The organism is Pseudoxanthomonas putridarboris (genome assembly GCF_038321125.1).
Lineage (GTDB): Bacteria > Pseudomonadota > Gammaproteobacteria > Xanthomonadales > Xanthomonadaceae > Pseudoxanthomonas_A > Pseudoxanthomonas_A putridarboris.
Window position 1 is genome coordinate 1 of the sequence record NZ_JBBWWT010000009.1, and the last position, 57,092, is coordinate 57,092.

At 67.8% G+C, this 57,092-nt stretch carries 51 protein-coding genes (1 of these 51 running past the window's edge); 29 read left to right on the plus strand and 22 right to left on the minus strand.

Annotated elements, in window-relative coordinates:
* Positions 1-87: 87 nt before the first annotated feature.
* A complete protein-coding gene (locus AAD027_RS15770; protein WP_341726985.1) occupies positions 88-1,029 on the minus strand; it encodes a LysR family transcriptional regulator in 942 nt (313 codons plus the stop codon).
* Positions 1,030-1,322: 293 nt separating this feature from the next.
* On the opposite strand from AAD027_RS15770, the gene AAD027_RS15775 reads away from it, so the two are divergent.
* Together AAD027_RS15775 and AAD027_RS15780 are read left to right on the plus strand one after the other, a co-directional pair.
* Complete coding sequence (locus AAD027_RS15775) at positions 1,323-2,063, plus strand: SDR family NAD(P)-dependent oxidoreductase (protein ID WP_341726986.1); 741 nt, start codon at positions 1,323-1,325, stop codon at positions 2,061-2,063.
* Between the two features lie 201 nt (positions 2,064-2,264).
* Positions 2,265-3,098, plus strand: a complete 834-nt coding sequence (locus tag AAD027_RS15780) for an enoyl-CoA hydratase/isomerase family protein (RefSeq protein ID WP_341726987.1) — start codon at positions 2,265-2,267, stop codon at positions 3,096-3,098.
* Between the two features lie 307 nt (positions 3,099-3,405).
* Here the strand turns inward: AAD027_RS15780 and AAD027_RS15785 are convergent, their stop codons facing one another.
* Positions 3,406-4,074, minus strand: coding sequence for a response regulator transcription factor (locus AAD027_RS15785; protein ID WP_341726988.1), 669 nt, complete (start codon positions 4,072-4,074; stop codon positions 3,406-3,408).
* A gap of 132 nt (positions 4,075-4,206) precedes the next feature.
* Positions 4,207-6,150: an acetate--CoA ligase gene (gene acs / locus AAD027_RS15790; protein ID WP_341726989.1), complete on the minus strand. Its 1,944-nt coding sequence runs from the start codon at positions 6,148-6,150 to the stop codon at positions 4,207-4,209.
* A gap of 317 nt (positions 6,151-6,467) precedes the next feature.
* On the opposite strand from acs, the gene AAD027_RS15795 reads away from it, so the two are divergent.
* Positions 6,468-7,865, plus strand: a complete 1,398-nt coding sequence (locus AAD027_RS15795; RefSeq protein WP_341726990.1) for a DcaP family trimeric outer membrane transporter — start codon at positions 6,468-6,470, stop codon at positions 7,863-7,865.
* Positions 7,866-7,876: 11 nt separating this feature from the next.
* On the plus strand, positions 7,877-9,553 hold the full coding sequence (locus tag AAD027_RS15800; RefSeq protein WP_341726991.1) for an MFS transporter: 1,677 nt from the start codon (positions 7,877-7,879) through the stop codon (positions 9,551-9,553).
* A gap of 193 nt (positions 9,554-9,746) precedes the next feature.
* Here the strand turns inward: AAD027_RS15800 and AAD027_RS19090 are convergent, their stop codons facing one another.
* From AAD027_RS19090 to AAD027_RS15825, 6 genes are all read right to left on the minus strand, one after another.
* Positions 9,747-10,172 (minus strand): GFA family protein, encoded by a 426-nt coding sequence (locus tag AAD027_RS19090; RefSeq protein ID WP_425605474.1) that lies wholly within the window; start codon positions 10,170-10,172, stop codon positions 9,747-9,749.
* Between the two features lie 304 nt (positions 10,173-10,476).
* Positions 10,477-10,842, minus strand: coding sequence for a VOC family protein (locus AAD027_RS15805; RefSeq protein ID WP_341726992.1), 366 nt, complete (start codon positions 10,840-10,842; stop codon positions 10,477-10,479).
* 117 nt (positions 10,843-10,959) lie between these two features.
* Positions 10,960-11,973 carry an alpha/beta hydrolase gene (locus AAD027_RS15810; protein ID WP_341726993.1) on the minus strand — a complete coding sequence of 338 codons (1,014 nt, stop codon included), beginning with the start codon at positions 11,971-11,973 and terminating at the stop codon, positions 10,960-10,962.
* Positions 11,974-12,075: 102 nt separating this feature from the next.
* A complete protein-coding gene (locus AAD027_RS15815; protein ID WP_341726994.1) occupies positions 12,076-12,420 on the minus strand; it encodes a DUF4180 domain-containing protein in 345 nt (114 codons plus the stop codon).
* Between the two features lie 232 nt (positions 12,421-12,652).
* The gene (locus AAD027_RS15820) at positions 12,653-12,985 is read right to left on the minus strand and encodes an EF-hand domain-containing protein (protein WP_341726995.1); all 333 of its coding nucleotides are present in this window, start codon (positions 12,983-12,985) and stop codon (positions 12,653-12,655) included.
* Positions 12,986-13,166: 181 nt separating this feature from the next.
* Positions 13,167-14,366 carry a DesA family fatty acid desaturase gene (locus AAD027_RS15825; RefSeq protein WP_341726996.1) on the minus strand — a complete coding sequence of 400 codons (1,200 nt, stop codon included), beginning with the start codon at positions 14,364-14,366 and terminating at the stop codon, positions 13,167-13,169.
* 142 nt (positions 14,367-14,508) lie between these two features.
* Between AAD027_RS15825 and AAD027_RS15830 the strand changes: the two genes are divergently transcribed.
* The 4 genes from AAD027_RS15830 (at position 14,509) to AAD027_RS15845 (ending at position 19,635) form a co-directional block, all read left to right on the plus strand.
* Positions 14,509-15,342, plus strand: coding sequence for an ABC transporter ATP-binding protein (locus tag AAD027_RS15830; protein WP_341726997.1), 834 nt, complete (start codon positions 14,509-14,511; stop codon positions 15,340-15,342).
* Positions 15,335-16,162 (plus strand): bifunctional DNA-formamidopyrimidine glycosylase/DNA-(apurinic or apyrimidinic site) lyase, encoded by an 828-nt coding sequence (gene mutM / locus AAD027_RS15835; protein ID WP_341726998.1) that lies wholly within the window; start codon positions 15,335-15,337, stop codon positions 16,160-16,162. Before AAD027_RS15830 ends, mutM begins: the two co-directional genes overlap by 8 nt.
* Before the next feature lie 80 nt (positions 16,163-16,242).
* Positions 16,243-16,809, plus strand: a complete 567-nt coding sequence (locus tag AAD027_RS15840) for an ECF-type sigma factor (protein ID WP_341726999.1) — start codon at positions 16,243-16,245, stop codon at positions 16,807-16,809.
* Between the two features lie 21 nt (positions 16,810-16,830).
* Positions 16,831-19,635, plus strand: a complete 2,805-nt coding sequence (locus AAD027_RS15845) for a serine/threonine-protein kinase (RefSeq protein ID WP_341727000.1) — start codon at positions 16,831-16,833, stop codon at positions 19,633-19,635.
* Positions 19,636-19,654: 19 nt separating this feature from the next.
* Here AAD027_RS15845 and AAD027_RS15850 read toward each other — a convergent pair whose 3' ends face one another.
* Positions 19,655-20,278 carry a thymidine kinase gene (locus AAD027_RS15850; RefSeq protein ID WP_341727001.1) on the minus strand — a complete coding sequence of 208 codons (624 nt, stop codon included), beginning with the start codon at positions 20,276-20,278 and terminating at the stop codon, positions 19,655-19,657.
* 52 nt (positions 20,279-20,330) lie between these two features.
* The gene (locus AAD027_RS15855; protein ID WP_341727002.1) at positions 20,331-21,071 is read right to left on the minus strand and encodes an SEL1-like repeat protein; all 741 of its coding nucleotides are present in this window, start codon (positions 21,069-21,071) and stop codon (positions 20,331-20,333) included.
* 113 nt (positions 21,072-21,184) lie between these two features.
* On the opposite strand from AAD027_RS15855, the gene AAD027_RS15860 reads away from it, so the two are divergent.
* Together AAD027_RS15860 and AAD027_RS15865 are read left to right on the plus strand one after the other, a co-directional pair.
* Complete coding sequence (locus AAD027_RS15860; protein ID WP_341727003.1) at positions 21,185-23,161, plus strand: UvrD-helicase domain-containing protein; 1,977 nt, start codon at positions 21,185-21,187, stop codon at positions 23,159-23,161.
* A 232-nt stretch (positions 23,162-23,393) separates the two neighbouring features.
* The gene (locus AAD027_RS15865) at positions 23,394-23,780 is read left to right on the plus strand and encodes a hypothetical protein (protein WP_341727004.1); all 387 of its coding nucleotides are present in this window, start codon (positions 23,394-23,396) and stop codon (positions 23,778-23,780) included.
* 85 nt (positions 23,781-23,865) lie between these two features.
* Here AAD027_RS15865 and AAD027_RS15870 read toward each other — a convergent pair whose 3' ends face one another.
* Positions 23,866-24,528 (minus strand): YceH family protein, encoded by a 663-nt coding sequence (locus tag AAD027_RS15870; RefSeq protein WP_341727005.1) that lies wholly within the window; start codon positions 24,526-24,528, stop codon positions 23,866-23,868.
* 136 nt (positions 24,529-24,664) lie between these two features.
* Here AAD027_RS15870 and AAD027_RS15875 point away from each other — a divergent pair, with 136 nt between their 5' ends.
* From AAD027_RS15875 to AAD027_RS15895, 6 genes are all read left to right on the plus strand, one after another.
* Positions 24,665-25,555 (plus strand): 5'-nucleotidase, lipoprotein e(P4) family, encoded by an 891-nt coding sequence (locus tag AAD027_RS15875; RefSeq protein ID WP_341727006.1) that lies wholly within the window; start codon positions 24,665-24,667, stop codon positions 25,553-25,555.
* Positions 25,552-26,274: an orotidine-5'-phosphate decarboxylase gene (gene pyrF / locus AAD027_RS15880; RefSeq protein WP_341727007.1), complete on the plus strand. Its 723-nt coding sequence runs from the start codon at positions 25,552-25,554 to the stop codon at positions 26,272-26,274. The genes AAD027_RS15875 and pyrF overlap by 4 nt, the downstream gene beginning before the upstream one ends.
* Positions 26,275-26,480: 206 nt before the next feature.
* Positions 26,481-27,491 (plus strand): hypothetical protein, encoded by a 1,011-nt coding sequence (locus tag AAD027_RS15885; protein ID WP_341727008.1) that lies wholly within the window; start codon positions 26,481-26,483, stop codon positions 27,489-27,491.
* Positions 27,492-27,565: 74 nt separating this feature from the next.
* Positions 27,566-27,880, plus strand: coding sequence for an excalibur calcium-binding domain-containing protein (locus AAD027_RS19020; protein ID WP_345786439.1), 315 nt, complete (start codon positions 27,566-27,568; stop codon positions 27,878-27,880).
* A 97-nt stretch (positions 27,881-27,977) separates the two neighbouring features.
* Complete coding sequence (gene plsB, locus AAD027_RS15890) at positions 27,978-30,653, plus strand: glycerol-3-phosphate 1-O-acyltransferase PlsB (protein ID WP_341727009.1); 2,676 nt, start codon at positions 27,978-27,980, stop codon at positions 30,651-30,653.
* A 214-nt stretch (positions 30,654-30,867) separates the two neighbouring features.
* Positions 30,868-31,980, plus strand: a complete 1,113-nt coding sequence (locus AAD027_RS15895) for a nitrogen regulation protein NR(II) (protein ID WP_341727010.1) — start codon at positions 30,868-30,870, stop codon at positions 31,978-31,980.
* Between the two features lie 33 nt (positions 31,981-32,013).
* On the opposite strand, the gene AAD027_RS15900 is transcribed toward AAD027_RS15895, so the two are convergent.
* Positions 32,014-32,733, minus strand: coding sequence for an N-acyl amino acid synthase FeeM domain-containing protein (locus tag AAD027_RS15900; RefSeq protein WP_341727011.1), 720 nt, complete (start codon positions 32,731-32,733; stop codon positions 32,014-32,016).
* Between the two features lie 301 nt (positions 32,734-33,034).
* Positions 33,035-33,307 (minus strand): YdcH family protein, encoded by a 273-nt coding sequence (locus AAD027_RS15905; RefSeq protein WP_425605475.1) that lies wholly within the window; start codon positions 33,305-33,307, stop codon positions 33,035-33,037.
* Here AAD027_RS15905 and ttcA point away from each other — a divergent pair.
* The 4 genes from ttcA to AAD027_RS15925 all read left to right on the plus strand — a co-directional run bounded on the left by ttcA (position 33,306) and on the right by AAD027_RS15925 (position 36,858).
* Positions 33,306-34,226, plus strand: a complete 921-nt coding sequence (gene ttcA / locus AAD027_RS15910) for a tRNA 2-thiocytidine(32) synthetase TtcA (protein WP_341727012.1) — start codon at positions 33,306-33,308, stop codon at positions 34,224-34,226. The two genes, AAD027_RS15905 and ttcA, sit on opposite strands and share 2 nt — an antisense overlap.
* Before the next feature lie 89 nt (positions 34,227-34,315).
* A complete protein-coding gene (locus tag AAD027_RS15915; RefSeq protein WP_341727013.1) occupies positions 34,316-35,218 on the plus strand; it encodes a recombination-associated protein RdgC in 903 nt (300 codons plus the stop codon).
* 102 nt (positions 35,219-35,320) lie between these two features.
* On the plus strand, positions 35,321-36,112 hold the full coding sequence (locus AAD027_RS15920) for a M48 family metallopeptidase (RefSeq protein WP_341727014.1): 792 nt from the start codon (positions 35,321-35,323) through the stop codon (positions 36,110-36,112).
* A gap of 137 nt (positions 36,113-36,249) precedes the next feature.
* Entirely contained in the window at positions 36,250-36,858 is a 609-nt protein-coding gene (locus tag AAD027_RS15925; RefSeq protein ID WP_341727015.1) for a hypothetical protein, read from the plus strand.
* On the opposite strand, the gene AAD027_RS15930 is transcribed toward AAD027_RS15925, so the two are convergent.
* Both AAD027_RS15930 and hemH read right to left on the minus strand, forming a co-directional pair.
* A complete protein-coding gene (locus tag AAD027_RS15930; RefSeq protein WP_341727016.1) occupies positions 36,833-37,681 on the minus strand; it encodes an alpha/beta fold hydrolase in 849 nt (282 codons plus the stop codon). The genes AAD027_RS15925 and AAD027_RS15930 overlap by 26 nt on opposite strands.
* Entirely contained in the window at positions 37,678-38,640 is a 963-nt protein-coding gene (hemH, locus tag AAD027_RS15935) for a ferrochelatase (protein WP_341727017.1), read from the minus strand. The genes AAD027_RS15930 and hemH overlap by 4 nt, the downstream gene beginning before the upstream one ends.
* Positions 38,641-38,897: 257 nt before the next feature.
* Here hemH and AAD027_RS15940 point away from each other — a divergent pair, with 257 nt between their 5' ends.
* From AAD027_RS15940 to AAD027_RS15960, 5 genes are all read left to right on the plus strand, one after another.
* Positions 38,898-39,764: a lipid-binding SYLF domain-containing protein gene (locus AAD027_RS15940; protein ID WP_341727018.1), complete on the plus strand. Its 867-nt coding sequence runs from the start codon at positions 38,898-38,900 to the stop codon at positions 39,762-39,764.
* An 82-nt stretch (positions 39,765-39,846) separates the two neighbouring features.
* A complete protein-coding gene (gene tatA / locus AAD027_RS15945; protein WP_341727019.1) occupies positions 39,847-40,068 on the plus strand; it encodes a Sec-independent protein translocase subunit TatA in 222 nt (73 codons plus the stop codon).
* Between the two features lie 24 nt (positions 40,069-40,092).
* Positions 40,093-40,590, plus strand: coding sequence for a Sec-independent protein translocase protein TatB (gene tatB, locus AAD027_RS15950; protein WP_341727020.1), 498 nt, complete (start codon positions 40,093-40,095; stop codon positions 40,588-40,590).
* A complete protein-coding gene (tatC, locus tag AAD027_RS15955) occupies positions 40,571-41,344 on the plus strand; it encodes a twin-arginine translocase subunit TatC (protein WP_341727021.1) in 774 nt (257 codons plus the stop codon). Before tatB ends, tatC begins: the two co-directional genes overlap by 20 nt.
* Positions 41,345-41,476: 132 nt before the next feature.
* Complete coding sequence (locus AAD027_RS15960) at positions 41,477-42,394, plus strand: LysR family transcriptional regulator (protein ID WP_341727022.1); 918 nt, start codon at positions 41,477-41,479, stop codon at positions 42,392-42,394.
* A 30-nt stretch (positions 42,395-42,424) separates the two neighbouring features.
* On the opposite strand, the gene AAD027_RS15965 is transcribed toward AAD027_RS15960, so the two are convergent.
* From AAD027_RS15965 to AAD027_RS15990, 6 genes are all read right to left on the minus strand, one after another.
* A complete protein-coding gene (locus AAD027_RS15965) occupies positions 42,425-44,104 on the minus strand; it encodes an OFA family MFS transporter (RefSeq protein ID WP_341727023.1) in 1,680 nt (559 codons plus the stop codon).
* Between the two features lie 153 nt (positions 44,105-44,257).
* Positions 44,258-44,770: an HPP family protein gene (locus AAD027_RS15970; RefSeq protein WP_341727024.1), complete on the minus strand. Its 513-nt coding sequence runs from the start codon at positions 44,768-44,770 to the stop codon at positions 44,258-44,260.
* Positions 44,760-45,959 carry an NAD-dependent formate dehydrogenase gene (locus tag AAD027_RS15975; RefSeq protein WP_341727025.1) on the minus strand — a complete coding sequence of 400 codons (1,200 nt, stop codon included), beginning with the start codon at positions 45,957-45,959 and terminating at the stop codon, positions 44,760-44,762. The genes AAD027_RS15970 and AAD027_RS15975 overlap by 11 nt, the downstream gene beginning before the upstream one ends.
* A gap of 453 nt (positions 45,960-46,412) precedes the next feature.
* The gene (locus AAD027_RS15980) at positions 46,413-47,291 is read right to left on the minus strand and encodes a BPSS1780 family membrane protein (RefSeq protein WP_341727026.1); all 879 of its coding nucleotides are present in this window, start codon (positions 47,289-47,291) and stop codon (positions 46,413-46,415) included.
* A 30-nt stretch (positions 47,292-47,321) separates the two neighbouring features.
* Positions 47,322-48,050 carry a glutamine amidotransferase gene (locus tag AAD027_RS15985; RefSeq protein WP_341727027.1) on the minus strand — a complete coding sequence of 243 codons (729 nt, stop codon included), beginning with the start codon at positions 48,048-48,050 and terminating at the stop codon, positions 47,322-47,324.
* Positions 48,047-49,876, minus strand: coding sequence for a GspE/PulE family protein (locus tag AAD027_RS15990; RefSeq protein WP_341727028.1), 1,830 nt, complete (start codon positions 49,874-49,876; stop codon positions 48,047-48,049). Before AAD027_RS15990 ends, AAD027_RS15985 begins: the two co-directional genes overlap by 4 nt.
* Before the next feature lie 77 nt (positions 49,877-49,953).
* Between AAD027_RS15990 and glyQ the strand changes: the two genes are divergently transcribed.
* From glyQ to AAD027_RS16010, 4 genes are all read left to right on the plus strand, one after another.
* Positions 49,954-50,871, plus strand: coding sequence for a glycine--tRNA ligase subunit alpha (gene glyQ, locus AAD027_RS15995; RefSeq protein ID WP_341727029.1), 918 nt, complete (start codon positions 49,954-49,956; stop codon positions 50,869-50,871).
* A 166-nt stretch (positions 50,872-51,037) separates the two neighbouring features.
* Positions 51,038-53,269, plus strand: a complete 2,232-nt coding sequence (gene glyS / locus AAD027_RS16000; protein WP_341727030.1) for a glycine--tRNA ligase subunit beta — start codon at positions 51,038-51,040, stop codon at positions 53,267-53,269.
* A gap of 269 nt (positions 53,270-53,538) precedes the next feature.
* Positions 53,539-55,314: an autotransporter assembly complex protein TamA gene (locus tag AAD027_RS16005; protein ID WP_425605479.1), complete on the plus strand. Its 1,776-nt coding sequence runs from the start codon at positions 53,539-53,541 to the stop codon at positions 55,312-55,314.
* A 44-nt stretch (positions 55,315-55,358) separates the two neighbouring features.
* Positions 55,359-57,092, plus strand: partial view of a translocation/assembly module TamB domain-containing protein gene (locus AAD027_RS16010; RefSeq protein ID WP_425605480.1) — the start only. 2,046 nt of this gene lie beyond the right edge of the window; only the first 1,734 of its 3,780 coding nucleotides appear in the window; its start codon is at positions 55,359-55,361; its stop codon lies beyond the right edge, outside the window.

Here is a 57,092-nt window from a genome sequence, read left to right on the forward strand (position 1 = left end):
TTCCCGGACCAGCTTTACCGCCTCAAGCTTGAACTCGGGCGTGAACGTCCGCTTTGCCATTTACCACCTCCGATTTCATCATTGCACCTAAACTAGGTGTCTGTGAAATCGGCAGCAGGCCAGTCCGCTTTTTGCTTTGTCGATCACCTTCGCGAATTCCACCACCTGTTCAAAGCACTCGATCAACAGTTCGGTGAGTGCCTGCACCTTCGGTGATGGGTGTGGGCTCGATGGGCGAACGACATAGATCCCTGCCGTGGGTGGCGGATAACGCGTCATGATGGGGACGAGTGCACCGGCGACAACGTACTCATCGGTAATCCCATCAGGTAGCCAGGCGATGCCAAGTCCCGCGACCGCGGCCGAAGCGAGGGCCGTGGCATCGTCTGCCTTGAAGCGCCCCCGTGGATGCACGGTAACGGTCTCGTTGCCGTTCATGAATTGCCAGGTTTCCGTTCCCTGCATCAGGGCCTCGTGGGCAATGATTTCCTCCGGCGTCTCGGGAGCGCCGTGCGCCGCGATGTAGTCCGGGCTGGCGACGAGCTTGCCGCGGATCGGTCCAACGCGTCTGGCGATCAGGTTGGATTCCTGGAGATAGCCAACCCGGATTGCACAATCAAAACCTTCGGCGATGAGATCGACGAAGCGATCGCTGTAACTGGTGTGGATGCCGAGCCGCGGATGGCGTTTCGCCAGCTGCGCCAGCACGGGTGCGAAGTGGGTCGGGCCAAAGGAAAGTGGTGCGGCGATCCGCAATCGCCCACGCAGCTCGCCGGTAGGCAGGATCGTTTCCCTGGCCACGTCGATCTCGGCACAGGCCCGGGCGGCATGGTCCCGGAACGTGACGCCGGCCTCTGTGAGGGCGGCACCTCGTGTGGTCCGTGCCAGAAGCTGGACGCCAAGTTCCGCTTCGACCCGGGCGAGTCGCCGGCTGACGATCGATTTCGAGACACCAAGCCGGCGGGCGGCGGGCGAGACTCCACCGGCGTCGGCAACTTCCACGAATGTCCGAAGATCTTCGATGTCCAACTTAGCGTTCCTGGTTTCGCGACGCATCCTGACATAGGAACTCCCAATGCGTCGCTCCTGTTCTCGCGACACAGTTCTCCAGAAAAGGGCACTACCGGATCGCATACGGGGGTGACAAGGTTTATTTCCTGAGCTGCGCTGCCTGGTGGCGCATGTTTCGCCTGAGCGTCCACCTCCCCGACAGCGACACAGACTGAATGCGGGCCTAAGTTCGCGGTTCAGGCCGTTGAGCGGCATTGTCTACGCGAACCACATAGATATCTGAACGAATGAATTTCGGAAAGGACAAATACATGATCGATTTGAACGGGAAGCGTGCACTGGTAACCGGGGGATCGCGGGGTATCGGAGCCGCGATCGCGCTGGCACTAGCGGACAACGGGGCCGACGTCGCATTCACTTATCAGAACTCAGTTGAGAAAGCTGAAGCGGTGGCCAAGTCGATCGAGAAAACGGGGCGTCGCGCGGTCGCCATCCAAGCCGACAGCACCGACCCGGAGGCCATCTCGCGCTCCGTGAACGATGCCGTCTCGACGCTTGGCGGGCTCGACATCCTCGTCAACAGCGCAGCGATTGGTCACGCTGGAATGATCGCCGACCTTGACCTGCACGACTATCAGGCAGTGATGGACATCAATGTGCGAGCGCCGGTTTTTTTTGCGAAGGCGGTTATTCCGCATCTCGCGGGAGGGGGACGCATCATCACGATCGGTTCGGCCCTAGGGGAGCGGGTTCCGTTTACGGGCATAACGCCTTATGCGATGTCCAAGGCGGCACTTACCTCCTTCACCCGCGGCCTTTCGCGCGAGCTCGGCCCGATGGGCATCACCGTGAATCTTGTGCAACCTGGCGCAACCAATACGGATGCAAATCCGGCGGATGGCGAGACTGCCGATTTCCAGCGAAGCCTGACGTCCTTGGGGCGCTACGCCGAGCCACGCGAAATCGCGAACGCTGTGGTCTTTCTTGCCAGTCCCGCCGCAAGCATGATCACGGGCGCCACCTTGACCGTCGACGGAGGCGCAATCGCTTGAGCGAACTCGATGTTCTCTCAATGGTCAATCGCCTGCTGTGGCTGGTAAGGACGCATATCAATGAGTTCAGATCCTATCCTCCTAATGGTGGCACGGGCGCTATCGGGCGCTTGGACACCTCGCGCGCTTATTGAGAATAGGCGAAACGTTTTGGCGTGAACCTATGGACGTGCCAGTAATCCACTAGATGGAAAATTGAATATGACAGACAAGACATACAGCCGGATTCACATCTCTCGGGCTGGAAGCGTCACCAGAGTCACGATCGATAATCCGCCGGTGAACTTGCTTGATGTGGCTTTGATGGTTGAGATTCGCCACTATCTTCTATCCGTTCGCGACGACCCAACCATTCGCGTGATCGTCTTTCAGAGCGCAGATCCGGAGTTCTTCATCGCGCATGTCGACATGACGCTGATCGATGAGCCGCAGGCCTTCGACGAAGTCGCCCGCGATGCGCCTGAAGGCCTCAACCCGTTCCAGGCATTCGGCGAACTTCTACGGGAGCAGCCGCAGGTGACGATCATCAAGCTCGCCGGTTTCGCGCGCGGAGGCGGTGCAGAGTTCGTCGCGGCGGCCGACATGGCGTTTGCCGCCGAGGGCCGGGCGGGGCTGGCCCAGTGCGAGGCGTTGATGGGTATCACGCCCGGGGGTGGCGCTACCCAGTATCTGTCCAGTCGAATGACGCGCGGGCGCGCTCTCGAAGTGATCCTCGGCGCCGATCTTGTCGACGCTGCGACGGCGGAACGCTACGGTTGGATCAACCGGGCATTGCCGGCGGCCGAACTCGACGACTTCGTTGATCGCTTGGCGAACAACATCGCCGCATTGCCGGAGGGCGTGATTGCCGCAGCCAAGAAGGCCTTGCCCGCGGAAGACTTGCAGGAAGGTTTCCGTCGCGAGCACGACGCGTGGGCAGGCCTCTTCGAACGTCCCGCTGCCGCAAGTCTCATTCGGGGCGGACTCAAGATCGGTGCACAGACGAAGGACGGTGAGCGGAAACTCGAAGATCTGCTTCGTGGTCTGGAGATATGAGTTTCGCCAAACCCGCCGATTCCGGGCTTAGAGGAAGTTGGGGCATACAACAATGATTTCAGATCCTGTTCTCCCAATGGGCGGCACGAGCGCCATCGGACGCTTGACCGCCCGCGCGCTTCGCAGCGTTTACCCCGACAACGATTCTGCTCCTTCGATTAAGCGCATGGAGCCCTTGCTACCAAATGGCGACACGTGAATGTGACTATGCGACGGCTTACTCGGCCGGCACGCCCTCGCCTTCTTCGACCGCTTTGATCGCAGAACGCCGACCATGCGGCCGCCGAACCGGCCACCGCGCCTTCGGTTACTCCGCTTCCTCCAGCGGCAGCACGATGCCGTCCGGGTCCACCGCCAGACGTCCGGCGGCCAGCACGGCCTGGGTGCGGTTGGTGACGCCCAGCTTGCGCAGGATGGCGGTGACGTGGGCCTTGATGGTGGCCTCGGACACGCCCAGGTCGTAGGCGATCTGCTTGTTGAGGCGGCCGACGCCGAGCATCTGCAGCACCTTGAACTGCTGCGGGGTCAGGTCGCGCAGGCGCTGGGCGATCTCCTGCTCGTCGCGGGACGTGGCCGGTGCGTTGTGCGCTTCCTCCGGCGCCCAGCGCTCGCCTTCCAATACCACGCCGATGGCCTCGCCGATGGTGTCCGAATCGGCCGACTTGGGAATGAAGCCCAGTGCGCCATGGTCCAGCGCGCGGCGCATCACCGCCGGTTCCTCGCGCGCGGACACGATGACCACCGGCAACTGCGGGTGCAGCGCGCGCAGGTGCACCAGCGCGTTGAAGCCCTGCGCACCGGGCATGTTGAGATCCATCAGCAACAGGTCGGCATCGGGGTGCGCGTCCACGAGGGCATACAGCGCGTCGACGCTGTCGGCCTCATGCAGTTTCACGCCGGGCATGACCCGCTGCACCGCCCCGCGCAAGGCTTCGCGGAACAGCGGGTGGTCGTCGGCGATCAGCAGGGTGGGCATCGGTAGAGCCGGGATTGGAGATTCGGGAGTCGGGATGGAGACATCATGCCGCCCGGGGGAAGGAAACCCAAGCGTGGTGATGATGGGTACGGCTTCTTCGAATCCCGAATCCCTTCATCCCGAATCTCCGCCTCAGCGCACCTTGCGCTCCGCCACCAGCGATTCGACCACGGACGGATCCGCCAGCGTCGAGGTATCGCCCAGTTGCTCGGGCGCGTTCTCGGCGATCTTGCGCAGGATGCGGCGCATGATCTTGCCCGAGCGCGTCTTCGGCAGGCCCGGCGCCCACTGCAGATGGTCCGGGGTGGCGATGGGGCCGATCTCCTTGCGCACCCAGGCCACCAGTTCCTTCTGCAGTTCGTCGCTCTGCGCCTCGCCCGCCTTCAGGGTGACGTAGGCGTAGATGCCCTGGCCCTTGATGTCGTGCGGGAAGCCGACCACCGCCGCCTCGGCGACCTTGGGATGCGCGACCAGCGCGCTTTCCACTTCGGCGGTGCCGATGCGGTGGCCGCTGACGTTGATGACGTCATCGACGCGGCCGGTGATCCAGTAGTAGCCGTCCTCGTCGCGACGGCAGCCGTCGCCGGTGAAGTAGGTGCCCGGATAGGTGCGGAAATAGGTGTCGATGAAGCGCTGGTGGTCGCCGTAGACGCTACGCATCTGGCCGGGCCAGGAATCCAGCAGCACCAGGTTGCCCTCGGTGGCGCCCTCCAGCACTTCGCCACCGGCGTCCACCAGCGCGGGCCGCACGCCGAAGAACGGCAGCGTGGCCGAGCCGGGCTTGAGGTCGATGGCGCCGGCCAGCGGCGTGATCAGGATGCCGCCGGTCTCGGTCTGCCACCAGGTATCGACGATCGGGCAACGGCCGTCGCCGACCACGTCGTAGTACCAGCGCCAGGCCTCCGGATTGATCGGCTCGCCCACGCTGCCCAGCAGGCGCAGCGAGGCACGCGAGGTCTTCTTCACCGGCGCCTCGCCCTCGCGCATCAGCGCGCGGATCGCGGTGGGCGCGGTGTAGAAGATGGTGACCTTGTGCTTGTCGATGACCTCCCAGAAGCGCGAGACGCTGGGATAGTTGGGCACGCCCTCGAACATCACCGCGGTGGCGCCGTTGGCAAGCGGCCCGTAGACGATGTAGCTGTGGCCGGTGACCCAGCCGACGTCGGCGGTGCACCAGTAGACGTCGTCCTCGCGCAGGTCGAACACCGCCTCGTGCGTGTAGCTGGCGTACAGCAGATAGCCGCCGGTGGTGTGCAGCACGCCCTTCGGCTTGCCGGTGCTGCCGGAGGTGTAGAGGATGAACAGCGGGTCCTCGGCGTTCATGCGCTCGGGCTCGCATTCGGCCGGCTGCCCATCGACCACGGCGTCGAACCAACGGTCGCGCGGCATCTGCATGTCCACCGCGCCGCCGGTGTGGCGCACGACCAGCACGGTCTCGACGGAATTGGTGCCCGGCAGTTTGAGCGCGGCGTCGACGTTCGCCTTCAACGGCACCTTCTTGCCGCCGCGCAGACCTTCGTCGGCGGTGATGATCAGCTTGCTGCCGCAGTCGGCCACGCGGTCGGCGATGGAGTTGGGCGCGAAACCGCCGAACACCACCGAGTGGATCGCGCCGATGCGCGCGCAGGCCAGCATCGCCGCGGCGGCATCGGGGATCATCGGCAGGTAGAGGGTGACGCGGTCGCCCTTCTGCACGCCCAGCGCGCGCAGCGCGTTGGCCAGCTTGCAGGTGCGTTCGTACAGCTCGCGGTAGGTCACGCCGTAGGAAGGCGTGTCGGGGCTGTCCGGCTCGAACAGCAGCGCGACCTTGTCGCCGCGCGTGGCCAGCTGCCGGTCCAGGCAGTTGACGCTGGCGTTGAGCTCGCCGTCGGCGAACCAGCGGATATGGAAGTCGTCCAGGGCGTAGCTGACGTCCTTGATCCGGGTGGGCTTCTTGAACCATTGCAGCCGCTCGGCCGCCTGGCCCCAGAAGGCCTCCGGATCCTCGATCGAGGCCTGGTAGTCGCGCAGGTAGGCCTCGCGCGTGATGCGGGCCCTGGCGGCGAATTCCGGCTTGACCGGATACAGATCAGTCATGGCGTCCTCCCGAAGACGTTCGAAACAAGCGAAACAAGACAAGCGATTCTGACAGCAATGCCGTGCCGGCCGCGAGGACCGGACAAGCGCCCCGAGTTTGACGCATTCCGCCGTGCGGCATTGCAACATGGGGCTTAGACCTTGGTCTTAAATCCGCGCTCGCCGGCGCGGGCCGCGCATACGGAAACGTAACAACGACGGGACCTTGCGAGCGCGGCCGGGCACTTACGACTAATGGCGAATAGGCGCCGACGATGCTCTGGCGCAAGTCTGCAGTCCAGCCGCGCAACGCGGCCATTAGCCTTTCGGGAGGGGTTATGACCAAACGTTCCGCATCCATGGCGCGACGGCCGCTGGCCGCCGCGCTGTTCGTCGCACTGATCGCGCCGGGCATGGCGTTCGCGCAGACCGCGAAGGAAAAAGCGCTGGAGGCCCGCGTGGCCGAACTGGAGCGGCAGGTGCAACTGCTGCTTTCCTCGCAGCAACAGCAGCAGACGCAGATCTCCACCACGCAGGAACAGGTGACGCAGGTGCAGGCGGCGCAGGCCGCGCAGCCCGCCGCCGCGAAGCCCGGCATCCAGCAGACGCCGATCTCCGCCGGTGCAGGCCCCAATACGCGCTTCACGTACGGCGGCTTCATCAAGCTGGACGCCTCGGTCACCAGCACCAACGACGGCGACATCGCCGACGGCTCGGTCGGCCGCCTGTTCTACGTGCCCAAGACCATCCCGGTCGGCGGCGGCGCCGCCAGGGAAGGCGGGGCCAACACCGACATGGGCGCCAACTTCTCGCGCTTCTGGTTCGCCACCGACACCGACCTGGACAGCGGCGACAAGATCAAGAGCTACCTGGAATTCGATCTGTTCGGCGGCGGCAGCACCGCCTTCACCGGCAACGAAGTGGCCACCAACACCTATGCGCTGACCTTGCGCCAGGCCTACGTGACCTGGAACAACTGGCTGGCCGGCCAGGCCTGGACCAACTTCCAGGACACCGCCGCGCTGCCGGACACCGTGGACTTCCTGGGCCCGACCGAAGGCACGGTGTTCGTGCGCCAGGCGCAGTTGCGCTACACCAAGGGACCCTGGTCGGTCTCGGTGGAAAACCCGGAAACCGTGCTCACGCCCTACCAGGGCAACATGGCGCAGATCCAGGCCGACAAGGGCGCGGTGCCGGACTTCACCGTGCGCTACAACCCCAAGGGCGACTGGGGCCACTTCAGCGTCGCCGGCCTGGTGCGCCAGCTGAAGTACCGCAACGGTCCGGCCGACATCGACGAGGACAAGTTCGGCTACGGCATCAGCATTTCGGGCAAGTGGAACCTGGGCGCGAACGACGACATCCGCTACATGCTCACCGGCGGCGAGGGCATCGGCCGCTACGTCGGTCTGGCGCTGAACAACGACGCGGTGCTGGACGTGGACGGCAACCTGGACAACATCGGCGTGCTGGCCGGCTTCGTCGGCTGGCGCCATGCGTTCGGTCCCAAGCTGCGCACCAACGTCTTCTACTCGCGCGCCGAGTACGACAACGAGACCGCCCTCACCGGGCTGGGCATCACCAAGGGCGCGCAATCCGCGCACGTCAACCTGATCTACACGCCGTTGCCGAAGCTGGACGTCGGCGCCGAACTCATCTGGGGCAAGCGCGAACTCGAGAACGGCGACAGTGGCGAGCTGAACCGCCTGCAGACCCACATCAAGTACACCTTCTGAGGGTAACCCTAATGTCCAGCACAACCGCAAACGGGGCCGGCGCACCGGCCACGCTCACCCAGGGCCACAAGCGCGTCATCATCGCATCCAGCCTGGGCACCATCTTCGAGTGGTACGACTTCTATCTCTACGGCTCGTTGGCGGCCGTCATCGCCGTGCACTTCTTCTCGTCGCTGCCGTCCGGCTCCGCATTCGTGATGGCGCTGCTGACCTTCGCGGCGGGCTTCGCGGTGCGCCCGTTCGGCGCCATCGTGTTCGGCCGGCTGGGCGACATGATCGGGCGCAAGTACACGTTCCTGGTGACCATCGTCATCATGGGCATATCCACGTTCCTGGTGGGCGTGCTGCCTACCTACGCGTCCATCGGCATCGCCGCCCCCATCCTGCTGGTGGTCCTGCGATGCCTGCAGGGCCTGGCACTGGGCGGCGAGTACGGCGGTGCGGCGACGTACGTGGCCGAACATGCCCCAATGGGCAAGCGCGGCCTGTACACCAGCTTCATCCAGACCACGGCCACCATCGGCCTGTTCCTGTCGCTGCTGGTGATCCTGGGCTGCCGCAAGCTGCTGGGCGAGGAGGCGTTCAGCGCGTGGGGCTGGCGCATTCCGTTCCTGATCTCCTTCGTGCTGCTGCTGGTCTCGGTGTGGATCCGCATGAAGTTGAACGAATCGCCGATGTTCCAGCAGATGAAGGCCGAAGGTAAGCAGTCCAAGGCGCCGCTGACCGAGAGCTTCGGCACCTGGAGCAACGGCAAGATCGTGTTGCTGGCGCTGTTCGGTGCAACCGCCGGCCAGGCCGTGGTGTGGTACGCCGGCCAGTTCTACGCGCTGTTCTTCATGACGCAGACGCTGAAAGTGGACGCGGTGACGGCCAACCTGTTCATCGCGGCGGCGCTGGCGATCGCCACCGGCGGCTTCATCCTGTTCGGCTGGCTGTCGGACAAGATCGGCCGCAAGCCCATCATCATGGCCGGCTGCCTGCTGGCCGCCATCACCTACTTCCCAATCTTCAAGGGCCTGACCCACTACGCCAACCCGGCGCTGGAAGCGGCCGCGGCCACTTCGCCGGCCGTGGTGGCGGCGGACCCCGCCGACTGCTCGTTCCAGTTCGTCCCCGGCGAGCTGAAGGGCCACGTCAAGTTCACCAACTCCTGCGACGTGGTGAAGAACCTGCTCAACGCCCGCAGCGTTCCGTACACCAACGAGAAAGCGGCGGCCGGCACGCTGGCCAGCGTGCGCATCGGCGATAAGGTGATCCAGAGCGTCAACGTCAATGCGCTGTCGCCGGAAGAAGCCAAGGCGGCGCAGGACAAGCTGTCGGCCGATGTGACCGAGGCCATCAACGCCGCCGGTTATCCGGCCAAGGCCGACAACGACCAGATGAACAAGCCGATGGTGCTGCTGCTGCTGACCATCCTGGTGATCTACGTGACCATGGTGTACGGCCCGATCGCGGCGTGGCTGGTGGAACTGTTCCCCACCCGCATCCGCTACACCTCGATGTCGCTGCCGTACCACATCGGCAATGGCTGGTTCGGCGGCTTCCTGCCCACCACCGCGTTCGCCCTGGTGCTGTTGACCGGCAACATCTACTACGGCCTGTGGTACCCGATCATCGTGGCGCTGATGACGTTCGTGATCGGCACGTTCTTCCTGAAGGAAACCAAGGACGTGGACATCACGAAGTAACGCAACCCTCTCCCCCCGCGCCGGATTGCCCTCCGGCGCAACCTCGACGCCGGCCCTCGTGGCCGGCGTTTTCTTTGCGCCGATATGGAGCCAGAGGCGGGCCTGTCGGCATCTCTACGCCCCGACGCCCGAATCAGGCCGGCCCATGAAGCGGCATCGGCCTGGATGAGTTGTCAGATGCCGCCCCACCTCTCTACGCCCTGGATGGCACCGCAGTGCTGCTCTTCGGAAAGCGCGGCAGGTGGTCACTGGTGTCGAACCAAGGTACGCGGGAACTTGTCCAGACGTGGTCCTGCACCTGCACGCGGCCAGGCTCATCGAGGCTGCCGACGCAGACTTGCACCCGATCGCCCAGGACCTCCTCCCGCATGCCCAGCGTGCTGCCGCAGGACGAGCAGAATGCCCGCTCCGCGAACCGGGATGAGCGATACCAGCTTGGCTGCGAACCGAGCCATGCGAATGACTCGGCAGGGAAGTGGACGAAAGCGAGGGCCGGCGCGCCGGAATGCCTGCGGCACATCCCACAGTGGCAGATCACGCCACGGACAGGCTGGGAAGTAGCCCGGAACCGTACGGATCCACACAGGCATCCGCCCTCGAATATCTGACTATCGGACATGCGCGAACTCCGCGGCGCCTAACGCCTGGGTCGGGCCGACCCGCGAAGCGGTATCGGCTTGAATGAATTGCTAAGCATCAGCCTGTCCGACTTGGCGACGGCGGAAGCACGACGATAAGGAGCGTCGCCAGTGGTCCGATAAAGATTGAACCAAGCCACCAGCCAAGGCCACTTCGTCCCTTGGACTGAGCCAAGCCGGCATTGATAAGGGACAAGGTTCCCCAACCAACAAAGAATTCAGAACTCGCTTGCATGATCTCCCCTGTTCTTATGCCTAACGCCTGAAATCGGCTTGAATGGATTGTCAGGGCGCACCCGACGGCTCATGCTGCAAGATGTTGACGAGCTTGCCAAATGGATCCCGAACGTAGAACCGACGGACGCCCCAAGGCTCGCTTATGGGACCGTATTCAATAGGGGTTCCAGAGTCCTTGACTCTCCGAAGAGCCTCCGCAAGATCGTCCACCTCTATCGAAAGATCAGGAACTGGCGTGTCCGAACCGCCTTGACTGGCAATACTGACTTGAACCGTCATTTTTGACGCGGAAGCATAAGTGCGAAGCCAGCCATGATCCATGACCACATCGAGACCCAGCACCCCACGATAGAACGCATCTGCTGCCTCGACGTCGCCGGTCTCGATGTTGGCAACGATCCGTTGAATCTTCATCACAGTCACTCCAAAGAGAGCAGAGCATTGGAACACAAAGATCGCTTGTCTTCGGTCCCTGCCTGGAACGTTAAGGCATATGGTTACGACCCAAGCAACAACATGCAGGGCGTCGTGTCAGAGGATCTTGATTTCCCTTAGCCACTCGATAGCATCATCCATCCAGCGATCAGTGTCCGTGCCTTGCTTCCTGACTCCAAAAGCATGCCCGCCGGTCTCATAGATGATGAGCTTCACGTTCACGCCGGCTTTCTTCAATTCCCTCTCGTACACTTCCGAAAAATGGACCGGATCAACCGGGTCGTCTTTTGCATGTACGAGAAGAGTTGGTGGCACTTCCGCGGAAACCACAATGTCGGTATTGAGTTCTTGCGCCGCTATTTCCCTTGGAGTCTTGTTCTTGTGCTCCATCGTCATGTGCCCCGGATAAACAGGTATCGCGAAATCCGGACGACTGCTCACTTGATCGATTTCATCGACGGGATCGTACGATCGCTCCTTGAAGGCCGTGCTGGAAAGAACCGCCATATTCCCTCCGGCTGAAAAGCCCATGACGCCAATTTTATCGGGGTCTATGCCGTATTCATTCGCGTTGTGCCGAACGATAGAAATAGCCCTTTGAGCGTCTTGCAGCGCCATTGGAATATCAGGCGCCACATGCCTGTGAGCTTCCCGATTCCAATTGCATCCGGTATTGGGGACCCGATATTTCAAAAGAACGCAGGTGACGCCAGAGTCAGTCAGCCACTTGCATACATCGGCACCGTTGACCCCGATCGTGCTTTTCTGGCCAATCGCCAACGCTTTGTATCCGCCCCCTGGAAACACGATGACGGCTGATCGTGCGGAAGGAGCTTGTGGGTAATAAAGCAGGAATGTCGGATGGGTATTGGCCCACTCTTCGTTGGCAAGTTCTCTTATCCCGTCTTGCAGAACCTTGGAGTCTTCGGGCCATAACGGCACTTCTTGTGAATAGGTCGGTGCGGGCGAAGAATCGAGAGTGCCCCCTGGATGCGGCTGTGCGTCAACGGAACTGCCTATAGAAGGTCGTTCGGAGCTTGAGGCAAAAAGAGAAGAAGAAAGAGCCAATAGAAAGACCGCATCCAGAGTGCGAAGACGGAAGGGATACATTTGCGTTGTGTCCTTTGGCGTCTGGTGCTTTGAAGGCTTATCAGCAGGGCCGAACGCCTGAATCAAGCCGCGCCGCGAAGTGGCGTCGGCTTGAATGAATTGCTAGGCACTGGCCCCACCACCCGCACGCAGCCAATCAATTGCCTCTTGTGGGGCGCGAAAGAACCGCACATGCGGATGAGTAGAGTGCTCCAAGGCTAGCTCGGAGAATCGCTGCCCGTATGCGCTTGGATCAGGACATACGAAAGCGGTCTTGACTCCGTAGTTAACGAGCTTTTGTAGAAGCTCGCCCGCAACTCCGCTTTCAAGGCGAAAGAAATCATGCCCAACGTCATTCTCGGTCAGAAGTAGCCCATCCGTACCCAAGCACAGACTAATCGCGTCTGCGACCTGAGTCTTGTCTTGGATGACCAAGCGATGTTCCGAAGCGATTGTGATGTTCATCATGAATAACCGAGGAAACGATACCACTGCCTAACTACATTCGGACCCCGAATCCGGGGATAAGAAATTCGTGTCCAGCTTCAGTCGGACGGCAGTCAAGCAGATAAGGCTTGTTAGAACAACGGATTGGCCACTCATTGCGGGACCGCCTGCCGTCAAACCGGCATTGCGCCTCCCATGCATTCCGCCGGATAACCACGCCAACCCGCACGCCCACGACTGGAACCGACCGCCATCACCGCGGCGGCGCGGCCAGTTCCTTCTCGCTGAGGAATCCGTCGCCGTCCGCGTCCTGTCGCTTGAAGCGCTCGGCCAACTGGGCCAGGTGCGCTTCGCGGGTGATCGGCTTGCCCTTGCCGCCCGGCAGTTCGTCGGTGCCGAGTACGCCGTCCTTGTTGCGGTCCATGCGGTCGAAGGCGTAGCTCATCCACTGCTGGTACTCGGCCAGGCTGACGCGGCCGTCGCCGTCGGTATCCATGCGCGCCAGATAGTCGCTGGTGGCGGTGACCTGCGCATGCGCGGCAAAAGGCAAGCAGAGGAGGACGAGCGGAAGGCATCGCGGGTACATGCCGCATTGTAGAGCCGGGCTTGCCCGGTTCGGCAAGCGTGCCGGATCGCGAGGCGAATCGATTGAAGAACGAACGGGCCCACCTGCCTGTCGTTCGGAGGCAGACGGGATACCGCCTTTCGTCCAGTGCGTGGACGTGGCGAAACGTGCGGTCGCGACTTACGTCGCTCCTACAGGGGGACTAGTGCGCCAGTGCGTAGCCCTTGAGGCGGGCGGAATAGTCCTGCAAGGCGCGGATGCCGCTGGCCTCGGCTTCCTGGCACCAGAGCTGCAACTGCTTCAGCCGTTCGGAGGCGTCGTGGGTGCGGGCTTCCAGCAGGGCGGCCAGTCGCGCGCGGTGTTCCATCAGCGCGCGGATGCGCGGGCGCTGGGCGACCCACTGCTGCAGTTGCTCGCGCGCGTCAGGCTTCAGCCAGCGGCCGTCGTCCACCAGCCCGCGCCGCAGCTGGCGCGGCAGCAGCTGGCGCAGCCGGGCACCGGCCTGTGCGGCTTCTTCCTTCAACGCCGGCATCAGCACGTTGCGCTGGTAATCGGTCATGGCCTGGAAGCGGTGCGACAGCAGCGCCTTCAGCGTGTCGGTATCCGGCACGGCAATGTTCGGGCGGATATCCAGCGTGGGCGCCACGCGCAGCACCTTGGCCAGCCGTACTTTCTCCAGGCCCTTGATGACCGCCCAGCCGATGTCGAATTCCCAGCGCCGCATCGAGAAGCGCGCCGAGCTGGGGAAGGCATGGTGGTTGTTGTGCAGTTCCTCGCCGCCGATCCACACGCCCCACGGGGTGAGGTTGGTGGAAGTGTCGGCGGATTCGAAGTTGCGGTAGCCCCACCAATGGCCCAGGCCGTTCACCACGCCGGCGGCCCAGAAGGGAATCCACGCCATCTGGACGGCCCAGAGCGCGATGCCGGGAATGCCGAACAGCGCGAAATTCACCAGCAGCATCGCCGTCGGCCCCAGCGTGGCGTGCGGGGCGTAGAGATGGCGCTCGATCCAGTCGTCCGGCGCGCCCTTGCCGTACTGCTCGATGTCGGCCCGTTGCCAACGCGCCTCGCGGTACAGTTCCACGCCGCGCCAGAACACGTTGCCGATGCCCTTGGTCCGCGGGCTGTGCGGGTCCTCTTCGGTTTCCACCTTGGCGTGGTGCTTGCGGTGGATGGCCACCCATTCCTTGGTGATCATGGACGTGGTGAGCCAGGTCCAGAAACGGAAGAAATGGTTCAGCACGGGATGGAAGTCGACGCCGCGGTGCGCTTGGCTGCGGTGCAGGTACAGCGTGACCGAGAAGATGGTCAGCTGGGTGAATACCAGCAGCGTCACCAGCAGGCCCGCCCAACCCAGACCCAGCAGGCCACCGGTCAGGAACGGGAAGATCGCGTCGAACATGGCAGCCGGGCTCCGGGGGAACGAGGGCACGGAAAGGCCGTGCCGGCGGGACAATAATGCCGCCTGGCACGGCAAACTTCACCCGTCGCCGGCGTATGGTATTCAGATCCTTTCCGGCATCCCCCGCCCTGCCCTCATCCCGATGAACCTACCCGCCAGCCCGCCGCTCCCGACGATGGTCGCCCCGCTGTTCGAACTCGACCGCGCCACTGTGGTGCGCGGCCCGTCGCGCGTGCTGCGCGACCTGTCGCTGACGATTCCCCTGGGCCAGCACACCGCCATCCTGGGACCGAACGGCTGCGGCAAGTCGACCTTAATCAAGCTGATCAACCGCGAGCTCTACCCGCTGGCGCGCGAGGGCGATGCGCCGGTGAAAGTGTTCGGCCTGCGCCGCTGGAACGTCAGCGAACTGCGCAACCGCCTGGGCGTGGTGACCAGCGACCTGACCCACGACCTGCAGCAGATGCCGTTCCTGCGCGTGGAGGATGCGGTGGTCACCGGCTTCTTCTCCAGCTTCGTGGTGCCGCCGCACCGCGAGGTCGGCGCCGACATGCGCGAGCGTGCCCGCAAAGCGCTGGCCGACGTGCGCGCCACCGCGTTGGCGGACCGGCAGGTGGCGGAACTCTCCACCGGCGAGATGCGCCGCGTGCTGATCGCCCGCGCCCTGGTGCACGAACCCGAGGCGCTGCTGCTGGACGAACCCACGGCGGGACTCGACCTGGTGGCGCGGCAGCACTTCCTCGGCCTGATGCGCGGCCTGGCCCAGCGCGGCATCACGCTGGTGCTGGTGACGCACCACATCGAGGAGATCATCCCCGAGATCGACCGCGTGCTGCTGCTGCGCGACGGCACGGTGTACGCCGACGGCGACCGTGCCGCCACGCTGACCGAGACGCACCTGAGCCACGCCTTCGGCGGTCCGGTGCAGGTGCGCCGCGATGGCGACTATTACGGAGCCTTCCCCGGCCATGCCTGAACTGCCCGAAGTCGAAACCACCCGCCGCGGGCTGGCGCCGCACATCGAAGGCCGCCGCATCCAGTCGGTGACGCTGCGCCGGCCCGACCTGCGCTGGCCGATCCCGCCGGAAGTGGCGCGCGACCTGCCGGGCCAGCGCATCGAGGCCGTGCGCCGGCGCGCCAAGTACCTGCTGGTGGATACCGCCGCCGGCAGCGCGCTGCTGCACCTGGGCATGTCCGGCAGCCTGCGCGTGCTGCCGGCCACGATTCCGGTTTCCACGCACGACCACGTGGACATCGCGTTTGCCGGCAGCGCCGGCAAGCCGGGTCGCGTGCTGCGCTTCAATGACCCGCGCCGCTTCGGCAGCCTGCTGTGGCAGCCGCTCGGCGAGGTGCACCCGCTGTTGCGGGGACTGGGGCCGGAACCGCTGTCGGACGACTTCGACGGCGACTACCTGTTCGACCTGAGCCGTGGCCGCAGGGCGCCGGTGAAGACCTTCCTGATGGACCAGGCGGTGGTGGTGGGCGTGGGCAACATCTACGCGGCCGAGAGCCTGTTCCGCGCCGGCATCTCGCCGCTGCGCGCGGCCGGCAAGGTCTCGCGGGAACGCTACGCGGCGCTGGCCGGCGCGGTGAAGGCGATCCTGACCCATGCCATCGCCCGCGGCGGCACCACGTTGCGCGATTTCCTCAGCCCCGACGGCGCGCCGGGGTACTTCGAGCAGGAACTGTCCGCGTACGGGCGCGGCGGCGAGCCCTGCCCGCGCTGCGGGCGGCCGATGAAGCAGGCCAGCATCGGCCAGCGCGCCACGGTCTGGTGCGGGCACTGCCAGCGCTGAACCGGCGCCCGCCCTTCCGCCTACACATCGCCCTCCCCGATTGACGTTATATTCCTCACCTTGGCGTCTGGGGAAGAGAGATGGCCGATACACCCGATATCACCCTGTGGCTGGACTCGGCCCGGGGCGGCGACCGCGCCGCGCTGGACCGCGTGCTCGCCACGCTGTACCAGGAACTGCACACCATGGCCCGCCGCCAGTTGTCGGGGCAGCACGGCTACACGCTCGATGCGACCGCGCTGGTGCACGAGTCCTACCTGAAGCTGATCGGCAGCGGCGGCAACGCCAAGTTCGAGGATCGTGCGCACTTCTTCGCCTATGCCGCCTCGTCGATGCGCAGCGTGGTGGTGGACTACGCGCGCAGCCGGCTGGCGCGCAAGCGCGGCGGCGACCTCAAGCGCGTGGCCGACATTCCCGAGGAAGTGGAAGGCCACCTGCGCCTGGACGAGGACATGCTGGCGCTGAACGACGCGCTGGAGAAGTTGTCGCTGGCCGACGAGCGCCTGGCCCAAGTGGTGGAAATGCGCTACTTCGCCGGCCTTTCCGAACTGGAGATCGCCGAACTGCTGCAGCGTTCCGAGCGCAGCATCCGCCGCGACTGGCAGAAGGCGCGGCTGTTCCTGCTGTCGGCCATGCAGGAAAACTGAGGCACGCCGTCGACCTTCGCGATGGACGCCGAACGCTGGCAACGCCTGTCCCCGCTGCTGGACATCCTGCTCGAACTGGAGCCGGAGGCGCGCGCGCACCAGCTCGAGATCCTGCGCGCCGACGACCCGGCGATGGCCGGCGAGCTCGAGCAACTGCTGGCGCTGGAAGACGGGAACGAAGGCTTCATCGACCAGCCGCTGCTGGACAAGCCGGGCCAGCTGCAGCCGGGCACGCTGATGGGCCCGTACCGCCTGGAGTCGATGCTCGGCGAAGGCGGCATGGGCATGGTCTGGCTGGCCTCGCGCGCCGACGGCCTGTACCAGCGCCGCGTCGCGCTGAAGCTGCTGCGCCCGGGGCTGGCCGACCCCAACCTGCGCCTGCGCTTCACCCGCGAGCGCGAGATCCTGGCGCGGCTCGAGCATCCCAACATCGCCCGCCTGCTGGACGCCGGCGTCGGCAGCGAGGGCCAGCCGTACCTGGCGCTGGAATACGTCGAAGGCGTGCCCATCAACGAGTACTGCGCGGCCAACAACATCCCGCTGGATGGCCGGCTGGAACTGTTCCTGCAGGTGTGCGAGGCGGTCAGCCACGCGCACGCCAACCTGATCGTCCACCGCGACCTGAAGCCGTCCAACATCCTGGTCACGCCCAACGGCGACGTGCGCCTGCTGGATTTCGGCATCGCCAAGCTGCTGGACGACCCGGAACCGGCCCCCGTCCACCCGCGCACGGAGGTCCGCGCCTTCACCCTCCACTACGCCGCACCGGAACAGGTGCGCGGCGAGCTGGTCACCACCATGACCGACGTCTATTCGCTGGGCGTGGTGCTGTACGAACTGCTGGCCGACACCAAGCCCTACCGCCTGCGCCGGCAGACCGACGCCGAGTGGGAAGAAGCGATCCTGGCCGTCGAGCCGCTGAAACCTTCCGTCGCCACGCTGCGCACGACCGACGGCTCGCGCACGCGCTGTCCCGAGACCCGCCGCAGCGCGCGCAAGCTGGTCGGCGACCTGGACAACATCGCGTTGAAGGCGCTGGCCAAGCAGCCCGAGCACCGCTATCCCTCGGTGGAGGCGCTGTCGCTGGACCTGCAGCGCCACAGGGAAGGCCGCCCGGTGCACGCACGGCCGCAGAGCGTCGGCTACCGGTTGCGCAAATACCTGTCGCGCCACCGGTGGGCACTGGCCGGCGGCAGCGTCGCCGGCTTGGTGCTGGTGACCGCGCTGGCCGTCACCGCCTGGCAGGGGCGCCAGGCCATGCGCGAAGCCACCCGCGCGCAGGCCATGCAGGACTTCGTGATCGGCCTGTTCGACAACGCCAGCGCCTCGCAGCAGGGCAGCACTTTCGATGCGCGCGAACTGCTGGCCGCCGGCGAGCGCCGCGGCGATCGCGAACTGGCCGGGCAACCCCTGGCCCATGCCGAACTGCTGGGCCTGATCGCGCGCCTGCGGCTGGGCCTGGGCGATTACCGCCAGTCGCTGGCCCTGCTGGAAAAACAGGCGCGCCTGCTGGCAGGCCTGGACGATGCCCCCGACAGCCTGCGGCTGGAGTCGGCCACCCAGCACGGCCGCGTGCTGCGCCTGCTGGGCCAATCCCGGCAATGCCTGACGGTGATGGCGCCGATGGAATCGCGGCTGTCCGTGCTGCAGACGCGCCTGCCGCTGCCGGTGGCAGAATTCCAGTCGCAGAACGGCCGCTGCCGCAGCGATGCCGGCGAGCGGCAGGTGGCGCGGCAGATGTTCGACCGGTCGCTGGCCCTGCGCCGCGACCTGAAGGACGAGGCCGGGGTCGCCGAGAACATGCGCGACCTAGCCGCGCTGGAGGCCGAACTGGGCAATGCCGACACCGCCGTGCGCGGCTACCGCGCCGCGCTGGCCCACCTGCAGGCGCATGGCTACGGCCGGCTACCACTGGCCGTGGAGATCCAGCGCAGCCTGGCCATGCTGTACCGCAACCGCGGCGAGACCGACGCCGCCCTGGCCATCCTCCAGCGCGCGCGCGACCTGGCCCAGGAAATCCACGGCCCGCAGCATCCCGTCACCCAGGCGCTGCGCCGGCACATCGCCGCCGTCCACGTGGACCTGGGCCATCTGCGGCAGGCGGAGGAGGAATTGCGCGGCCTGCATGCGCTGACCCTGGAATCCATGGGGCCCAACCATCGCGACACCGCATCCAGCTGGAACGCACTGGGCATCATCGCGTGGGAGCGCGGCGACTACGACACCGCCGTGCGCGACGTGGGACAGGCCGTGGCGATCTGGCGCGCGCCCGACAGCGCGCAGATCCTGCCGGGCGGCCTGTTCAACTACGGCATGGTCCTGCACAGCGCCGGCCGCAACGACGAGGCCCTGGCCGCGCTGGAGGAATCGCGCCGCGTGCGCGCCGCGCAGATCGGCGCCAGCCATCCGCTGATCGGCGAGACCGACCGCCTGATCGGCGAAGTCCTGGCCGCCAAGGGCGACCTGGCGGGCGCCAGCGAGCGCTTCGACCGCGCGGTGCGGCTGACCCGCGTCGGCTTCGGCCCGGACCATCCGCGCACCTGGTTCTCGGAACTGTCGATGGCCCGCCACCAGACCCGGCTGGGGCGCCCCGCCGATGCCCTGGAATCCCTGCAGGTATTGGCGAAGCACGCGGGCGGAGGCAGCGAGGCGCCCAAGCTGCGCTGGCTGGCGCGCGCCTACGCGGCCGAAGCGCGCTGCCGCCTGGGCGAAGGCGATCGCGCGCGGCAGGAACTGGATGCGCTGATCGGCGAACTGCGCATCCAGCAGCCCGACGGCGGCGTCATCCCGCGCGAAGCCGCCGACATCCGCGCCGCCTGCCGCTGAGGCCGGCCGCTGAGGCCGCTCAATCCAGTGGCAAAGGCGCCTGCAACGGGTCGATGCGGCCCTCGCCGCGGGCGATCCTCTTGAACTCCGCGCGACTGACCGACACATAGCGCTCGTTGCCGCCGATCTCCACCTGCGGGCCCTGCTGCACGGCATGGCCCCGCTCGTTGACGCGCACGGTCATGGTGGCCTTCTTGCCGGTATGGCAGATGGTCTTGATCTCGCTCAACTCGTCGGCCCAGGCCAACAGGTACTGGCTGCCCTCGAACAGCTCGCCGCGGAAATCCGTGCGCAGGCCGTAGCAGAGCACCGGGATGCGCAACTGGTCCACCACCTCGCTGAGTTGCCACACCTGCGCGCGGGTCAGGAACTGCGCCTCGTCCACCAGCACGCAATCCAGCCGACCATGCGCGGCGATGTCGTCGCGGATCCGGGTTTCCAGGTCGTCGTCGCGCTCGAACGCCACCGCATCGGACCGCAACCCGATGCGCGAAGCCACCACGCCGGCCCCGGCGCGGTCGTCCAGCCGCGGCGTCAGGATCGCCACCCGCATCCCGCGCTCGCGGTAGTTGTGCGCCGACTGCAGCAGCGTGGTCGTCTTCCCGGCATTCATCGCCGAGTAGTAGAAGTAGAGCTTGGCCATGCGGCATTGTAGACCGCCCACCGGCGGCCACCGGTGGCGCACAGCACCTGCATCACTTGCCGGGCTTCTCGGCGTCCTGCACCTGCACGGGACTGCCGACGTCCACGTTGCCGCCCTGCGGCTTGCTCCAATAGCTGTCCTGCGTGCACCAGTACTGCTCGGGCTCCCAGTACTCCGGCGCGTACATTATCGCCCCGGGAATTTCCTCGCCAGCAGCCGGACCGGTCATCGGTTTGACATACAGCCCCACACCGACGTAACCCGTGCGGCTGCCGGTGATGGTCGTGCGCACCTTCAGCAGTTGTGCTTCCATTCTGGGCTTGGCGAGACGGTCGGCGTACTGCTCGAAAACCGACTGGCCGCGCACGACAGCGTCCGCACGCTGTGTCTCGTCGAGCATGCTCCAATAAAGCTCCCGCTGATATAGGAAGTCGTGGTACATGCGCTCCGCGGCCAGATCCATCCACACATAGGCGAGTGCGCGATCGGATGCGGTGCCCAAGCCGTCCCAGTACATGTGGGCCACCATCGACTGGGAGAACTTGTCCGCATACGACGCAGCTTGCTTGAAGCTGCGCATTGCCTCCGCATACTTGCCCTCGCGGTATTCGCCCAGCCCGATGCTGCGCCACCGCAGGTCGGGGTGCGCCTCGAAAAAGCCGTCCGTCATGATCTCTGCGGGAACCGGTTTGGCCGGCTTCTTCCGGCAATCCTCTGTCGTCGAAGGAACCGATGCCCACGCCGGCACCGAGATGGCCATCGACAGCAGCAATGCACTGTCCTTCAAACGCATTGTTTCTCTCCCTAGATGTGTTCCTGAGGGATCAGTACCACCACTCACGGCAAGCCGCAAGTCTCCTACGAGCTCGTGGAGACCATGCTCGGCCCGCTACAATTCTCTCCAGCATGCACGGCCTCAACCCCCCACAACGCGCCGCCGTCCTGCACAGCCAGGGCCCCCTGCTGGTGCTTGCGGGCGCGGGCAGCGGCAAGACGCGCGTGATCGTGGAGAAGATCGCCCACCTGATCTCGGCCGGGCACTTCCCGGCCAGGCGCATCGCGGCCATCACCTTCACCAACAAGTCGGCCAAGGAAATGCGCGAGCGCGTCGCCAAGCGCATCAGGGGCGACGCGGCCGAGGGGCTGACCATCTGCACCTTCCACGCGCTGGGGCTGAAGTTCCTGCAGATCGAGCACGCGGCGGTGGGCCTGAAGCGCGGTTTCTCGATCTTCGACGCCGACGACGCCACCGCCCAGGTCAAGGACCTGATGTACGGCGCCAAGCCCGACGACATCGAGATGGCGAAGAACCTGATCTCGCGGGCGAAGAACGCCGGCCTGTCGCCGGAAGAGGCGCTGGCCGAAGCGCGCAGCAACCGCGAGAAGGAGGCCGCGCTGCTGTACCAGCGCTACCAGGCGCGCCTGACCACGTTCAACGCGGTCGACTTCGACGACCTGATCCGGTTGCCGGTGCAGGTGCTGGAGAACCACCCCGAGATCACCGCCGCGTGGCGCGAACGCATCGGCTACCTGCTGGTGGACGAATGCCAGGACACCAACGACGCGCAGTACCGGTTGCTGAAGGCCATTGCCGGCGAACGGGGCGATTTCACCTGCGTGGGCGACGACGACCAGAGCATCTACGCCTGGCGCGGCGCCAACCCCGACAACCTGCTGCAGATGGCGAAGGACTATCCGAAGCTGCAGGTGATCAAGCTGGAGCAGAACTACCGCTGCAGCAACCGGGTGCTGCGCGCGGCCAACGCGCTGATCGCCAACAACCCGCACGAGCACCCGAAGAAGCTGTGGAGCGACCAGGCCGACGGCGACCGCATCCGCGTGTGGGAATGCCGCGACAACGACCACGAAGCGGAGAAGGTCGCCGCCGAGATTTCCTTCCTGCAAACCGCGCGTGGCGCGGCGTGGAGCGATTTCTGCATCCTGTTCCGCGGCAACCACCAGTCGCGGCCGCTGGAAAAGGCGCTGCAGCTGCTGCGCATCCCCTACCACCTGACCGGCGGCACCGCCTTCCTGGAACGCCAGGAAGTGAAGGACGCGCTGTCGTGGCTGCGGCTGCTGGTGAACCCGGACGACGATGCCGCGTTCCTGCGCGCCGTGCAGTCGCCCAAGCGCGAGGTCGGCGCGACTTCGTTGGCGAAACTGGCCGAGATGGCCCAGCACGCGCGTCTGCCGATGTCGCGCGCCGCCGAATCGATGGGCGCGCTGAAGGCGCTGCCCCCGCGCGCGGCCAACGGCCTGAGCGCGTTCAACGACATCGTGCGCGACCTGCGCCGGCACGCCGAGGAACTGCCACCGGCCGAACTGGTGCGACGCCTGAGCGAGCGCTCCGGCCTGCTGGCCGACCTGCGTGCGCAATGCAAGGACGAAGCCTCGTTCCAGCGCCGGCGCGCCAACCTGGACGAACTGGCGGACTGGTTCGAGGGCGGTCCGCGCGGCAGCAACGCCGGCGACCTGGCCGCCCAGCTCGCGCTGCTGTCGCGCAACGACAAGGACGATGGCGGCAACCAGGTGCGGCTGATGAGCCTGCATGCGGCCAAGGGGCTGGAATTCCGCTACGTCTTCATCGTCGGCTGCGAGGACGGCACGCTGCCGCACGAGACCAGCGTGGAGGAAGGCAACCTGCAGGAAGAACGCCGTCTGATGTACGTGGGCATCACCCGCGCCAAGGAGGCGCTGTGGCTCAGCCACAACCGCGAGACGCGCCGCTTCGGCGAACGCATGCGCCTGCAGCCCAGCCGCTTCATCGACGAACTGCCGGCGGAGGAACTGCAACGCGACGGCGCCGACCCGGTGGCCGACGCCGAGCGCAAGAAGGAACGCGCCAGCGCCGGGCTGGCGGCGATCCAGGCGTTGTTCGACTGAGCGACCCCGCCGCCTCTTGTGGGAGCGACGTCAGTCGCGACCGCGGAAATGAAGATCAGCCGCGGATTGACGCAGATCGGCGCGGATAAGGCTTTTGATCCGTGGCATCCGGACCGATCCGTGGCCACGGCTTTTCATTTCCCCGGTCGCGACTGACGTCGCTCCCACGGATAGGCGCACGGGTGGCGTGCGCAAGGTACGCTTGCGCGCGGATCATTGGGAGATATGGACGATGACGCGCAACAGCCGCATCTGGTGGTTGATCGGTTTCCTCATCGCCTTCGTGGGCATGGGGTTTCCCTACTGGCGGTTGCCGGTGGCACAGGCCGGGCTGCCCGACGCCCTGTACGGACCCGGGCTGGCGGCGGTGGCCGTGGTGGCGCTGCTGTTGCGGGCCTTCGGTACCGGTCGATTCCTGCAGGTATGGCTGCTTGTTGCGGCCGCGGTGCCGGTCGCCGTCGCGGTACGCATCGTTGCGAACATCGTGGATCAACCCGGCGCGCATCTGTTCTGGCCGTTCGAGCTGGCCATCGCGGCAGGGCTGGGGCTGGCGGCCGCCTTCGCCGGCACGGCCATCGGCAGTCTGTTCCTGCTGCGCAGCAGCCGGCGACCCGGGTGAAACCGTTGTTCGTCGCGAGGACATCCCGCCGACGATGCATCGACGCGTTCCGTGTCCCGTGCTTTTCCAGGGGATGCCTGCGGCTTCAATCCCCGCGCGCCGCCAGCAATTGGGCCAGTTGCTCGCGCAGCGCGGCCACTTCGTCCTCCAGCGCCGCCACGCGCGCCTCCAGTTCGGGCGACGCCGGCTCGGACGCGGTGCCCGGCGACGGGCGCGTGGAGATCGCTGCCACGTCCACCGGTCCGCACAGCAAATGCATGTAGCGGTCCTCGCGCTGGCCGGGGCCGCGCGGGATCTGCACGACCAATGCGGGCTGGCGTTGGATCAGGCGGTCCAGCTGGTGGCGCACGTCCTCGGCGTCGGCGAACTTGAACAGCCTTTCGCTGCGCGCCAGCAGTTCGTGCACCGTCTGCGGGCCGCGCAGCAGCAGCAATCCGACCAGCACCACCTGTTGCTGCGGCAGGCTGAAGAACGTGGGCGCGCGGTGCTCGTAGCGCTCGGCGCGCGAGGAGAACACCTGCCGTGCCAGGCCGCGCTGCTCCAGCTGCCGCAGCGCGTGGTTCACCGCGCCCACGTCCAGCGCCATCATCGGTTCTCGCGCGGTCTTCTGGTTGGCGGCCGCCTGCGCGGCGTTGACCGTCAGCGGATAGGTATCGGGCGTAGTGGCTTCCTTCTCGATCAGGCAACCCAGCAGACGGGCTTCGGCGGTCGTCAGCGGTTCCGGCAGCGCGGTGGCGGCGTCGGCCATGGGGACATGATCCTGTGTGCAGCGGGGCGGGCAGGATATACCGGACGCCCGTCCGTTCCGGCCATGGCTTCCTGTCGGAACGACGCGCGCAACACCGGTCGGCTAGAATCCGCGCATCCCGGATACCGGATTTCCCATGCGCTTTTCCCTGCTTTCCGCCGCTCTGGCAGTCTCGTTGTTGACCCTGTCCGCCTGCAAGCGCACCGAACCCGCGGCGCCCCCGGCCCCCGCCGCGACCGCACCTGCCACTAGCACTTCCCACGACAACCTCAACGCCGTGGCCTGGGTGCAGGCGTCGGTGGAATACAAGGCGCTGTCCACGCAGACTTTCCGCGCCGCCGCCGACCATCTGGACACGGCGCTGAAGGAGAAGCACTGGGATGCGCTGGTCCCGGAGGAACGCGGCAATGCCGCCGCCGGATTGAAGCCGGCCGTGGTGATGGACGTGGACGAGACCGTGCTGGACAACTCGCCCTACCAGGCGCGGCTGATCCGCGATAGCAGGGAATACGACGAAGTCAGCTGGGACCAATGGGTGGCCGAGAAGAAGGCCAGGCCGCTGCCGGGCGTGGTGGATTTCGCCAAGGCCGCCAACGCCAAGGGCGTGACCATCCTGTACATCTCCAACCGCGCGGTGCACCTGAAGGAAGCCACGCTGGCCAACCTGCGCGAGGCCGGCCTGCCGGTGGCCGACGACAGCGTGTTCCTGGGCCTGGGCACGGTGCTGGAAGGCTGCGAGCAGAACGGCTCGGAAAAGAACTGCCGCCGCCGCCTGGCCGGGCAGAAATACCGCGTGCTGATGCAGTTCGGCGACCAGATCGGCGACTTCACCGAAGTGGTCGCCAACACGCGCGAAGGCCGCCAGGCGCTGTTCGACGAATACGACGACTGGTTCGGCGAACGCTGGTGGATGCTGCCCAACCCGACCTACGGCTCGTGGGAGCCGGCGCTGTTCAACAACGACTGGGCGCAGCCGGCCGCCGCGCGCAGCCAGGCCAAGCGCGACGCGCTGGACTACGCGCCGTGAGCGCACCGGGCCCCGTCGCGCTGACGGCGCGCGAACGCCTGATCTTCGCGCTGGACGCGCCGTCCGGCGCCGACGCGCTGGCGTGGGTGGACCGGCTGGGCGACGCGGTGCGGTTCTACAAGATCGGCATGGAACTGCTGGCCAGCGGCGACTACTTCACCGTGCTGGACGAACTGGCGCGGCGGGACAAGCGCGTGTTCGTCGACCTGAAGTTCTTCGACATCCCCGCCACCGTGGCCGGGGTGGTCCGTGGCCTGTCGCGCTGGCCGGTCACCTACTGCACGATCCACGGCTGGCACGCCGGCATGATGGAAGCGGCGGCCGCCGCGCGCAGCGGCGAGATGCGCCTGCTGGCGGTCACGGTGCTGACCTCGATGGACGGCAACGACCTGTCCGCGATGGGCATCGGCGGCGAACCGGCCGACATCGTCGTGCAGCGTGCACGCGCGGCGCAGGCCGCGGGCATCGACGGCGTGATCGCCTCCGGGCAGGAAGCCGGTCTGATCCGCGCCGCCACCGGCCCCGGCTTCTCCATCGTCTGCCCCGGCATCCGCCCGGGCGGCCCGGTGGGCGACGACCAGAAGCGCACCGTCGGCGTGGCCGAAGCGTTCGCACGGGGAGCGGACGCCATCGTGGTGGGCCGACCGATCAGCCGGGCCGACGATCCGCGCGCCGCCGCCGAGGCCATCCAGGCCGAGATTGTGGAAGCGTTCAAATAAAATCAATAAGTTATATGGATCTATTTCAGGTGTTGCCTTAGCATCCGGGCGCAGGTAGGCTGTGCGCATCCGGCCCACGGGCCGGAGATGTGCCACAACACTTCGTCCTCCGGCTTCGGCCGGACTTCAGGAGGCCCGCTGCTTCGCAAGAAGCACGGCCTCCTTTTTTATTGCCCGCGCGGCGCGCCAAGTTGCGACACCCGTGCTTGCCCCCCACCCGGCCGGCCGCGAAGATGCGGGGCGACTGGGGAGTCACCACCACCATCATGATGCCGATGCCGTCCGGGTTCTCGCTGCGGGTCCTTGCCGCGCCTTTGCTGGCCGCGTCGCTGCTGGCCGGCTGCAAGAACAAGCCGGCGGAACTGGCGGGGGCCGCCAGCGAGCCGGCCGCGGCCGTGCGCCAACTGGCCGGCCACGTGCAACGCAACGATCTGGTGGCGTATGCGCGCGATGCCGTCCCGGCGGACATGCAGGCCCCGCTCGAGGCGGCATGGCGCAGCGGCCACAGCCGCTGGCCGCTGACCGAACTGCCGCTGGACGACCAGTTGGTGCCGTTGCTGGCCGCGCTGGCGGAGAAGGATTCGGAAACCACGCTGCAGCGCAGCTTCGAGCGCCAGTTCGCGCGCCAGGAGCGCGACCTGAGGGAGGCCGCCCGCACGCTGGGCCTGTTCGGCGTGCAGTACGTGAAGCACGAAGGCGACTACACCGCCGAGGAACGCGACCACTACGCCCAGATCATCGCCGCGCTGAGCGACTGGGCCCAACGGGCGCCGCTCGCCGACCCCGCTCTGGCCCGCACCACCCTCGCGAAACTGGCCGCTGCCGCGCGCGAAAGCGGACTGACCAGCGAAGCGGCCCTGCAGGAAGCCGGCATGCAGGACAGCCTGCGAAGGCTGGCGCCGTTCTTCGTCGAAACCAAGGCCACCTTCGCCCGCTACGGCCTGCCGCTGGACAGGACCTTCGCCGACCTGCGCACCGGGCTGGTCGAGCAGAAGGGCGACACCGCCACCGTCCGCATCCACTATCCGCTGGGCGAGCACGACATCGACACGGTGGTCACGCTGGATCGCCGCAACGGCCGCTGGTATCTGAGCGACACCCTGAGGCACGCCGAAGCCGTGCTGGCGGAAGTGCCGGCACCCGCTCCGCCCCAGCCGCCCGGCGCCGCTCCCATCGAGCCACCGCCCGCTCCAGAGGAAGGCGGCCCAAGGCCGTGACCGGAGGGCCACGCCTGGCGAGAGGCAACCGCAAGCTCGGCTGCCTCCTCGGCCTGCTGGGCCTGGCCGTCGCAATGCCGGGAGCGGCCCACCCCGGGGGCCTGAACAAGGAGGGCTGCCACAACGACCGCAGGACCGGCGGCTACCACTGCCACCGCGCCCCGCTCCCGGCGTCGCCCGCGCCTGCCGGCGGCGCGGAAGGAGGGCGACCGTCGTTCGCACCCGCTGGCACGGACGAGAAAAAAGCGCCACCCGGCCGCGCTTTCCGCAATTGCGACGAGGCGCGCGCCTACGGTGCCGCACCGGTCCGGCGGGGCGATCCGGGCTATGGGCCGCACCTGGACCGGGACAACGACGGGGTCGGTTGCGAACCTTACCGGGGACGTTGAGCCCGTCCCTGTCCGGGTCCGGGGCATGCGGAGCGTCGCCACGGCCGGCGTCCTTCGGCTGTAACCGCTTCCCAGCCGGCCATGACGCTGGGCCATAATGCGTCCGATGCCTGAACAGAATCCCCTGCCCTTCCCGGACGAACCCACGCCACCGCCACCGGACAAGAAGCCGGAACCGAAGGCCGGGCCAGAACCGGAAGCCACGCCCACCCCGTCCGACGCCGCGACCGCGCCGGCGTTGCCGGTGCCCGTTGCCGCGCCCCCGCGCCAGGCCCGCCGCCCGTGGTGGGCGCGGCTGATGAGCCGGCTGGCCGATCCGTGGCTGGCCCTGAACATCGAGCCGGGAGCGCCCGCCGACCTGCTGGACGGCCGCCCGGTCTGCTACGTGCTGGAAGACTACGGCCTGTCCAACGCGCTCATCCTGGACCGCGCCTGCCGCGATGCCGGCCTGCCCTCGCCGCTGCTCCCATTGCCGGTGTCCGGCAATCCACTGGGCCGCAAGCGCGCCTACGTGGCGCTGTCGCGGCGCAACGCGAGCACCCTGATCCCGGACCAGATCAGCGCCAAAACCCACTCCGGCTCGCTGGCCAAGCTGCTGGACGCCCACCGCGCCAGCCCGGAGCTGGACGTGCAACTGGTGCCGGTCTCGATCTTCGTCGGCCGCGCGCCGGACAAGCAGAGCGGCTGGTTCTCGGTGCTGTTCTCGGAAAACTGGGCCATCGTCGGCCGCTTCCGCCGGCTGCTGGCCATCCTGCTGAACGGCCGCGGCACCATCGTGCGCTTCGCGCCGCCGGTGTCGCTGAAGGACACGGTGGCCGAAGGGCTGGACCCCGAACGCACGGTGCGCAAGCTCTCGCGCGTGCTGCGCACCCACTTCCACCGCATCCGCGAAGCGGTGATCGGCCCGGACCTGTCCACGCGCCGGCTGCTGGTGGACCAGGTGCTGGCCGCCGAGCCGGTGAAGGAAGCCATCGCCGAACAGGCCAAGCGCGACAAGAGCAAGCCCGAAGAGGCGTGGAAGAAGGCCCATGCCTACGCGTGGGAGATCGCCGCGGACTACTCCAACCCGGTGGTGCGCTCGGCCAGCTTCCTGCTGTCGCACGTATGGAACCAGATCTACGACGGCGTGCTGGTCCATCACCTGGACAAGTTCAAGGAGGCCGCGCCGGGGCATGAAGTGGTCTACGTGCCCTGCCACCGCAGCCACATGGACTACCTGCTGCTGTCGTACCTGCTGTACGAGCGCGGCATCGTGCCGCCGCACATCGCCGCCGGCATCAACCTCAACCTGCCGGTGGTGGGCACCATCCTGCGCAAGGGCGGCGCGTTCTTCATGCGCCGCAGCTTCCGCGGCAACCCGCTGTATTCGGCGGTGTTCACCGAGTACGTCGCGCAGCTGGTCTCCGGCGGCTACTCGCTGGAGTACTTCATCGAAGGCGGACGCTCGCGCACCGGCCGGCTGCTGCCGCCCAAGGGCGGCATGATCTCGATGACCGTGCGCGCGTTCCTGCGTCAGCCGCGCAAGCCGGTGCTGTTCCAGCCGGTCTACATCGGCTACGAGAAGCTGCTGGAAGGCAACAGCTACCTGGACGAACTGAGCGGCCGGCCGAAGGAGAAGGAATCCATCTGGGCCGTGCTGTGGGGCATCCCCAGGGTGCTGCGGCAGAACTACGGCCAGGTGGTGGTGAACTTCGGCGAACCGATCCCGCTGAACGATGCGCTGGCCCGGCACGCGCCGGAATGGGACGGCAGTCCCGTTGGCGAAGAGGAAAAGCCGGCCTGGCTGTCCGACACCGTCGATGCGCTGGCGCAGCAGATCCACGTCAACATCAACCGCGCCGCCGACGTGAACCCGATCAACCTGCTGGCGCTGGCGTTGCTGTCCACGCCCAAGCACGCGATGGGCGAGTCGGACCTGATCGCGCAGATCGAGTTGTCGAAGAAGGTGCTGGCGGAACTGCCGTATTCCGACCGCGTCACCGTCACCCCGCACACGCCGGACCGGATCATCGGCCACGGCGAGGAAATCAACATGCTGCAGCGGACCCGGCATCCGCTGGGCGACGTGCTCAGCGTGGACGGCGACACCGCCGTGCTGATGAGCTACTACCGCAACAACGTGGTGCACCTGTTCACGGCCTCGTCGTGGATCGCCTGCTGCTTCCAGAACAACCGTCGCATGAGCCGCGCCGGCGTACTCAGGCTGGGCCGCACGCTGTACCCGTTCCTGCAGGAGGAGCTGTTCCTACCGTGGACCGAGGACGAATTCGCCGAGCGCATGGACCGCACCATCGACGTGTTCGTCCGCGAGGGCCTGCTGCAGCTGGTCAACGAGGACGATGGCGGCATCCTGGCACGCAGCGCCGGGCAGACCGACGAGGTGTTCCGCCTGCGCGCGATCGGCCATTCGCTGCAACAGGCTTTCGAGCGCTACTACATCGCCATCTCGGTGCTGGTGAAGAACGGCCCCGGCAAGCTGGGCGCCGCCGAACTGGAAAGCCTGTGCCAGCAGGCCGCGCAGCGGCTGAGCCTGCTGTACGCGCCGGCCGCGCCGGAGTTCTTCGACCGGACCCTGTTCCGCGGCTTCATCCAGAAGCTGCGCGAACTGAAGCTGGTCTGGCCGGACGAGAACAGCAAGCTGCTGTTCGACGACCGCCTGGACGCCTGGGCGCGCGACGCCAAGGCCATCCTGGGCCGCGAGCTGCGCCACACCATCGAGCGGGTCAGCCCGGAAGCCGCGGTGGTGGAACCGCAGGCCGCGCCCGTCGAATAGCACCGGCCTGCCCTCGGGCCGACAGCAGGCATCCCCTCGTCGCGCGCGGTCGCGCACGGAACCATTCCACGCCCGCCCGGCGCGGCCCACCGCAACACCGTGCAGGACCGCGGATACCCCTGCCGGTGCACGCATCCCCGTCTGCGTGGGACGGCTCTGCTATAACTGCCATCGGGGGCGGGGAAACTCCCGGGCCAACGGCAGGGGGACGATCATGGCCGATCACGGCGCGTTCGGCGCGCTGCTCGAATCGCTTTACGCCGCGACGCTGGAGCCGCAACGGCTGGAAGAATTCTGCGCGCGCTTGGCGGGCGCGACCGGCAGCCACATCGGCGCCATCATGGTGCAGGACGTGCACCGCCACGGCGGGCGACTGGACTTGGTGGTGGGCGCGGATCCGGTGGAAGCGGCGCGCTACGAGCGGGAGTTCGCCGCGGACAACCTGTGGGTCCGGCGCAGCGTCGACCAGCTGGCGACGGGTGCGGTGCTGGACAGCGACGACTTCGTGCCGCGTGGTGAACTGCGCCGCAGCCGCTACTACAACGAATACCTGCGTACCGGCGACGTCGAACAATCCGTCGCGCTGTGCGCGCATTTCGACGGCCGGAACGTGGTCACCGCCACGGTATGCCGGTCCGGGCGGCTGCCCGCCTATTCGGCGCGGCAACTGGAACTGATTCGGCAGGTGGCCCCGCACTGGGTCAACGCCTACGCGATCATGCGCAGGCTGGAAGGCTTGCAGGAACGCGTCTCGTCGCTGGAGGCGGCGCTGGAACAGACGCCCACGGCCATGTTCGCACTGGCGTCCAACCTGCGGCTGCTGCGCGCCAACGCCAGCGGCGAGCGCCTGCTCTCCCAGGGCGTGCTGCACTGCGCGCTGGGGCGCCTCTCCATCCATGGCTGGCAGGACGTGATCCTGCAGCAGTTGCTGTCCAGGACCCTGCACTCGGGCGCACGCGCGGGCGACGCCGAACGGCTGGTGCTCAAGGACGGCGACGGCAACAGCCTGGCGCTGACGGCGCACCCGCTGCCTCCTCCCGCGGCGACGGGCGACGCCGCGCTGTTCGTGTTCGTCCAGCCACTGGGCGCGCCCGTCCTGCTGCAACTGGAACGCGCGCTCCAGCAACTCTTCGGCCTGACCGAACCCGAGCGCCGGCTGGCCGTGGCCCTGCTGCGACACGCCGACCTTGCCCTTGCCGCGCAGGAGTGCGGAATCGCCCTGTCCGCCGCGCAGACGCGGTTGAAGGTGGTATTCGACAAGACCGGCGAGCGCAGCCAACCGTCATTGATGCGCTTGCTGGCCGCCTTGCATGCCCTCTGCCCGTGAAACAGGGCCGGTACGCAAGCCCGGCGGCCGCGTTCACTCCATCGCCTGGAAGGTACGGGCCAACCACGCCTTCGCCGCCACGGCGCGCGCCGGTTCGCGCACCAGCCTGTGCAGCGGGGAGCCGCATTCGGACAGGTGCGGCTCGTCCTCCACCACCAGCGCCATCCGCAGCAGGTCCACGCCGCCGGGCAGGATGGCCGGCGGCAGGTATTCGCGGAAGCCGTAGTGTTCGAACACGCCGTGCAGGAACGGCTCGCAGGCCAGCAGGCAGAAGTGGACGCGCGATTCCTGCGCCCAGCGGTAGGCTTCTTCCAACAGCTTGTCGACGACGATCTTGCTGCGCTGGTCGGCCTGCACGGCGAAGCGCGTGCCCACCGCCACCTTGGGCAAGGGCCAGGCGCGGGCGAACGCATCGACCTGGAACAGGCTGCCGTATTCCACCTGCACCGCCGGCGAGCTGAAATCGTGCAGCCGCAAGGTGGCGATGGCGTACGCATCCTTCTCCACCAGCACCGTCGTCCCGCAGCCGTCCAGGCCATCGGCCACGCGCTTGCTGCGGTCGCCGAACTGCCCCTGCTCGTGGAAGTAGACCTCGCGGCGCAGGCGCGGCACGTCGCCCAGCGGTTCGCCCGGCAGGATGCGCCGCACCCGCAGGCCCAGGCCGGCCGTGGCCTGCTCGGCGGAGGCCGTCGCGGCCACGGCGGCGCGGCCGGCGGCCGGCGTACGATGAAGGATGCGCTTGCCCTGCTCCATGCCACTCCCTTTACCGTGCGGGCGTAAAGCGCCCACGGCGATGCATTGGGAGCCGCGGCGCCGGCAGGACGGCATGCGGCCAGTCGTAGGGAAATTCCCCACACCCCTGGATCCAAGCAAGCATCGGGCCAACTGTCCTCCGGCCGGACCCGGGCATGCCCGGCCGCGCCGGGCCCTCAAGAATGGCCATCCCGCGCGGCAGGCCCGTGGCAGCGGGGCGCGGGCATCGGTCGCCGGGTGACGTCCTGGGTCAGATTCAGCCTGGGACGGACCGCCGGAAACGGCCCTCGGGGCCCCCGGGTCAGGCCGGCTCGTCGGGAATCAGCGCGCTCTCCAGCCGCGCGATGCAGTCCTTCAGCCACAGTTTGCGCTTCTTCAGCCGCTTGACGGTCAATTCGTCCGCGTCCAGGTCGGCCACCAGCCGCGCGATGGCCTCATCCAGCTCGCGGTGTTCGAGCTTGAGTTCGGCGACCTTCCGGGCGATTTCGGACGGATTGCTGGCTTCCACTGCGGCAGCGTACACCGGCCGCGGCCGGACCGTCACCGCGGCCGGCCGGTACAATGCCCGGCTCATGAGTGCCGTCCTGCCCCTGCCCGATCCGATCCCGCGCCGCGCGGCCGCCGACCCGCGTCGCGTCGCGCACGAACACGCCAAGCTGGCCAAGCGCCTGCGCCGCCAGGTGGGCCAGGCGATCGCCGATTTCGGCATGATCGAGCAAGGCGACAAGGTCATGGTGTGCCTGTCCGGCGGCAAGGACAGCTACACGATGCTGGACATCCTGCTGCAGTTGCGGAAGAAGGCGCCGGTGGACTTCGAACTGGTCGCGGTCAACCTGGACCAGAAGCAGCCCGACTTCCCCGCGCACGTGCTGCCGGAATACCTGGCGTCGGTCGGCGTGCCCTACAGGATCCTCGAGCAGGACACCTATTCGGTGGTCACCCGCGTGGTGCCGGAAGGCAAGACGATGTGCTCGCTGTGCTCGCGCCTGCGCCGCGGTGCGCTGTATGCGTACGCCGAGGAACAGGGGTTCACCAAGATCGCGCTGGGCCACCACCGCGACGACCTGGTGGCCACCTTCTTCCTCAACCTGTTCTTCCACGCCAAGCTGTCCGGCATGCCGCCCAAGCTGCTGTCGGACAACGGCAAGCACGTGGTGATCCGCCCGCTGGCCTACGTGCGCGAGGACGACATCGCCGCCTACGCGCAGGCCAGGGCGTTCCCGATCATTCCCTGCAACCTGTGCGGCAGCCAGGAGAACCTGCAGCGCAAGCAGGTCAAGAAGATGATGGACGCGTGGGAACGCGACACGCCCGGCCGCATCGAAACCATCGCCCGCGCGCTGGGCGACATCCGTCCCTCGCAGCTCAGCGATCCCAGGCTGTTCGATTTCCTGTCGCTGGGCCATCGCGACGGCGCCGCGCTGCCGGATGCCCAGGCGTGGCTGGCCGGCAATGCCGGCCGGGAATCGGGAATGGAGAATGGGGATCCGTAGAAGCTTACGGCCCCTCGCACTTCCGACTCCTGCACCGATTACCTGCTGTTCCGTTTCCCTATTCCCCCTTCCCCACTCCCGGCCTTTCGATGTTCTTTCGCAATCTGACGCTGTTCCGCTTCCCCACCTCGCTCGACTTCACCCAACTGGACGAACTGCTGCCGGAGGCCGTGCTGAAGCCGGTCGGGCCGCTGGAACTGTCGTCGCGCGGCTTCATCTCGCCGTTCGGCCGCGGCGAGGAAGCGCTGTCCCACCGCATCAACGACGCCATCTGGCTGAGCATCGGCGGCGAGGACAAGATCCTGCCCGGCGCGGTGGTCAACGACCTGCTGCAGAAGAAGCTGCAGGAGATCGAGGCGAAGGAAGGCCGCAAGCCCGGCGGCAAGACCCGCAAGCGGCTCAAGGACGACCTGCTGCACGAACTGCTGCCGCGCGCCTTCGTCAAGCCCTCGCGCACCGATGCGCTGATCGACCTGGAACACGGCTTCATCGCCGTCGACGCCTCCTCGCGCAAGACCGGCGAGAACGTGGTATCGGAAGTGCGCCGCGCGCTGGGCAGTTTTCCCGCGTTGCCGCTGAACGCCGAAGTCGCGCCGCGTTCGGTGCTGACCGGCTGGATCGCCGGCGAACCGCTGCCCGAAGGCGTGTCGCTGGGCGAGGAATGCGAACTGAAGGATGCGATGGACGGCGGCGCGGTGGTGAAGTGCCAGAACCAGGAACTGCAGAGCGACGAGATCGCCAAGCACCTGGAGGCGGGCAAGCAGGTCACCAGGCTGGCGCTGGTACTGGACGACCACGTGTCGTTCGTCCTCGGCGAAGACCTGATCGTGCGCAAGCTGAAGTTCCTCGACGGCGCCGTGGACCAGTTGGAGAACACCGAGCACGACGACCTGCGCGCCGAACTCGACGCCCGCTTCGCGCTGATGGCCGGCGAAGTGAAGCGCCTGTTCGTGGTACTGGAGAACGCGCTGAAGCTGAGCAAGGTCGATTGATCTCCGCATGCAGGAGCGCCCCATGGGCGCGATAGGCGCGATATCGGGTAGCCCGTGGAAAGCATCGCGCCCATGGGGCGCTCCTACGGCTAACATGGTGCCATGCGCTCGTTGCTGCTCCGCCGCCTGATCGCCCGCACGCCACGCAGCGTGGAACGCGACATGGTGGAACTGCCGCTGGACGATGGCCGCACCCTCACCGTCCAGCGCGTGCGCGATCCTCGCGCCAAGCGCCTGAAGCTGAGCGTGGACGAGCGCGGCGCGCGGCTGACGTTGCCGCTGCGCGCCAGCCTGGTGTCCGGGGAACGCTTCCTGCACCAGCATCGCGACTGGCTGGCCGCCCAACTGGCCCGCCATCTGCCCGACGACGACGCGTGCGCGCTGGTGCCCGGCCAGACCACGCACCTGCTGCTGCGTGGCGCGTCCCTGCCCTTGCACTGGCGCGAAGGCCGCTTCGCCCGGATCGAGCTGCACGACGATGGCGTGCATGCGCAGTGGCCCGCGCGCGCGAACGCCACCACCCTGCGGCGCACGCTGCGCGCGTTCTACGAAGCCCAGGCCCGCGCCGACATCGGCCGCTGGCTGCCCGGCTACCTGGCCGGCCTGCCGCGCGCGCCACGCCAGGTCCGGCTGAAGGTGATGTCCTCGCAATGGGGCTCGCTGAGCCCGGACGGCACGCTGGCGCTGGACCTGGCGCTGGTGCTGGGCCGCCCATCCGCCTTCGAGTACGTGCTGGTCCACGAGCTGTGCCACTTGCTGCAGGCCAACCACTCGCCGGCGTTCTGGCGCGAAGTGGAGGCCCGCTGCCCCGCCTGGCGGGACGAGCGCGCGTACTTCCATGCCGAAGGCCGCCGGCTGAAGGCCACCCTGCACCGGCTGCTGGCCGAGGACTGATCCGGCGCGATCCCTGTCCTGAAAGCGACCGATATCTCGGTATTACACAGGTGAGCCGGGGAAAGGATGGGCCGGACAGGCGCCGCCCCCTTCCCGGTCTTTACCTTCGCCGGGGAAGCGCCATGACCTACTTCGCAATGCCTCGCCCAACCACCGAACCGGACACGCATCGCGATGCGGACGGCTCCGCCGTTCCGCCCGCACTGGCCACCTTCGCGCTGTACTCGATGCACTCCCCGGAAACAGCCGCCAGCATCGCCGCGCGCCGCGCGCTCATGAGCCGGAAAGGCCTGTCCGTGGAGGAAGCGAACCAACGCGCACAGGCGCGTCGCCGCCAGGCCGGCCGGATCGGCCGCTTCAATGCCACCGCGGTCCTGCTCTCGCTGGCGGCGCTCATGGGCACGGCGCTGGCCTGGATGGGCAGTACGCGGGAATCGCAATCCTGGCTGCTGATCGGCTATGGCGTCGTCGGCATCGTGTGCATCGCGGCGCTGGCCTGCCTGACGCGCGTGCCCGCGGCGGCGCGGCAGCCCCTCGAACACTACTACCTGCCCGACGAGCAGCTGGCCACGGCCGAGGACATCGTCCTGCTGCGGCGGTTGGCCGGCGACGATCCCGAACTCGAGGCCATCACTTCCACCTGGTGGCGCAGTCCCGCCCCCATCCGCAAGGCCGACCTCCGGCTGGCGCTGGACCTGCAGCGCGCCAAGTCCGGATCGGTCAACCGCGCAGGAAATCGCCGATGACGGCCGCCACCGCGCCCGGATCTTCCATGTGCAGGTGGTGGGTGCCGGCGATCACGTGCAGGCGTCCATCGGGCAGGAGGTTGGCGCGCTGCGTGCGCAGCGGTTCCGGGAAATACGCCTGCGGCGGATCGGCGTAGACCACGGCGGTGGGACAGTCGATGCCGGCCACGAGCTGGCCGAGTTGCGCTTCGCCCAACCGCTGCGGCGTGGGCAGGGTCAGGCGCGGATCGCTGCTCCACACGTAGCCGCCGTCCACTTCGCGCACGCCACGCTCCACCAGCAGGCGCGCGGCGGTCTCGCCCAGTTGGTTAGCCTGCATGCGCGCCCGGACCGGCGCGGCCAGGTCGGCGAACACCCGCAGTTTCTTGCCCGGCAGCGCGCGCGCCGCCGCGATGGCCTCGCGCCAGCGGTCGGTGGTGCGTTCCACCGTTTCGGCCAGGCCGCCCAGCGCTTCGATCGCCACCAGCCGTCGCACGCGCTGCGGCACCGACGCCGCCACCAGGCTGGCGATGCCCGCGCCCATCGAGTGGCCCAGCAGCGAGAACGTCTCCCAGCCCAGCGCGTCGGCGATGTCCAGCACCGCGTTCACCGCCACGCCGCTGGTGTATTCGGCGCCCGGCGCGAGGTGCGCGCTGCGGCCATGCCCGGGCAGGTCGGGCGCGACCAGATGGAGACCAGGCAGGTGCGCCGCCAGCGGAACGAAGCTGGCCGCGTTGTCCAGCCAGCCGTGCAACGCGATCACCCGTGGACTGTTCTCATCGCCGCCGCGCAGGCCGGCGATGCGGCCGATCGGCGTGGCGACCTCGAACTCGCGCAGGCTCAAGCGCCACCTTCCCCGGCGCGGCGGGCCAGCGCCGCCAGCGCGTCGGCATGCGCGTCGCCGGCGTTGAGGCAGGGGATGTAGCGCAGCTCGCCGCCCAGGTGCGCGAACTCCTCGGCGAAGCCGATGCCCACTTCCTCCAGCGTCTCCAGGCAGTCCACCGCGAAGCCCGGGCACACCACGTCCACCTTGCGCACGCCGCGCGCGGCCAGTTCGCGAAGCGTCGCGTCGGTGGCCGGTTCCAGCCAGCGCTCCTTTCCGAAACGCGACTGGTAGGTCAGCGTCCACGCGTCGTCGCGCAGCCCCAGCATCGCGACGATGGCGCGGGTGCTGGCCTCGCAGCGCTGCGGATACGGGTCGCCGTTGCGCGCCACGCGCTGCGGCAGGCCGTGGTAGGAGAACAGCAGGTGCTCGCCGGCGCCGCGCGAAGCGCGCCATGCGCGGATCGAATCGACCACGGCCGCCAGCCAACCGGCATCGCCGGAATAGTCCTCGATGAAGCGCACGTCCAGCCCGGCGGCCTCGCGCAGGACGACATCGCGCACCGATTCGGTGGTGGTGGTGGAATACTGCGGATACAGCGGCAGCACCACCACGCGCCGCACGCCGGCGGCACGCAGATCCTTCAGCCGCTGCGCGAGCGCGGGCCGGCCGTAGCGCATCGCGTCCTCCACCCGCCACTGCGGCAGCCGCGCCTGCATCGCCTCGGCCAGCCGGCGGGTATGGACCGCCAGCGGCGATCCTTCCGGCAGCCAGATGCTGGCGTACTTGGCGGCGGCCTTCGGCCCGCGCAGCGGCAGGATCACGCCGTGCAACAGCGGATACCACAGCACGCGCGGGATCTGCACCACGCGGGGGTCGCGCAGGAATTCGGCCAGGTAGCGGCGCACGGCCGGCGCGGTAGGCGCTTCGGGCGTGCCGAGGTTGACCGCCAGCAGGGCGGTGATGGGTGCGTCGGGCATGCGCGCATTGTCTCAGACCGCGCCATCGCTGCCGATCCGCATCGCCGATCGCAGCGATCGGGCGGCCTGTAGGAGCGCCCTCGGGCGCGATGCTTTTCGCTCGTATGCTGGAAAGGAGCAATGGCATCGCGCCCGAGGGCGCTCCTACATGGGATGGCCATCGGTACGATGGCCTGGCGTCAGCGCCGATTCATCCGTTCGCGCCTATTTTCAAGCGGTTGCAGTAATTTGCTGCCAATCCGCATTCGGAGCCCGCCATGAACCGCACCTCCCGCCGCCTGTTGCCGCCCACCGCCCTGGCCCTGGCCGCGGCCCTGTTCGCCAGCCAGGCCATCGCCGGGCCGAAGGAAGACGAACGCGCCACCAACGCGGTGCGCGTGCTGACCGAGATCCAGAAGATTCCCGAACAGGGCATCCCCGACAAGCTGCTGGACGAGGGCAAGGCCATCGTCGTCATCCCGGACACGCTCAAGGCCGGCCTGGTGGTCGGCGGCCGGCGCGGCCATGGCCTGATGTCGGTCAAGAATCCGGACGGCGCCTGGTCGCAACCGGTGTTCGTCAAGCTCACCGGCGGCAGCATCGGCTTCCAGGCCGGCGTGCAGTCGTCGGACGTGGTGCTGGTGTTCCGCAACGACCGCAACCTGGACAACATCGTCAACGGCAAGTTCACGCTGGGCGCCGATGCCGGCGTCGCCGCCGGTCCGGTCGGCCGCAACGCCGCCGCCGCCACCGATGGCCAGCTGAAGGCGGAAATCTGGTCGTGGTCGCGCGCGCGCGGGCTGTTCGCCGGCGTGGCGCTGGATGGCGCCGTGCTGCAGATCGACGACGACGCCAACGTGGCCGTGTACGGCAGCGCCGCCACGCCGCGCGCCATCTTCGAGGGCCGCGCCGGCCATCCGTCCGATGCCGTGGTGGTGTTCCGCGACCAACTGGAGGAAGCCACCGCCATCGCGCGCAGCGCGCGCGGCACCCAGGGCACGCCCGCGCAAAGCGGCGCCACCCAGGCGCATGCCGCCTCCCATGTCGCCGCGCCGGTGGTGGTCGAGCCCCCCGCGCAGACCGACGGCTTCCAGCCCGTGCAGGAAGGCGAAGTGCGCACCGAGCCGCTGAACGGCACCCCGTAACGGAAGTAATGGGCCCGGAGTCCTCATTCCCGGGCCCGGCCTGCGTTATCCTGAGCGCCCCGACTTTTCCTGCGAGTACACCATGGGCGGTTTGAGCATCTGGCATTGGATCATCGTGCTGGTCGTGGTGCTGCTGGTCTTCGGCACCAAGCGCCTGCGCAATGCCGGCCAGGACCTGGGCGAGGCGGTCAAGGGCTTCAAGAAGGGCATGAAGGACGACGACAAGCCCACCGGCCAGCTCGACGACAAGTCGCGCGGCGAAGACGCCGGCGCGACCAAAGAGCGCGACCGCGACGCCAACTGATCCGGCGGCACCCCGGCCGCCGCCATGTTCGACATCGGTTTCAGTGAACTGCTGGTCATCGCCATCGTGGCGCTGATCGTGCTGGGCCCCGAACGTCTGCCCAAGGCCACCCGCCTGGCCGGCCTGTGGGTGCGGCGCGCGCGCGCGCAGTGGTATTCGGTGAAGGACGAGCTGGAGCGCGAACTGGCCGCCGAGGAACTCAAGCGCAGCCTGAAGGACACCCGCGACGCGCTGCGCGACACCGAGCAGAAGATCCGCGAGAGCGCCAGCGAGACCGAGCGCCAGTTCGACGAGATGCGCCAGGCCGTGCGCGACGACGCGCGGGCATTGCGCGAGGACGTGGAATCGGCCGTGTCGCCGGACGCGCCGGCGAATCCGCCCCCCGATCCGCTGCCCGCGCCGACCCGGGACGCCGAGGAGTCCGCGCCCGCGGAAACCCCCGCCGACCAGGACCGCGAGGTCGGCACCACGCCCGACCTGTTCCCGCCCAAGGAGCCCCGCGATGAACCGCGAAGCCCCTGAGCAGGAAGCCGAGAGCAGCCTGCTGGAACACCTGATCGAACTGCGCACGCGGCTGGTGCGCGGACTGATGGGCGTGGGCGCGATGCTGCTGGTGCTGCTGCCCTTCGTGAGGCCGCTCTACGACCGCCTGGCCCTGCCGCTGGTCTCGCAGCTGCCGGCCGGGCAGATCGCGCCGATGATCGCCAGCGACCCGACCTCGGGTTTCTTCGCGCCGATCAAGCTGGCGTTCTTCGCCGCGCTGTTCCTGTCCTCGCCGTGGCTGCTGTACCAAGCATGGAGCTTCGTCGCGCCGGGCCTGTACAAGCACGAGAAGCGGCTGGCGGTGCCGTTGCTGGTGTCGGCCATCGTGCTGTTCTACGCCGGCTGCGCGTTCGCCTATTTCCTGGTGCTGCCGGGCGTGTTCCATGCGCTGACCGTGTTCACCCCGGACATCGTGACCATCGCGCCGGACCCGGCGAAGTACCTGGACTTCGTGATGGTGATCTTCCTGGCCTTCGGCGTCAGCTTCGAGCTGCCGGTGGCCCTGGTGATCATGGTGCTGCTGGGCTGGGTGACGCCCAGGCAGCTGCGCGAGGCACGCGGTTACGCGGTGGTGGGCGTGTTCGTCATCGCCGCGCTGATCACCCCGCCGGACGTGGTGTCGCAGCTGATGCTGGCGATCCCGATGTGCCTGCTGTACGAAGCCGGCATCCTCGTCGCCGGCTGGCTGAAGAAACCCGGCGAGAACGAGAACGAAAGCCCCGATCCGCGATAGGGATGGACCGGGTCCACTCTCCCGCGCACGCCCCGATCCACCCGTCCCCGCGTTCGCCAACGCGATCCGTTCCCCGTATCGCGATCGGTGCCGCCCCCGCAACAGGACGTCGAATCCGATGAGGCGAGACTGATGTTCATCCGGCAGTTGAACTATCTGGTGGCGCTGGCGCAGGAGAAGCACTTCGGACGCGCCGCGGCCGCCTGCCATGTGTCGCAACCGGCCCTGTCCGGCGCCATCCGCAGCATCGAGCAGGAACTGGGCGTGGTCATCGTCCAGCGCGGCCGGCGCTTCGAGGGATTCACCCAGGATGGCGAACGGGTGCTGGCGTGGGCGCGGCGCGTGCTGGCCGACTGCGAAGGGCTGCGGCAGGGCGCGCGCGCCAACGAGGACGATCCGGTCGGCATCCTGAGGATGGGCGCGATTCCCGCCTCGCTGCCGCTGGTGCCGCAACTCACCCAGAGCTGCCTGCGCAAGTTCCCGCGCATGCGGCACGAGATCTACACGCTGTCGGCCGCCGAAACGCTGACCAAGGTCGCCAACTTCGAGCTCGACCTGGGCCTGAGCTACCTCGACGACGAGCGGCTGCTGGGCGCCTTCGAGACGGTGCCGATCTTCCGCGAACGCTATGTGCTGGTGGCCGGCGACCAGGCGATGTTCGAAGGCGCCGAATCGATGCCGTGGGCCGACGCGGCGACCCTGCCGCTATGCCTGTTCACGTCCAACATGCAGTGCCGCCGCGGCATCGACGGCGCCTTCGCGGTGGCCGGCGTGGTGGCGACGCCGCAGATCGAGACCGATTCGATGACGGCCTTGTGCGCGCATATCCGCCATGCCGGCCTCTACAGCATCCTGCCCCACAGCGCGCTGTGCCTGGCCGATTCCGCGCAGCAGCTCTCGGCCATCCCGATGTCGCCGGAGATGCGCCGCGACATCGGCCTCGTCCTGCTGGACCAGCAGCAACCGCGCGGGCCGCTGCTGCAGGCCGCGCTGCAGAGCTTCCGCAGCCTCGACCTGCAGCGCTGGGTCGATACCCACGTGCAGCTGTGACGCGCCGCCGCGGCCCGCGCGATCTCTCCGTCAATGGAAAAAGTTCGCCGCGCTGAGCACGGTGCGGTAGACACCCCAGGCCAGCGGAATGCCCACCGCCGTCCAGGCCAGCGCCAGCAGGACCGGACTGCTGCGATGGAACGCGGCCGTTTCGCCGGCCGCGCCGGGCGCGACCGCCGCGGAACGATCGTGGGCCAGGCGCCTTTCCTCGGCCAGTTCCGCCTCGGTCATGAAATGCTTGGGATCCAGCGGCCGGATCAGCAGGTTGCACAGCAACCCGATCGCCAGCATGCCGACCAGGATGTACATGGTCTGGTTGTAGACCTGCTCGCGCGGGATGCCGATGGCGAGCTGGTAGTCGCGCATGTAGTTCACCACCACCGGCCCCAGGATGCCTGCCGTCGCCCAGGCCGTCAGCAGGCGGCCGTGGATGGCGCCGACCATCTGGGTGCCGAACAGGTCGGCCAGGTAGGCCGGCACCGTCGAGAAGCCGCCGCCGTACATGCTCAGGATGATGCAGAACGCGGCGACGAACATCAGCTTGCTGCCGATTCCCGCGCTGATCGGGATGCTCGCGTAGAGCAGCCCGCCCAGCACGAAGAACACCACGTAGGTCATCTTGCGTCCCAGCCTGTCGGAGAAGCTGGCCCAGACGAAGCGCCCGCCGATGTTGAACAGGCTGAGCAGCGCGGCGAAGCCGGCGGCCACCCCGGCGATGGCGGTCAGCTGGTCCTGGTCCAGGTCCGCGATGCGTCCGGGCACGCCGATCAGGCTGCCGCCGAACACTTCCTGCAGCATCGGGCTGGCCATGCCGATCACGCCGATGCCGGCCGAGACGTTCATGCACAGCACCATCCAGACCAGCCAGAACTGCGGGATCCGCCAGACCCTGCTCACGTGCACATGGCGCTGGGTGATCATCGTGTTGCCGGCCTGCGACGCCGGCGGGGTCCAGCCCGCCGGTTTCCAGCCCGACGGCGGCACCCGGTAGGCCAGCGCCCCGCCCACCATGAACACGAAGTAGGCCAGCGCCATGACCACGAAGGTCGGCACCACGCCGACGTCGGTGGGCGTGGCGAACAGCTTCATCAATTCGGCCGCCAGCGGCGAACCGATCATCGCGCCGCCGCCGAATCCCATGATCGCCATGCCGGTGGCCATGCCGCGCCGGTCCGGGAACCACTTGATCAGCGTGCTCACCGGCGAGATGTAGCCCAGTCCCAACCCGATGCCGCCGATCACGCCCGAGCCCAGCAGCATCAGCCAGAACTGGTGCAGGTGCACGCCGAGCGCCGACAGCAGCATGCCGCCGCACCAGCACAGCGCGCTGATCACGCCCGCCTTGCGCGGGCCGGCCCGTTCCAGCCAGCCGCCCCAGATCGCCGCCGAACTGCCCAGCAGCACGAAGAACAGCGTGTACATCCAGCCCAGCGTGGAGATCTTCCAGTCGCAGCTGGTGCTGAACAGTTCGTGGAAGAAGCCGGTGTCCGCCGCGCACGCGATCGGCTCGGTGATGCCCAGCGCCTTGGACAACGGCAGCCAGAACACCGAAAAACCGTAGGCCATGCCGATGCACAGGTGGATGGCCAACGCGGCCGGTGGCACCAGCCATCGGTTGAAGCCGGGAGCGGCGATGATCCGCTCCTTGGAAAAGAACGGCGCGGCGGTGGAATGCGGCGCGCGGGTACCCTCGCTCGGAACTGACGACATGGTGGCCTCCTCCTCGACTCTTGCTACGGGACGGCCTTCCCCTGCGCGCTGGCAGCGCGCCGGAGAGGACGCCGTGAAATAGGGATGCGTCGGGACAGCGGATGCGGCGGCGGGGCTGGTGCAGCGGCAGAACTTCAGCCGGTTGCGGCCTGCTCAACTTCGGGCATGCAGGCTCCTGGCGAGCCGCCAGTACAGCCGGCCCAGCAGCATCAGCGCGCAGGCCCCGGCCAGCGTGGGCAGGACGATGAAATCCCAACCGGGCTGGGCCAGGAACACGATGACCGGATTGCTGCCGGCCGGCGGATGCACCGTGCCGGTGGCCATCATCAGCATCGTGGCGCAGGCCGCGGCCGCGGCCATCGGCAGCCAGCCCGGTCCCAGCGCATGCAGGAAGACCAGGCCCACCGCCGACGCCAGCACATGGCCGCCGATCACGTTGCGCGGTTTCGAGAACGGCCCGTCCGGGAAGCCGAACAGCAGCACGCACGAAGCCCCGAACGAACCGAGCACCCAGGCCTGGCCCGTTGCCGCGGCCAGCCCTCCGACCGTCGCCAGGGCCGCGAACGCACCCAGGCCGGCCAGCAGGATGCCGGCGACCCGGTTGCGCCGCGACTCGCCTTGCGCCGCCTGCGGCGACCGCGCAGCCGCGGAGCCGCTACTTTCCAAACCGCGCCGCTTCGTCGGAGCCCTTGGTCGCGTTGCCCGCGCTGTAGGAATGCGCGCCGACGCCGGCCAGGTGGCCGCCCTGCACGATCAGGTACTCGTCGCGGATCGGGCGGTTCTCGAAGAAGCATTCGAGGATCTCGCGCACGCCGGCGGCGTAGCGCGCCTGCGCCGACAGCGAGGTGCCGGAGATGTGCGGGGTCATGCCGTTGTACGGCATGGTCCGCCACGGGTGGTCCTTCGGCGCCGGCTGCGGGAACCACACGTCGCCGCCGTAGCCGGCCAGCTGCCCGCTTTCCAGCGCCGCCGCCACCGCGTCGCGGTCGCACAACTTGCCGCGCGCGGTGTTGACCAGATAGGCGCCGCGCTTGAACCACTTCAGCGAGTCCGCGTTGATCATGTGCTCGGTTTCCGGGTGCAGCGGGCAGTTCAGCGTGACTACGTCGCAGGCGCGCGCCAGGCTTTCCAGGTTGTCGTGGTGGGTCAGGTTGAGTTCCGCCTCGACTTCGGCCGGCAGGCGATGGCGGTCCAGGTAGTGCAGGTGCACGTCGAACGGATTGAGCAGGCGCAGCACGCGCAGGCCGATGCGGCCGGCGGCGACGGTACCCACCTGCATGCCCTCGATGTCGTAGGAGCGCTGCACGCAGTCGGCGATGTTCCAGCCGCCCTTGACCGCCCATTCGTGCGAAGGGATGTAGTTGCGCACCAGCGCCAGCATCGTCATCACCACGTGTTCGGCGACGCTGTTGCTGTTGCAGTAGGTGACCTCGGCGACGGTGACGTTGTTGTCGATGGCCGCCTGCAGGTCGGTGTGGTCCGAACCGATGCCGGCGGTGACCACCATCTTCAGCTTCTTCGCCTTGGCGAAGCGTTCGGCGGTCATGTACGCCGGCCAGAACGGCTGCGAGATGACGATGTCGGCGTCGGGCAGTTCGCGGTCCAGCACGCTGTCGGCGCCGTCCTTGCTGGAGGTGACCACGAACTGGTGGCCGTTGGATTCCAGGTACTTGCGCAGGCCCAGTTCGCCGGAAACGCTGCCCAGCAGCGCGCCGGGCTTGAAGTCGATGGCTTCCGGCGTCGGCAGGGCCTGGCCGTCCGGATAGCGTTCCAGGCGCGGCAGGTCGTCGCGCGGGTAGCTGGTGGGGTAGCCCGTGATGGGGTCGTCGTACAGTACGCAAACGATCTTGGCCATGCTGATTATCACCCTCTCTTGATAATGGCCGCGCCGGAAAGCGCGGTGACGTGAGCAGCCGTCTGCTGCGGCGTGCGCCATGGTTTCCGAGGATTCGGCGAGAAGCCAATCGTTTCGAGCGATTCCTACATCGGCGCTTCTTATCAACGCAGCGATGTCGATGCGGCCGCACTTTCGCGGCGAAAACGTCGATGGATTCGATGGTGCGGCGCATCATCGCGGTGGCGCCGGCATGGTGCGCTGCAACGCATGGGCAGCGATCAAGCGTGTGTTCCGCACGTATCGAGACGGACGCGGAAGGAACCGACTATCCCGCGCAAGCCGCGCTTCCCATCCACGCGCCCATATATGGAATCCAGCGGCGCAGGCACGACGCTGCGCGGCAGGCCGTGAGCCGCGAACCGATCACTCGGGGCGCGCGCCGCAGAAGGCGCGTCCGGGATTCCCGCCGCGCTAGGCTTCGATGTGCGCCGGCGCCTGCGGATCGGGCGCACGGTCGCCGCCGCCCATCATCTGCCGCCATGCGCAGTACACCGCGCCCGCCAGCACCGGCACCAGCACCGCCATCAGCAGGAACTGCCACAGCACCAGCGCGATCATCGGGCCGACCAGCAACTGCAGCAGCGAGGCCAGCAGGAACAGTCCCATCGTGATGGCGAAGATGGCGATGCCCGCCAGCAAATAGAACACCAGCATCGCCGGCCAGTTCTCGGCGCAGGCGCGCAGGCTGTTGCGCATGGCGGTCCATGCATCGGTGCCGGAGAACAGGATCTGCGGCGAGGCCACGAAGGTCATCCACTTCACCGCCACGAAGACGATGGCCACCAGCAGCAGCCACAGCAACAGGCGGCCCGCCGGCAGGCCGTCCATCATCGCCGGATCGGGCTGGCCGCCGGCGGCGGCGATCGCCTGCATTTCCTTCCACACCTCGCCCAGGTGCTTCAGCTCATCGGTGCCCACCAGCACGAACAGCAGCGCGCCCATCACCAGCGCGGCCACCGCCTGCGGCAACAGCGTGGCCAGCAGCGCGCGCACATGGCCATCGCGGACGGGCTGCAACAGGTGCGCGGGCAGCGCGGGACGATTCTGGTCCACTTCGCGCACCGCCCAGATCATGCCGGCGAAGAACAGCGGGCCGCCCAGGATCAACAGGAACTGCAACGCATACAGCGTCGCCGGCACCACCACCGCCACCAGCATCAGCAGCAGCGAGGCCAGGCCCCACAGCACCGTCAGGCTGCCCAGCGGCACCGGCGCGCGCTTCAGCAGCGCGAATCCGCCCAGCAGCCATTCCGCGCCGGCACTGGCCGGCACCTTGTTGATCGTCGACATCGGGGTTCCTGAATGTATACAGCCGTGGAATCAGCGCGCGTGCAGCCCGCGCGCATGGCGGACGAACCGCCGCAATAGTTTGCGGGCTTGCGGCGCCGCCGTCACGTCGCGGGCGATCCGGCTGGGGCAGCGGCCCTCGCTGCGCAGGTGGTCGGCGCGGGCGTGCACGTAGCCGCGCATGTGGTGGGTGGCGAATTCCGGGTGGAACTGCACGCCCCAGGCGCGGTCGCGCCAGCGGAAGGCATGGCAATGGTCCTGCTCGGACCGCGCCAGCACGGTGGCGCCGTCCGGCGGCCGCGCCACGGTCTGCACGTGGGTGGCGTGGGCGGCGAACTTCAATGGCAGCGCGGCGAACAGCGGGTCGTCCTGCGCCTGCGGGTGCAGGTCGATGTGGACGGTGCCGGATTCGCGCCCGGCCGGGTTGTAGGCCACCTCGCCGCCCAGCGCGTGCGCCAGCAACTGGTGGCCGTAGCAGATGCCCAGCAGCGGCAGGCCCGCGTGGGCGGCGTCGCGCAGCCAGTCGGCGCTGCGCTCGCTCCAGTCGGCGCGGTCGGTGACCATGGCGGCCGAACCGCTGACGATCACGCCGGCGAAACCATCGTGGCGGGGCAGCGCATCGCCGCGTTCGACGTTGGCCACCACCGTCTCGCCGGCCTCCAGCCCGGCGGCCACCCGGATCCAGTGCGGGAATCCGCCATAGCGCCGCATCGATGCGACCGGTTGCCCGGTTTCGACTATCAGGAAGGGGGCGTGCTTCATTCCACGGGGGGGAGAACGGAGAGGACTTCCTCGATTGTAGTCAAACCTTCGGCCACCTTTTCCAGGCCGGTGCGGCGCAACGTGCGCAGGCCGTCCCCGCGGGCGGCCTGGCTGAACGCGGCCAGGTCCATCTCCGCCCGGATCAAACCGCGCAGGCGCGGGGTGATGGGCAGCAATTCGTACAATCCGACCCGGCCCAGATAGCCGGTGCGCCGGCATTCCAGGCAGCCGACCGGTGCATATGGCGTAATCGCATCAGGTAATGCCTCGCCGGCATCACGCAGCACCGCCCAGTCGGCGTCGGTCAGGGCATGCGGCCGCTTGCAGTGGCGGCACAGGGTCCGCACCAGCCGTTGCGCCAGCACGCCGTTCAGGGTGGAGGCGACCAGGTAGTGCGGCATGCCCAGGTCCAGCAGGCGGGTGATCGCCGACGGCGCGTCGTTGGTGTGCAGGGTCGACAGCACCAGGTGCCCGGTCAGCGAGGCCTGCACCGCCATCTGCGCGGTCTCCAGGTCGCGGATCTCGCCGATCATGATGATGTCCGGGTCCTGCCGCAGCAGGGTGCGCACGCCGCTGGCGAAATCCAGATCGATGTTGGTCTGCACCTGCATCTGGTTGAACTCGGGCGCGATCATCTCGATCGGGTCCTCGACCGTGCACACGTTGACGTCCGGCGTGGCCAGCCGCTTGAGGGTCGAGTACAGCGTGGTGGTCTTGCCCGAACCGGTCGGCCCGGTCACCAGCACGATCCCGTGCGGGCGCTCCACCAGCGCGTTCCAGCTGGCCGCTTCCTGCGGGCTGAAGCCGAGCTGGTCGATGCTCTTGAACGCCGCGTCGGGGTCGAAGATGCGCATCACGCACTTCTCGCCGAACGCGGTGGGCATGGTGGACAGGCGCATCTCCACTTCGCGGCCGCCCGGCGAACGCGTCTTGATGCGGCCGTCCTGCGGGCGCCTGCGCTCGCCCAGGTCCATCCGCCCCAGCACCTTGATCCGGCTGACCACCGCGGTCATCACCGTCGACGGCACTTCGAACACCTTGTGCAGCACGCCGTCGATGCGGAAGCGCATGCGCCCCACGTCGCGGCGCGGTTCCAGGTGGATGTCCGAAGCGCGCTGCTCGTAGGCGTATTGCAGCAGCCAGTCGACGATGTGGACGATGTGGTGGTCGTCCGCGTTGACGTCGCCGGAACGCCCCAGCTCCACCAGCTGCTCGAAGCTGGGCAGGCCGGCGCCCGCGTCGGCGCGGCCGTCGCGCGCGCCGCGCACCGAGCGGGTCACCCCGAAGAACTCCATGGTGTAGCGGTGCAGGTCCAGCGGATTGACCAGCACGACCTCGATGCGGCGGCGCGCCAGGTGCTGCATGTCCTCCTGCCAGTCCAGCACCAGCGGTTCGCTGGTGGCGACCAGGATCCGTTCGGCCTCCACCGCCAGCGGCAGGATGCGGTGGCGGCGCGCATAGGGGTGCGAGACCACGGCGGTCACCGAGGCCACGTCCACGCGGGTCGGATCGATGCGCAGGTAGCGATGCCCGGTGCGGCGGGCCAGCCATTCGGTCAGCTCTTCCAGCCCCAGCTCGCCGCCGCCCGGCGCGCTGGAGGCGAGCTTGAGATTGGCCAGCAGCACCAGCGGATGGACTTCGCTGGCGTTGCGCGCACCCTGCGCGGAGAACTGGATGCGGTCGTGGTCGGCCGGCGCCACCAGGCCATCGGCCAGCAGCGCGGCGGCCACCGCCTCGAACCCCAGCCGGCCCGGCGGCAATGCGGGCGATGGCGTCGGCGCGGGGACAACCACCGCCGTGGGGCTGGCCTGAAGCCGTTGTTCCATTCGCCTGGGCCTGTCGCGCGGGGTCGCCGCAAGTGGGCCGGTATACTAGCGCACCCCTTACGCACGGCCATTGCTGCATGTCCGCTTTCCGGCAAGTCCCGATCACATTCCAGGGCCTGATCCAGACCCTCAACCAGTACTGGGCGGCCCAGGGCTGCGTGCTGATCCAGCCGCTGGACCTGGAAGTCGGCGCCGGCACCTTCCATCCCGCCACGTTCCTGCGCGCGCTGGGCCCGGAACCGTGGAACGCCGCCTACGTGCAGCCCAGCCGCCGCCCCACCGACGGCCGCTACGGCGAGAATCCCAACCGCCTGCAGCGCTACTACCAGTACCAGGTGGTGATGAAGCCCAACCCGGACAACATCCAGGAACTGTACCTGGGCTCGCTGAAGGCGCTGGGCATCGATCCGCGCGTGCACGACCTGCGCTTCGTCGAGGACAACTGGGAATCGCCCACGCTGGGCGCCTGGGGCCTGGGCTGGGAAGTGTGGTTGAACGGCATGGAAGTCACCCAGTTCACCTATTTCCAGCAAGCCGGCGGGCTGGAGTGCCGGCCGGTGCTGGGCGAGATCACCTACGGGCTGGAACGCCTGTGCATGTACCTGCAGAACTGCGACAACGTCTACGACCTAGTGTGGACCTACGGCCCGGACGGCACGCCGGTCAGCTACGGCGACGTGTACCACCAGAACGAAGTCGAGCAGAGCACCTACAACTTCGAGCATGCGAACGTCGAAGAACTGTTCAAGCGCTTCGACGCGTACGAAGCCGAAGCCTTCACGCTGGTCGAAGCCGGCCTGCCGCTGCCGGCCTACGAGCAGGTCACCAAGGCCAGCCACAGCTTCAACCTGCTGGACGCGCGCCGCGCGATCGGCGTGACCGAACGCCAGCGCTACATCCTGCGCGTGCGCAAGCTGGCGCAGGCGGTGGCCGAGGCGTACTACGCGCAGCGCGAGAAGCTGGGTTTTCCGGGATTGAAGAAAGAAGCCGCTTGAGCCCCTCTCCCCGTGGCGACCGAAGGAAGTCCCCGTGGGAGAGAGGGGTTGGGGAGAGGGTCCGGCGGAATCCGGATGGTTCGCCGCCACGGACTCCGCCACACCCTCATCCGCCCTTCGGGCACCTTCTCCCAAAGGGAGAAGGGAACACACAAGGTTCCATGAAATGAGCGAACAAAAACCCCTGCTGATCGAACTGGGCACCGAAGAGTTGCCGGTCAAGGCGCTGCCCGGACTGGCGCAGGCCTTCTTCGACGGCGTCATCGCCGCGCTGGAAAAACGCGGCATCGGTTTCGAGCGCGGCGACGCCAAGCCGCTGTACACGCCGCGCCGCCTGGCCGTGCTGCTGCCGGGCGTGTCGGTCGAACAGCCGGAGCAGAAGTCCGAGGTACTGGGCCCGTACCTCAACATCGCGCTGGACGCGAACGGTGCGCCGACCAAGGCGCTGGAAGGCTTCGCCGCCAAGGCCGGCATCGACTGGACGCAGCTGGAACGCACCACCGACGGCAAGGGCGAGCGCTTCGTCCACCGCGCGGTGAAGCCCGGCGCCAGGACCGCCCACCTGCTGCCGGAGATCGTGCGCGAGGCCATCGCCGGCATGCCGATCCCCAAGCCGATGCGCTGGGGCGACCACGACTACGCCTTCGCGCGGCCGGTGCACTGGCTGGTGCTGCTGCTGGGCAAGGACGTGGTGGACGCGCAGGTGCTGGGCGTGACGTCGGACCGCATGAGCCGCGGCCACCGCTTCGAGCACGACAAGCCGGTGTGGATCGGCCAGCCGGACGAATACGTGGATGCACTGCGCGGTGCGCACGTGCTGGTGGACGCCGACGAGCGCCGCGCGCGCATCGTGGCGGAAGTGGAAAAGGCCGCGGCGCAGGCCGGCGGCAGCGCGCGCGTCACCGACGACAACCTGGAACAGGTGGTCTGCCTGACCGAATGGCCGGCGGCGGTGCTGTGCAGCTTCGAGGCCGCGTTCCTGGCGGTGCCGCAGGAAGCGCTGATCGAGACGATGGAGATCAACCAGAAGTTCTTCCCCGTGCTGAGCGACAGCGGCAAGCTGACCGAGCACTTCATCGGCATCGCCAACATCGAGTCGCAGGATGTGGCCGAAGTACGCAAGGGCTACGAGCGCGTGATCCGCCCGCGCTTCAGCGATGCCAAGTTCTTCTTCGACGAGGACCTGAAGCAGGGCCTGGCGTCGATGAACGAGGGCCTCAAGACGGTCACCTACCAGGCCAAGCTGGGCACGGTGGCCGACAAGTTCGCGCGCGTGGCCGCGCTGGCCGAGGCCATCGCCGCGCAGGTCGGCGCCGACCCGGCGCAGGCACGCCGCGCCGCGGAGCTGGCCAAGGCCGACCTGCAGTCGCGCATGGTCAACGAGTTTCCGGAACTGCAGGGCATCGCCGGCCGCCACTACGCGCTGGCCGCGGGCGAGCCCAAGGAGATCGCGCTGGCCATCGACGAGGCCTACCAGCCCCGCTTCGCCGGCGACGACATCGCCCTGTCGCCGCTGGGCAAGGTGCTGGCCATCGCCGAACGACTGGACACCCTGGCCGGCGGTTTCGCCGCGGGCCTGAAGCCGACCGGCAACAAGGACCCGTTCGCGCTGCGGCGCAATGCGCTGGGGTTGGCGCGGACGGTGATCGAGAGTGGGTTTGATCTGGATCTGCGTGGCTTGCTCATAGAGCAACTCGAACGTGTCTACGATTCGATATGGTCAACGGAGTTCGAAGCGGCCAGGGCGAAGAGCCCTGGTAGCTTCTCGGTCACCGAAAAGCCAGCATCTGCTCGTATTGCTTCCGAAGCAAACGAACTCTTTGACTTCATCCTCGACCGCCTGCGTGGCTACTACACCGACAAGGGCGCGCCCGCTGCGCACTTCAACGCCGTGGCAGCGCTGTTTTCTCCGGTCGCGGCTGAAGCCGCTCCTACAGGAGGCGGCTCGCATGCAGGAGGGGCTTCAGCCCCGACCGCACGCCTGCCCGGTTCGCTGTACGACTTCGACACCCGCCTGGACGCTATCGGCACCTTTGCCACGCTGCCGGAAGCCGAGGCGCTGGCCGCGGCCAACAAGCGCATCGGCAACATCCTGAAGAAGGCCGACATCGCCATCCCGCATGCGGTGGACCGCGCCTTGCTGAACGATCCGGCCGAAAGCGCGCTGGCCGAAGCGGTGGAGGCCGCGCTGGGCGACACCGACGAGGCATTGCATCACCATGACTACGTCACCGTGCTCAACCACCTGGCGCGCCTGCGCCCGCAGGTGGACGCGTTCTTCGACAGCGTGATGGTCAATGCCGACGACCCGGCCATCCGCGCCAACCGCCTGGCCCTGTTGAAGCGCCTGGCCGACCGTTTCCGTGCCGTCGCCGCGATCGAGCACCTGTCGAACTGAGCCTGACGCGGCGCCCTCTCCACCGTCATCCCGGCGAAAGCCGGGACCCAGTGCCTTTGGCTGTGCCGTCTGGCGTAACGGCCGAAAGTCGCTGGGTCCCGGCTTTCGCCGGGATGACGGCTTCCAGGGAGACGGGATGACGGCTCCTGGGGAGCATGGACGTCCATCCATGCCGGCAGCCGATACCGCACAAGTGCGATGCCCGGCCCACGCTACGGCGCCATTCACCACGCTTAACACCCACCGGTTATCCTGCCCGCATGCGACGAATCACCCGACTCGCCACAGCCCTGTTCCTGTTCGCCGCCGCCGGCCCGGCCTGGGCCGCCGCCACCATCGACAAGGTGGAGATCGTGGGACTGGAGGACGAGTTGATGGTGGAGAACATCCACGTCGCGCTGTCGCTGAACGACTCCCTGGGCAGGCGCCTGGGCGAGTCGCGGCTGGAGTACTTGCTGAACGAAGCCGCGGCCGAAGCGCGCGAAGCGCTGGAGCCGTTCGGCTACTACGCGCCCACCGTCACCGTGGAGGCGCCGCGCACCGAAGGGGCCGAAGATGAACGCCTCACCGTGACCCTGCGCGTCGAACTGGGCGAGCCGGTCCGCGTGCGCCGCGCCAACCTGTCCATCGAAGGCGAAGGCGGCGACGACCGCTACCTGAAGGAGGACCTGGCCGCGTTCGAGCCGAAGGTCGGCGAGACGTTCGACCACACCACCTACGAAGCCAGCAAGCTGAAGATCGTGCGCCGCCTGGCCGATCGCGGCTACTTCGACGCCGACTTCACCCATCGCCGGGTCGAGGTGACGCGCGCCGAGCACGCGGCCGACATCGACCTGGGCTGGGTCAGCGGCATCCGTTACGACATGGGGCCGACCCTCTTCCACCAGGACCAGTTCAACGAAGGCCTGCTGGACAAGCTGGTGTACTGGGAAGAAGGCAGCTACTTCCACCAGGGCAAGCTGGACCGGCTGCGCGAATCGCTGGTGGGGCTGGACTATTTCAGCAACATCGACATCCAGGCCAATCCCGACAAGGCCGAGGACGGCCGCGTGCCGGTGGACGTGAACCTGTCGCTGGCCAAGCGCGACATCTACACCGCCGGCGTCAGCTACGGCACCGAGAGCGGCCCGGGTATCCGCATGGGGCTGGACCGCCGCTACGTCAACGCGCGCGGGCACAAGCTGTCCACCCACCTGGACTACGCGCAGAAGCGCAAGACCCTGCTGACGCAATACCGCGTCCCCGCCTTCAAGTGGCTGGACGGCTGGTACACGGTGGGCCTGCAGGCCAGCGACGAACAGACCGACTACATCGACCTGCGGCACGTGGAACTCACCGGCAGCCGCAGCGGGCAGATCACCGAGGAGTGGACCGCGGTGGCGTCGCTGCACACGATGCGCGAGCGCTGGCGCTACGTGGAGGAGGACCCGGTCACGGGCGAGCCCGACCGTACCGTCTCCTATGCCACCTTCACCTACCCCTCGCTGCGCGCGGACTACACCAATTCGCCGCTGGGCTCCAACCGCCCGGACCAGCTGGCCGGCTCGATCCTGCTGCGCGGCGGCGTGGAAGGCGTCGGCTCCGACGCCAACTTCGCCCAGTTCCACATGCGCGCGCGCTGGTCGCAGCAGTACAAGACCAACAGCGCGCTGATCGTGCGCGGCGAGTACGGCCACACGTTCACCAGCTCGCTGATCGCCCTGCCGCCCTCGTTGCGCTTCTTCGCCGGCGGCGACCGCAGCATCCGCGGCTACGCCTGGCGCGAGGTCGGGCCGCGGCGCGGCGACTATGCGCTGGGCGCGAAGAACGTGGTGACCGGCAGCGTCGAATACGAGTTCTTCCCGAATGGCGGGCCGTTCGGCGGTGCCGTGTTCGTCGATACCGGTAGCGCCTTCGACGGCACGCGCCCGGACCTGAGCACGGGCGTGGGCGTCGGCTTCCGCTGGCGCTCGCCGGTGGGGCCGGTGCGCATCGACATCGCGCGCGGCCTGAACGACCCGGATTCGAGCTTCCAGCTCTACCTCAACATCGGGACCGACCTGTGAGCCGGCCGCGCGACGACCTGACCCCGGAACAGCGCGAGGCGCGCATCGCCGAGCTGCGCGCGCGCCGCAGGGCGCGGCTGCGCGTGCTGGCGATCCGCAGCGCGATCGGTGCCGCCGTGCTGGCGGTGCTGCTGTGCATCGGCCTGTACTGGCTGCTGCAGACCGTGGCGGGCCGCGACGTGTTGCTGGCGCAGGTGATCGCGCGGATGCCGGCCAATGCTTCGTTGACGTGGGAGGAAGTGGATGGCCCGGTGGCTGGCCCGTTGACGCTGCGCGGCGTGGATTTCCGCTGGGACGATATCCGCTTCACCGCACGCGAGGTCTACCTGGACCCGGACCTGCGCCCGCTGCTGGGCAAGCGCCTGCGGCTGGACGTGCTGAAGATCGCCGGCGCCACGCTGGACATGCCCAAGAGCGATGAACCGTTCGAACTGCCGCACTGGCCCGGGTCGTTGCCGCAGATCGAGATGCCGCTGTCGATCCAGGCCGATCGCCTGGAGATCGACGGCTTGGCGATCCGGCAGAGCGGCCAGCCGGTCATCGACATCGCGCGCGCGCGCGGCGGCATCGACATCGGCAACGGTTACTTCCACGCCGAGGACCTTTCCGTGGGCAGCGACCGCGGCCAGTTCCACGTCCACGGCGGCTACGCGCCTCGCAACGGCTACCTGACAAACCTGGTGGCCACCGGCGTCTTCCCGGCCGGCAGCGGCCGCACGCCGGCGCGGCTGGGCCTGGTGGCGCGCGGCAACCGCGCGCAGATGAGCGTGGGCATCGCCGGCGCCGCGCCGGCGCCGCTGCGCGCCACGCTCAGCCTGAGCGGCGAGCAGAAGCCCACCTGGAATTTCGCCGCGAAGACCGAGGCGCTGGACCTGTCGTTGCTGGGCGTGATGGAGGACAGCACGCCGGTGGCGTTCGACCTGACGGCGAAGGGCGCCGGCGGCGCGGCCGAATTGCAGGGCAACGCGCGGCAGGGCGAACTGGCGCTGGTGATCGACCCATCGCGCGCGCGCATCGACGACGAGGTGCTGACCGTCGAGCCGCTGGCCGTGCGCCTCTTCGATGGCATCGTCACGCTGCGCGGACGCGCCGACTTCACCGTGCCGGAGAACCCCGACTTCCGCTTCGCCGTCAACGCGCGCAACCTGCGCTGGGGCACCGAAGCCGAAAGCATGATCGGCGCCGACGGCGATTTCGGATTCGCCGGAAAACTGGAGGCCTGGGCCGCCATCGGCAAGGCCACGCTGACCCGCGACGGCGAAAGCGCTGTGCTCGATTTCGACGGGCGCGGCGACAGCGAGCGCGTGCGCCTGGAGAAGCTGCAGGTGCGCATGCCCACCGGCACGCTGGACGCCACCGGCCAGGTCGGCTGGGCACCGACGCTGCAATGGGACATCGCCACCACGTTGGCGGGGTTCGACCCCGGCTATTTCCTCGCCGGCTGGAAGGGCGACATATCCGGGCGGCTGGCATCCAAGGGCATGCAGCGCGAGGACGGCCGGTTCCAGGGCACGCTGGATGTGCCGAAGCTGGAGGGACGCCTGCGCGATCGCCCGCTGGATGCGAAGGGACGGTTCTCGCTGGACGGCACGCAGGGCGAAGGCACGCTGGCGCTGACGCTCGGCGGCAGCCGCGTGGAGGCCGAAGGCAAGGTCGGCGACACGCTGGACGTGGATGCGCGACTGCAACCGCTGCGCCTCAACGACCTGCTGCCGGACGGCAGCGGCAGCCTGGCCGGCACGCTGAAACTGACCGGCGCGCGCGATGCGCCCAATGTC

Bases quoted from the DNA above. Each gene is read 5' to 3' on its own strand.
- hemH (WP_341727017.1), bottom strand. From the start codon at position 38,640: ATGCCCGACGCACCCATCACCGCCCTGCTGGCGGTCAACCTCGGCACG.
- AAD027_RS15895 (WP_341727010.1), top strand. From the start codon at position 30,868: ATGGCCGATCACGGCGCGTTCGGCGCGCTGCTCGAATCGCTTTACGCC.
- AAD027_RS15915 (WP_341727013.1), top strand. From the start codon at position 34,316: ATGTTCTTTCGCAATCTGACGCTGTTCCGCTTCCCCACCTCGCTCGAC.
- AAD027_RS15965 (WP_341727023.1), bottom strand. From the start codon at position 44,104: ATGTCGTCAGTTCCGAGCGAGGGTACCCGCGCGCCGCATTCCACCGCC.
- AAD027_RS15855 (WP_341727002.1), bottom strand. From the start codon at position 21,071: ATGCGTTTGAAGGACAGTGCATTGCTGCTGTCGATGGCCATCTCGGTG.
- AAD027_RS15795 (WP_341726990.1), top strand. From the start codon at position 6,468: ATGACCAAACGTTCCGCATCCATGGCGCGACGGCCGCTGGCCGCCGCG.
- AAD027_RS15830 (WP_341726997.1), top strand. From the start codon at position 14,509: ATGAACCTACCCGCCAGCCCGCCGCTCCCGACGATGGTCGCCCCGCTG.
- AAD027_RS15960 (WP_341727022.1), top strand. From the start codon at position 41,477: ATGTTCATCCGGCAGTTGAACTATCTGGTGGCGCTGGCGCAGGAGAAG.
- AAD027_RS15990 (WP_341727028.1), bottom strand. From the start codon at position 49,876: ATGGAACAACGGCTTCAGGCCAGCCCCACGGCGGTGGTTGTCCCCGCG.
- plsB (WP_341727009.1), top strand. From the start codon at position 27,978: ATGCGTCCGATGCCTGAACAGAATCCCCTGCCCTTCCCGGACGAACCC.
- AAD027_RS15900 (WP_341727011.1), bottom strand. From the start codon at position 32,733: ATGGAGCAGGGCAAGCGCATCCTTCATCGTACGCCGGCCGCCGGCCGC.
- AAD027_RS15840 (WP_341726999.1), top strand. From the start codon at position 16,243: ATGGCCGATACACCCGATATCACCCTGTGGCTGGACTCGGCCCGGGGC.
- acs (WP_341726989.1), bottom strand. From the start codon at position 6,150: ATGACTGATCTGTATCCGGTCAAGCCGGAATTCGCCGCCAGGGCCCGC.
- glyS (WP_341727030.1), top strand. From the start codon at position 51,038: ATGAGCGAACAAAAACCCCTGCTGATCGAACTGGGCACCGAAGAGTTG.
- tatC (WP_341727021.1), top strand. From the start codon at position 40,571: ATGAACCGCGAAGCCCCTGAGCAGGAAGCCGAGAGCAGCCTGCTGGAA.
- tatA (WP_341727019.1), top strand. From the start codon at position 39,847: ATGGGCGGTTTGAGCATCTGGCATTGGATCATCGTGCTGGTCGTGGTG.
- AAD027_RS19020 (WP_345786439.1), top strand. From the start codon at position 27,566: ATGCCGGGAGCGGCCCACCCCGGGGGCCTGAACAAGGAGGGCTGCCAC.
- glyQ (WP_341727029.1), top strand. From the start codon at position 49,954: ATGTCCGCTTTCCGGCAAGTCCCGATCACATTCCAGGGCCTGATCCAG.
- mutM (WP_341726998.1), top strand. From the start codon at position 15,335: ATGCCTGAACTGCCCGAAGTCGAAACCACCCGCCGCGGGCTGGCGCCG.
- AAD027_RS15820 (WP_341726995.1), bottom strand. From the start codon at position 12,985: ATGTACCCGCGATGCCTTCCGCTCGTCCTCCTCTGCTTGCCTTTTGCC.
- AAD027_RS15980 (WP_341727026.1), bottom strand. From the start codon at position 47,291: ATGTCGACGATCAACAAGGTGCCGGCCAGTGCCGGCGCGGAATGGCTG.
- AAD027_RS15940 (WP_341727018.1), top strand. From the start codon at position 38,898: ATGAACCGCACCTCCCGCCGCCTGTTGCCGCCCACCGCCCTGGCCCTG.
- AAD027_RS15780 (WP_341726987.1), top strand. From the start codon at position 2,265: ATGACAGACAAGACATACAGCCGGATTCACATCTCTCGGGCTGGAAGC.
- AAD027_RS15825 (WP_341726996.1), bottom strand. From the start codon at position 14,366: ATGTTCGACGCGATCTTCCCGTTCCTGACCGGTGGCCTGCTGGGTCTG.
- AAD027_RS15870 (WP_341727005.1), bottom strand. From the start codon at position 24,528: ATGGCCGACGCCGCCACCGCGCTGCCGGAACCGCTGACGACCGCCGAA.
- AAD027_RS15865 (WP_341727004.1), top strand. From the start codon at position 23,394: ATGACGCGCAACAGCCGCATCTGGTGGTTGATCGGTTTCCTCATCGCC.
- AAD027_RS15775 (WP_341726986.1), top strand. From the start codon at position 1,323: ATGATCGATTTGAACGGGAAGCGTGCACTGGTAACCGGGGGATCGCGG.
- AAD027_RS15800 (WP_341726991.1), top strand. From the start codon at position 7,877: ATGTCCAGCACAACCGCAAACGGGGCCGGCGCACCGGCCACGCTCACC.
- AAD027_RS15920 (WP_341727014.1), top strand. From the start codon at position 35,321: ATGCGCTCGTTGCTGCTCCGCCGCCTGATCGCCCGCACGCCACGCAGC.
- ttcA (WP_341727012.1), top strand. From the start codon at position 33,306: ATGAGTGCCGTCCTGCCCCTGCCCGATCCGATCCCGCGCCGCGCGGCC.
- AAD027_RS15860 (WP_341727003.1), top strand. From the start codon at position 21,185: ATGCACGGCCTCAACCCCCCACAACGCGCCGCCGTCCTGCACAGCCAG.
- AAD027_RS15805 (WP_341726992.1), bottom strand. From the start codon at position 10,842: ATGAAGATTCAACGGATCGTTGCCAACATCGAGACCGGCGACGTCGAG.
- AAD027_RS15925 (WP_341727015.1), top strand. From the start codon at position 36,250: ATGCCTCGCCCAACCACCGAACCGGACACGCATCGCGATGCGGACGGC.
- AAD027_RS15985 (WP_341727027.1), bottom strand. From the start codon at position 48,050: ATGAAGCACGCCCCCTTCCTGATAGTCGAAACCGGGCAACCGGTCGCA.
- AAD027_RS15810 (WP_341726993.1), bottom strand. From the start codon at position 11,973: ATGTATCCCTTCCGTCTTCGCACTCTGGATGCGGTCTTTCTATTGGCT.
- tatB (WP_341727020.1), top strand. From the start codon at position 40,093: ATGTTCGACATCGGTTTCAGTGAACTGCTGGTCATCGCCATCGTGGCG.
- AAD027_RS15875 (WP_341727006.1), top strand. From the start codon at position 24,665: ATGCGCTTTTCCCTGCTTTCCGCCGCTCTGGCAGTCTCGTTGTTGACC.
- AAD027_RS15815 (WP_341726994.1), bottom strand. From the start codon at position 12,420: ATGATGAACATCACAATCGCTTCGGAACATCGCTTGGTCATCCAAGAC.
- AAD027_RS15905 (WP_425605475.1), bottom strand. From the start codon at position 33,307: ATGAGCCGGGCATTGTACCGGCCGGCCGCGGTGACGGTCCGGCCGCGG.
- AAD027_RS15850 (WP_341727001.1), bottom strand. From the start codon at position 20,278: ATGGCCAAGCTCTACTTCTACTACTCGGCGATGAATGCCGGGAAGACG.
- AAD027_RS19090 (WP_425605474.1), bottom strand. From the start codon at position 10,172: ATGTCCGATAGTCAGATATTCGAGGGCGGATGCCTGTGTGGATCCGTA.
- AAD027_RS15845 (WP_341727000.1), top strand. From the start codon at position 16,831: ATGGACGCCGAACGCTGGCAACGCCTGTCCCCGCTGCTGGACATCCTG.
- AAD027_RS15785 (WP_341726988.1), bottom strand. From the start codon at position 4,074: ATGCCCACCCTGCTGATCGCCGACGACCACCCGCTGTTCCGCGAAGCC.
- AAD027_RS15975 (WP_341727025.1), bottom strand. From the start codon at position 45,959: ATGGCCAAGATCGTTTGCGTACTGTACGACGACCCCATCACGGGCTAC.